General features: G+C 54.7%; 44 protein-coding genes (2 of these 44 cut by a window edge). 22 read left to right on the top strand and 22 right to left on the bottom strand.

Features of this window, described 5'->3' with window-relative positions; genetic code table 11:
• The 4 genes from JFC11_RS06835 to JFC11_RS06850 all read left to right on the top strand — a co-directional run.
• Positions 1–383: the 3' portion of a DUF2235 domain-containing protein gene (locus tag JFC11_RS06835; RefSeq protein WP_198349047.1), read on the top strand. Its footprint begins 667 nt before the window's first position; only the last 383 of its 1,050 coding nucleotides appear in the window; its start codon lies off the left edge, out of view; it ends in the stop codon at positions 381–383.
• Between the two features lie 65 nt (positions 384–448).
• Positions 449–1,096: a carbon-nitrogen hydrolase family protein gene (locus JFC11_RS06840; RefSeq protein ID WP_232482801.1), complete on the top strand. Its 648-nt coding sequence runs from the start codon at positions 449–451 to the stop codon at positions 1,094–1,096.
• Between the two features lie 452 nt (positions 1,097–1,548).
• Positions 1,549–3,333 (top strand): ATP-dependent nuclease, encoded by a 1,785-nt coding sequence (locus JFC11_RS06845; RefSeq protein ID WP_198349048.1) that lies wholly within the window; start codon positions 1,549–1,551, stop codon positions 3,331–3,333.
• Positions 3,324–4,391 (top strand): DNA cytosine methyltransferase, encoded by a 1,068-nt coding sequence (locus JFC11_RS06850; protein WP_198349049.1) that lies wholly within the window; start codon positions 3,324–3,326, stop codon positions 4,389–4,391. The genes JFC11_RS06845 and JFC11_RS06850 overlap by 10 nt, the downstream gene beginning before the upstream one ends.
• A gap of 584 nt (positions 4,392–4,975) precedes the next feature.
• On the opposite strand, the gene recD is transcribed toward JFC11_RS06850, so the two are convergent.
• Entirely contained in the window at positions 4,976–7,306 is a 2,331-nt protein-coding gene (gene recD / locus JFC11_RS06855; RefSeq protein ID WP_198349050.1) for an exodeoxyribonuclease V subunit alpha, read from the bottom strand.
• Positions 7,303–11,244 carry an exodeoxyribonuclease V subunit beta gene (gene recB / locus JFC11_RS06860; RefSeq protein WP_198349051.1) on the bottom strand — a complete coding sequence of 1,314 codons (3,942 nt, stop codon included), beginning with the start codon at positions 11,242–11,244 and terminating at the stop codon, positions 7,303–7,305. The genes recD and recB overlap by 4 nt, the downstream gene beginning before the upstream one ends.
• A gap of 145 nt (positions 11,245–11,389) precedes the next feature.
• Here recB and pncB point away from each other — a divergent pair, with 145 nt between their 5' ends.
• A complete protein-coding gene (pncB, locus tag JFC11_RS06865; protein ID WP_198349052.1) occupies positions 11,390–12,571 on the top strand; it encodes a nicotinate phosphoribosyltransferase in 1,182 nt (393 codons plus the stop codon).
• A 17-nt stretch (positions 12,572–12,588) separates the two neighbouring features.
• On the opposite strand, the gene JFC11_RS06870 is transcribed toward pncB, so the two are convergent.
• Complete coding sequence (locus JFC11_RS06870; RefSeq protein WP_198349053.1) at positions 12,589–13,077, bottom strand: DUF2938 domain-containing protein; 489 nt, start codon at positions 13,075–13,077, stop codon at positions 12,589–12,591.
• A 221-nt stretch (positions 13,078–13,298) separates the two neighbouring features.
• On the opposite strand from JFC11_RS06870, the gene JFC11_RS06875 reads away from it, so the two are divergent.
• The gene (locus JFC11_RS06875; RefSeq protein ID WP_198349054.1) at positions 13,299–13,763 is read left to right on the top strand and encodes a helix-turn-helix domain-containing protein; all 465 of its coding nucleotides are present in this window, start codon (positions 13,299–13,301) and stop codon (positions 13,761–13,763) included.
• A 55-nt stretch (positions 13,764–13,818) separates the two neighbouring features.
• Here JFC11_RS06875 and recC read toward each other — a convergent pair whose 3' ends face one another.
• A complete protein-coding gene (gene recC / locus JFC11_RS06880; RefSeq protein WP_198349055.1) occupies positions 13,819–17,430 on the bottom strand; it encodes an exodeoxyribonuclease V subunit gamma in 3,612 nt (1,203 codons plus the stop codon).
• A gap of 146 nt (positions 17,431–17,576) precedes the next feature.
• Between recC and JFC11_RS06885 the strand changes: the two genes are divergently transcribed.
• The 4 genes from JFC11_RS06885 (at position 17,577) to chrA (ending at position 21,421) form a co-directional block, all read left to right on the top strand.
• The gene (locus JFC11_RS06885) at positions 17,577–17,897 is read left to right on the top strand and encodes a type II toxin-antitoxin system RelE/ParE family toxin (protein ID WP_038477087.1); all 321 of its coding nucleotides are present in this window, start codon (positions 17,577–17,579) and stop codon (positions 17,895–17,897) included.
• Entirely contained in the window at positions 17,894–18,184 is a 291-nt protein-coding gene (locus tag JFC11_RS06890) for a helix-turn-helix domain-containing protein (RefSeq protein WP_319618651.1), read from the top strand. Before JFC11_RS06885 ends, JFC11_RS06890 begins: the two co-directional genes overlap by 4 nt.
• 126 nt (positions 18,185–18,310) lie before the next feature.
• Positions 18,311–19,987 (top strand): dihydroxy-acid dehydratase, encoded by a 1,677-nt coding sequence (gene ilvD, locus JFC11_RS06895; RefSeq protein WP_198349056.1) that lies wholly within the window; start codon positions 18,311–18,313, stop codon positions 19,985–19,987.
• A 240-nt stretch (positions 19,988–20,227) separates the two neighbouring features.
• The gene (chrA, locus tag JFC11_RS06900) at positions 20,228–21,421 is read left to right on the top strand and encodes a chromate efflux transporter (protein WP_198349057.1); all 1,194 of its coding nucleotides are present in this window, start codon (positions 20,228–20,230) and stop codon (positions 21,419–21,421) included.
• A 19-nt stretch (positions 21,422–21,440) separates the two neighbouring features.
• Here the strand turns inward: chrA and JFC11_RS06905 are convergent, their stop codons facing one another.
• From JFC11_RS06905 to JFC11_RS06920, 4 genes are all read right to left on the bottom strand, one after another.
• Positions 21,441–24,536, bottom strand: coding sequence for a molybdopterin dinucleotide binding domain-containing protein (locus JFC11_RS06905; RefSeq protein WP_198349058.1), 3,096 nt, complete (start codon positions 24,534–24,536; stop codon positions 21,441–21,443).
• Positions 24,529–25,716, bottom strand: coding sequence for an NrfD/PsrC family molybdoenzyme membrane anchor subunit (gene nrfD, locus JFC11_RS06910; RefSeq protein WP_095603845.1), 1,188 nt, complete (start codon positions 25,714–25,716; stop codon positions 24,529–24,531). Before nrfD ends, JFC11_RS06905 begins: the two co-directional genes overlap by 8 nt.
• A complete protein-coding gene (dsrO, locus tag JFC11_RS06915) occupies positions 25,700–26,491 on the bottom strand; it encodes a sulfate reduction electron transfer complex DsrMKJOP subunit DsrO (RefSeq protein ID WP_198349059.1) in 792 nt (263 codons plus the stop codon). Before dsrO ends, nrfD begins: the two co-directional genes overlap by 17 nt.
• Before the next feature lie 256 nt (positions 26,492–26,747).
• Positions 26,748–27,020, bottom strand: a complete 273-nt coding sequence (locus tag JFC11_RS06920) for an XRE family transcriptional regulator (protein WP_038477068.1) — start codon at positions 27,018–27,020, stop codon at positions 26,748–26,750.
• A gap of 218 nt (positions 27,021–27,238) precedes the next feature.
• Between JFC11_RS06920 and purE the strand changes: the two genes are divergently transcribed.
• Both purE and JFC11_RS06930 read left to right on the top strand, forming a co-directional pair.
• Positions 27,239–27,751: a 5-(carboxyamino)imidazole ribonucleotide mutase gene (gene purE / locus JFC11_RS06925; protein WP_198349060.1), complete on the top strand. Its 513-nt coding sequence runs from the start codon at positions 27,239–27,241 to the stop codon at positions 27,749–27,751.
• Positions 27,752–27,763: 12 nt separating this feature from the next.
• Positions 27,764–28,903, top strand: a complete 1,140-nt coding sequence (locus tag JFC11_RS06930; protein ID WP_198349061.1) for a 5-(carboxyamino)imidazole ribonucleotide synthase — start codon at positions 27,764–27,766, stop codon at positions 28,901–28,903.
• 53 nt (positions 28,904–28,956) lie between these two features.
• Here JFC11_RS06930 and JFC11_RS06935 read toward each other — a convergent pair whose 3' ends face one another.
• The 4 genes from JFC11_RS06935 to JFC11_RS06950 form a co-directional block, all read right to left on the bottom strand.
• Positions 28,957–29,775, bottom strand: coding sequence for a TraX family protein (locus JFC11_RS06935; protein WP_095603842.1), 819 nt, complete (start codon positions 29,773–29,775; stop codon positions 28,957–28,959).
• A 116-nt stretch (positions 29,776–29,891) separates the two neighbouring features.
• Positions 29,892–31,520: a serine hydrolase gene (locus JFC11_RS06940; RefSeq protein ID WP_198349062.1), complete on the bottom strand. Its 1,629-nt coding sequence runs from the start codon at positions 31,518–31,520 to the stop codon at positions 29,892–29,894.
• Between the two features lie 57 nt (positions 31,521–31,577).
• The gene (locus tag JFC11_RS06945) at positions 31,578–33,254 is read right to left on the bottom strand and encodes a ShlB/FhaC/HecB family hemolysin secretion/activation protein (protein ID WP_198349063.1); all 1,677 of its coding nucleotides are present in this window, start codon (positions 33,252–33,254) and stop codon (positions 31,578–31,580) included.
• The gene (locus tag JFC11_RS06950) at positions 33,251–34,543 is read right to left on the bottom strand and encodes a serine hydrolase domain-containing protein (protein ID WP_198349064.1); all 1,293 of its coding nucleotides are present in this window, start codon (positions 34,541–34,543) and stop codon (positions 33,251–33,253) included. Before JFC11_RS06950 ends, JFC11_RS06945 begins: the two co-directional genes overlap by 4 nt.
• A 212-nt stretch (positions 34,544–34,755) precedes the next feature.
• On the opposite strand from JFC11_RS06950, the gene JFC11_RS06955 reads away from it, so the two are divergent.
• The gene (locus JFC11_RS06955) at positions 34,756–37,485 is read left to right on the top strand and encodes an AAA family ATPase (RefSeq protein ID WP_198349065.1); all 2,730 of its coding nucleotides are present in this window, start codon (positions 34,756–34,758) and stop codon (positions 37,483–37,485) included.
• A 325-nt stretch (positions 37,486–37,810) separates the two neighbouring features.
• Here the strand turns inward: JFC11_RS06955 and JFC11_RS06960 are convergent, their stop codons facing one another.
• The 5 genes from JFC11_RS06960 to JFC11_RS06980 form a co-directional block, all read right to left on the bottom strand.
• Positions 37,811–38,581 (bottom strand): transporter substrate-binding domain-containing protein, encoded by a 771-nt coding sequence (locus JFC11_RS06960; protein WP_038477046.1) that lies wholly within the window; start codon positions 38,579–38,581, stop codon positions 37,811–37,813.
• A 197-nt stretch (positions 38,582–38,778) separates the two neighbouring features.
• A complete protein-coding gene (locus JFC11_RS06965) occupies positions 38,779–39,510 on the bottom strand; it encodes an ABC transporter permease (protein ID WP_038477043.1) in 732 nt (243 codons plus the stop codon).
• Between the two features lies 1 nt (position 39,511).
• Positions 39,512–40,213, bottom strand: coding sequence for an ABC transporter permease (locus JFC11_RS06970; RefSeq protein ID WP_038477040.1), 702 nt, complete (start codon positions 40,211–40,213; stop codon positions 39,512–39,514).
• A gap of 15 nt (positions 40,214–40,228) precedes the next feature.
• Complete coding sequence (locus tag JFC11_RS06975) at positions 40,229–40,999, bottom strand: ABC transporter ATP-binding protein (RefSeq protein ID WP_038477037.1); 771 nt, start codon at positions 40,997–40,999, stop codon at positions 40,229–40,231.
• 239 nt (positions 41,000–41,238) lie between these two features.
• On the bottom strand, positions 41,239–42,222 hold the full coding sequence (locus JFC11_RS06980) for a succinylglutamate desuccinylase (RefSeq protein ID WP_038477034.1): 984 nt from the start codon (positions 42,220–42,222) through the stop codon (positions 41,239–41,241).
• Positions 42,223–42,551: 329 nt separating this feature from the next.
• On the opposite strand from JFC11_RS06980, the gene wrbA reads away from it, so the two are divergent.
• The gene (gene wrbA / locus JFC11_RS06985; RefSeq protein ID WP_198349066.1) at positions 42,552–43,151 is read left to right on the top strand and encodes an NAD(P)H:quinone oxidoreductase; all 600 of its coding nucleotides are present in this window, start codon (positions 42,552–42,554) and stop codon (positions 43,149–43,151) included.
• A gap of 63 nt (positions 43,152–43,214) precedes the next feature.
• On the opposite strand, the gene JFC11_RS06990 is transcribed toward wrbA, so the two are convergent.
• A complete protein-coding gene (locus JFC11_RS06990) occupies positions 43,215–44,288 on the bottom strand; it encodes a tartrate dehydrogenase (RefSeq protein WP_038477027.1) in 1,074 nt (357 codons plus the stop codon).
• A gap of 17 nt (positions 44,289–44,305) precedes the next feature.
• A complete protein-coding gene (locus tag JFC11_RS06995; RefSeq protein ID WP_038486135.1) occupies positions 44,306–44,821 on the bottom strand; it encodes a lipocalin family protein in 516 nt (171 codons plus the stop codon).
• A 225-nt stretch (positions 44,822–45,046) separates the two neighbouring features.
• Between JFC11_RS06995 and JFC11_RS07000 the strand changes: the two genes are divergently transcribed.
• Positions 45,047–45,475 carry a secondary thiamine-phosphate synthase enzyme YjbQ gene (locus JFC11_RS07000; protein ID WP_038477024.1) on the top strand — a complete coding sequence of 143 codons (429 nt, stop codon included), beginning with the start codon at positions 45,047–45,049 and terminating at the stop codon, positions 45,473–45,475.
• A gap of 51 nt (positions 45,476–45,526) precedes the next feature.
• Positions 45,527–47,764 (top strand): glycosyltransferase, encoded by a 2,238-nt coding sequence (locus JFC11_RS07005; protein WP_198349067.1) that lies wholly within the window; start codon positions 45,527–45,529, stop codon positions 47,762–47,764.
• Positions 47,765–47,772: 8 nt separating this feature from the next.
• Here JFC11_RS07005 and JFC11_RS07010 read toward each other — a convergent pair whose 3' ends face one another.
• Positions 47,773–48,468, bottom strand: a complete 696-nt coding sequence (locus JFC11_RS07010; protein ID WP_038477021.1) for a TVP38/TMEM64 family protein — start codon at positions 48,466–48,468, stop codon at positions 47,773–47,775.
• Between the two features lie 209 nt (positions 48,469–48,677).
• On the opposite strand from JFC11_RS07010, the gene JFC11_RS07015 reads away from it, so the two are divergent.
• From JFC11_RS07015 to JFC11_RS07025, 3 genes are all read left to right on the top strand, one after another.
• Positions 48,678–50,129, top strand: coding sequence for an alanine/glycine:cation symporter family protein (locus JFC11_RS07015; protein ID WP_038477018.1), 1,452 nt, complete (start codon positions 48,678–48,680; stop codon positions 50,127–50,129).
• 181 nt (positions 50,130–50,310) lie between these two features.
• Entirely contained in the window at positions 50,311–50,916 is a 606-nt protein-coding gene (locus tag JFC11_RS07020) for an FMN-dependent NADH-azoreductase (RefSeq protein WP_198349068.1), read from the top strand.
• A gap of 27 nt (positions 50,917–50,943) precedes the next feature.
• A complete protein-coding gene (locus JFC11_RS07025; protein ID WP_038477012.1) occupies positions 50,944–51,243 on the top strand; it encodes an MGMT family protein in 300 nt (99 codons plus the stop codon).
• Between the two features lie 49 nt (positions 51,244–51,292).
• Here the strand turns inward: JFC11_RS07025 and JFC11_RS07030 are convergent, their stop codons facing one another.
• The gene (locus JFC11_RS07030; protein ID WP_095603829.1) at positions 51,293–52,861 is read right to left on the bottom strand and encodes a carbon-nitrogen hydrolase family protein; all 1,569 of its coding nucleotides are present in this window, start codon (positions 52,859–52,861) and stop codon (positions 51,293–51,295) included.
• A gap of 42 nt (positions 52,862–52,903) precedes the next feature.
• A complete protein-coding gene (locus JFC11_RS07035; RefSeq protein WP_198349069.1) occupies positions 52,904–53,821 on the bottom strand; it encodes a DMT family transporter in 918 nt (305 codons plus the stop codon).
• Between the two features lie 192 nt (positions 53,822–54,013).
• On the opposite strand from JFC11_RS07035, the gene JFC11_RS07040 reads away from it, so the two are divergent.
• The 3 genes from JFC11_RS07040 to JFC11_RS07050 form a co-directional block, all read left to right on the top strand.
• The gene (locus JFC11_RS07040; RefSeq protein WP_198349070.1) at positions 54,014–56,035 is read left to right on the top strand and encodes an NADPH-dependent 2,4-dienoyl-CoA reductase; all 2,022 of its coding nucleotides are present in this window, start codon (positions 54,014–54,016) and stop codon (positions 56,033–56,035) included.
• A gap of 151 nt (positions 56,036–56,186) precedes the next feature.
• Positions 56,187–57,230 carry a threonine aldolase family protein gene (locus tag JFC11_RS07045; protein WP_120386600.1) on the top strand — a complete coding sequence of 348 codons (1,044 nt, stop codon included), beginning with the start codon at positions 56,187–56,189 and terminating at the stop codon, positions 57,228–57,230.
• A 279-nt stretch (positions 57,231–57,509) separates the two neighbouring features.
• On the top strand, positions 57,510–57,671 hold the beginning of the coding sequence (locus JFC11_RS07050) for a PrkA family serine protein kinase (RefSeq protein WP_038476995.1). 1,761 nt of this gene lie beyond the right edge of the window; only the first 162 of its 1,923 coding nucleotides appear in the window; its start codon is at positions 57,510–57,512; the stop codon falls past the right edge of the window.

Consider the following 57,671-nt stretch of genomic DNA (forward strand, 5'->3'; position numbering starts at 1 on the left):
GCTGGTTTATCGGCGCCCACGCCAATGTAGGCGGCGGCTATGGCGCTGGCGACACGCTGGCCGACATACCGCTGAGCTGGATGTTAACCAAAGCGCAACAGGCAGGCCTAAAAGTGGCTCCCTTCAATGTTGCAGAGGATGCTTGGAAAATGGCACCGAAAGATTCGTTTGCTGATTTTCTAAAAGGGCTCTACGCCAAGTATGCACGTCTTAGATATAAGGGCGACGGCCGATTTTACCGGCAGTATGCGCAGGGTATGCAGGGGCTGCCTGCTGTGAATATTTCAGTCGATGAGAGTATATGGAAGCGTTGGGCCGATACCACGTGCGAGTACCGACCACGTACCCTGACCGATGCCCACCTTTCCCCACCGGAGGAGTAGGCCGGGCGGGCACTTATTTCCATAGGCAGCCTTCACTTCAGCACTCAACCAACTAAGCGATAACTATGACCACCACACCAGATCCCATCACCATTGCACTGGCCCAACTGCCTGTCAGCAAAGCGGCGGTAGATGACAACCTACAAATGCACCTTTCCTATATAGAACGTGCCGCCGCGCTAGGGGCCAACGTGGTGGCCTTTCCCGAACTCTCGCTCACCGGCTACGAACTGGCGCTATTCAGCCAACTGGCCATGCCCCATGACGTCACAACCTTTGCCGCGCTCAGCGCCACTGCCGAGGTTAACAACATAGTGGTGATCGCAGGCTGCCCACTGCACAACCCCAACGGCAAACCCCACATCGCAGCGGTGATCTGCTTCCCCAGTGGTGAACACACCTTTTACCTAAAACAGCACCTTCACGAAGGGGAGGATGCTTACTGTGCCCACGGCTGTGAAAGTGGCCGTATCAACGTTAACGGCACCCGCATCGCCCTAGCCGTTTGCGCCGACTTCACTTACCCCAGCCACGCAGCTACTGCTGCCGCCCAACAGGCGGACGTTTACCTCGCCAGCGCGCTGATCTCCCTCCCCAGGCGGCTATGCACAAGATGCCGAACTGCTCGCCGTCATCGCAAAGCGCCACCAACTGCCGGTACTGCTCGCCAACCACGTTTCTACTACGGGCGGATGGCAAACCTGTGGCAATAGCGGCGGCTGGAACGCAGCAGGTGAGCTAGCTATTAAGGCCAGCGGCACTCAGCCCAGCTTAGTGCTGTGCCGCATTCACCACGGTGGCATATGTGGTAGCTTGGCAGTGATGACTAACTTACATAGCTAAGTATGAGTTACCTACTAAAAACTAATCCGGCACGGTGGGATTAACCTAAATTAACTGCTAGTCTCGACGGGTTAGAGCGAGAAATTCTGCATGATAGCCGCATAACCTTCTAATCAACTGTTAATGGACAAGGCTTATGCAGCTTTCATTTTGCTCTAAAGATAGTCTTGATTCTTAGGAGCGCCACCTATCAGGTAGGTAATGCTGCTTTTTTGAAACGAGAAGATATTTTAGGTTTTGGTCATGTAGTGGTGTTTTTTAAAATAAAACCTATCTAAAGTTTTCGCTCGTTTCTTATTTTATTTTAATTGAGGGTTATGTTTTGTCATTAGGGTTAAATTCTTTTTCCGATAGTAGTGTTGAAATAGAAAAATGTGTAAATATTTTATCTGGGTTTTCTCCAGGTAAACCACTTGTTAATTATATATCATATGCAAGATTTCCTAACTTTAAAAATATTGAGCGTGGTGCTGAAATAAGCTTTGATTTCCCCTTTACAGCAATAGTAGGAGCAAATGGTTCAGGGAAGAGCTCTATACTATATGCTTTGTATGGAATGCCAGATGGTTATAGTACGTCTAGATTTTGGTTTTCGACAGAGCTCGACCCTATCGTAGCTGTTAAAGATCCTCCGCGAAGTATCTGCGGCCATTGGCATTCTCAATACAAAAATATAGTGGAAACGAGAAAAGCTCGTGTATATAGGAAAAATAGAAATTATGAGTATTGGGAGCCTACTAAAGCGACCAAAGGCGATGGTATGCCTGATATTCCAAAAGAGAATTATTTAAGAAAAGATGCTGATCGATGGAACCCTGTTGAAAGAGAGGTTGTGTACCTCAATATGAGAAAGCTGATCGGTTCTTTCGATAGGAATTTTAGTTTTGGCTTCGATAGCCTTTCAATTACAGAAAGGCATAATTTAATGAAGGCTGGGGCCAAGAAAATTAAAAGTGTCTTAGATCGTGATGTTAACACCTGGAGGTTGGGAGGTGGACGAGAAAGAGTTTTTGAAAACAGAGTTCTTACTGATGAAGAGCTTTGTTGGGTGTCTTACATATTGGGTAGAGCATACAGAAAAGCTAATTATATAGTGCATAATTTGTATAGCATAGAGAGTGCTCCAGATGTAAGTGTTGTATTTGATTGGGGTATACAATATTCAGAAGCTTTCGCGGGCAGTGGTGAAATTTCTGTGGTCCATTTGGTGATCAAAATTATCGCTGCAAAGAAGTACTCTCTAGTGCTTATTGATGAGCCAGAAACGTCTTTGCACCCTGGGGCTCAAAGAAAAGTCCTTGAGTTCATGCTCAAAAAAATAAAAGAAAAGCATCTCCAGGTAGTGGTTTCAACTCACTCTCAGAGTTTTTTGGATGGGCTGCCTGATACTGCTATAAAGGTAGTGGAGCATAATTCTCAGGGGCATTCAAGGATATTGAATAAGTGTTCCCCTCACATAGCATTGCACAGGCTAGGTGTGGAGTCATTTAATAAAAAAATTATTTATGTTGAAGATGCATTGGCTAAGTTGCTTGTAGAGCAAGCGCTAAAATCTATGGATGAGGCTGAAAAAAGAGTCTTTGAAGTTAGGGTGGCTCCAGGTGGAGCTCAAGATATGAAAGTGAGGCAGATACCTGCCCACATTGTTTCTGATCATGATTGTTACTTTATATTTGATGGTGATCAAAAAAAAGTAGAAAAATTTAGTGATCCGAGAAAGCTGCCCGAACAATCAGTTGAGAGTTTAGATGGTTTGCTAATAAAAGAGTTAGGTGAAGTTCCTAAGTTTTTTCTTAGTGGCGGCAACGATGTGGAGGGCACGAAGTCGGAAAAAATAAAGTGTCAACAAGAATATTTACAATGGGCTTCGGAAAGAGTAAAATATTTAAATTATTTATGTCCAGAAGCATTTCTGCTTAAATTTCTCGGAGACTCTGAAGAAGAAATTGTTTCTTCAAAAATTGCCAAGAAAATATTTAAAGAGAAGTACTCGTATGGAATGACTTCTGAGCAAGAAAGCGGTGTCGTTTTGATGATGTTAAGAAATGTTCCAATTGATAATTCCGAGATGTTGTTTATTAGGGGGTTGGTTAAGTCATGGCTTTAGTTGGCGGTGTGCGAGATCTTCAAAAAGAAGCTGGGGAGATAGCACCCAAAAGCACCCTAACATCGGTAGACTTATTTAGTGGTTGTGGTGGTTTAACAGAAGGTCTGACTCAAGCAGGTTATGAAGTCGTTTCAGCTGTTGAGTTAGATAAAAAAGCTGTGGCCACATATAAGCTTAACCATCCAAATGTGAATTTGCATCACGTTGATATTAAAAATTTATCTCCTGAAGTCTTAATGGCTGAAGCGGGTTTGATGAAAGGTGAGCTTTTTTTGCTTGCTGGTTGCCCTCCTTGCCAAGGTTTTTCTAGGTTAAGAACTAGAAATGGAAAAAACATAGTTGAAGATGTACGAAATGACTTAATTTTTGATTTTTTAAGGTTTGTTGAAGGGATGCTTCCCAAACGAATAATGATGGAGAATGTCCCAGGTTTAGAGCAAGATCAGCGTTTTGTTTATTTTAAAGCTCGATTAGAAGAGCTTGGCTACTTTGTGACTTGTAAAGTTGTGAATGCTTCGGATTATGGGGTTCCACAAAGAAGGAAAAGAATTATTGTTCTCGCTTCTTACGATTCAAAACCATGTTTTCCTAAAGTAAACGCAGAAAAAATCACTGTTAGAGATGCTATAGGAAATATTGATGAGAGGGTTGGGAGTCAAGACGGCTTGCATACTATGCCAGAAAAAAGAAGTGAAAATGTAAAAAAAATTATATCTATGATCCCTAAAGATGGTGGAAGCCGTCATCAACTTCCCGAAAAATATCACCTTAAGTGCTTTAAGAAAAGTGGTGGTTTTCGAGATGTATATGGTCGTATGAGTTGGTCTAATGTGTCACCAACAATAACAAGTGGATGTAGCAATCCCTCAAAAGGACGTTTTTTACACCCTGAGAAAAACCGTACTATAACTTTGCGTGAGGCGGCTGTTCTTCAAGGCTTTCCTTATGATTATAAATTTCTTGTTGAGCATGGGAAACAAAGTATTGCTCTGATGATTGGAAATGCTTTGCCGCCCCCGCTAATAAAGATACATGCTCAGGCTTTGCTTCCCTGCTAAAAGCCTCGAAAGCATTTATGCCGTTTTTCTTTGTTGCTTATAGTTAAAGTGCTAGTCGCTAAGTTCTCTCTCATCATTTTGCAACATACACTACTTCGAAAATTAGAGCGAGTTAAAAGAATCTAATAGCCCAGTATGCTTTCTCATATCACCTGCTTAAGAAAAAGACCATGTTTTCTAGTTTGAAAGGCCAGGGCTCTTAATTATTGATTTTAAAAAGGACGTGTTTTGAACGAAATCATTTTTTCTAGCGAGCATGAAAGAATAGCCATCCAATATTTCTCTAGATTAACTAATACTGTTGGAGCGGTTGGCTTCGGTTTAGTGTTCACAATGCTTTCTTTGCCTCGGCTTTATTCTTGGTTCGCCTTTTTCATATTTTTTTTGTGGTGTTATTTACAAGGTTGTCAATATAGGAAAATGCTTAAGCGCTCATTGCCAAATGCTAGTCTCAATTTTCTGATTTTTGTGCAGCATGGTTGGTTATGCTTTTTATCACTAGTGTTAATGTTGTTTTCAGCTACAGGTGTTATCACTAAATCTTCAATCTTTGGGTTTATGTTATAATATTTAATTATGGTTTGTTATAGGGTTGTGTTCGCCCCACTAACCCTCACCACCTCTCTCACCACCGCCTCATTCAACACCCCGCGTTTGGCTTCCACTAGCGTGAGCCAGTCGCGGGCGCGGGTGATGCCGGTGTAGACCAGCTCGCGGGTGAGAATCGGGTTGATGGTGGGCGGTAGCAGCAGGGCGGTGTGTAAGAACTCCGAGCCTTGAGACTTGTGTACCGTCATCGCGAACACGGTTTCTACCGCGTGCAGGCGGGAGGGCAGTACCCAGCGGATGGGGTTATCGGCGTCGCTCGTGGCGCTTGATGAAGGAAAGGCCACTCTCAACAGTTTCTGTTGCGGATTGCGCGGATCCGGCACGGCCAGGGTGATGCCGATATCGCCGTTCATCAGTTTTAGGCCGTAGTCGTTTTGGGTGACCAGTACTGGGCGGCCTTCATACCAGCCTTTCTCCAACGTGTAATCACTGCCAAACAGCAGCTTTTCGCTGCGTAGGGTTTTGGCGATATGCAGGTTTAAGCCTTCTACCCCCCAGGGGCCTTTGCGCAGCGCGCATAGCAGTTGAAAGTGGCTGTAGGCACTTAGCACCTCAGAAGCCCAGGCGTTATAGGCCGCTGGGTTGTCCTCAAACGATTCCCCACGCGGGCGCTGTGCGTTCAGCACCTTTAGGTAATGGCGGTAGCCAGTGGGTGGGGCGATGGGGTCATTTTTGTGGTTAGTGCGGCCTTCACCACCATTGAGAAACTTATCCGCGCTGCCGTGAATGACCAGCTTATCCAGCGCGGTGTCCTCAGCAAGCGTTAGGTGGTGTAAGTCTGGATAGCCATGGCGCAGCACGGCGTTAACGGCCTGCTGTTTTTCCCGGTCAGTTTGGGCATAGCTGGGCTGGTTAATCGCCTGGGCCAACTGGCCAATGCCGCTGTGTTCGTTAAAGCGGTGGCTTACCCGCAGCATGGTAATGGCTTGGTCGAGCGGCTGACCGTCAGCATCCAGGTACTCGGGTGGCAGCGGCTGGCCGGTGGCGCTTTCCAGCCATTGGGCGGTTTCGTGTGTGTAGTGGGCGGCTTCGACACGGCGGCATAGGTCGCCAAGTACCGAGCCAGCCTCTACCGATGCCAACTGGTCTTTATCCCCCAGCAGCACGCACTGGGCATTGGCGGGCAGGGCGCTTAGCACAGCGGCCATCATTTCGATATCCACCATGGACGCTTCGTCGATCACCAGTACGTCCAGCGCTAGTGGGTTGGCGGCGTTGTGGCGGAAGTGGCGGGTGTCGGGGCGGGCACCCAGAAGGCGGTGCAGTGTTGTCACTTCAGTGGGAATTGCTATTGCGCTTGATGATACTGTGTTGAAGCGCTCCTCAAACTGCTCATTTACAGGATGTAAACTCCGCGTTTTCGTCGCGCTTCGCCTTGTCTCATCTTCGCTCATAACGCAATTCGTTAAGAGTTTTTCTAGCTGAGCAATCGGCAAACTGCTGACTTGCCCAGCGATGGATTCATTCAGGCGGGCGGCGGCTTTACCGGTGGGGGCGGCTAGGCGAATGCGCAGCGGTTGGCTGGGTGAGTGGGCCAACTGCAACGTTTGCAGCAGGGCGAGCAGGCGCACCACGGTGGTGGTTTTGCCGGTGCCGGGGCCGCCGGTAATAACGCCGAAGCGGCTGCGGGCGGCTAGCGCACAGGCGGTTTTTTGCCAGTCGAGGCTGTCGCTGGGCTTGAACAAAACGTTCAGCGCCTGGGGGAGAAGATCGAAGGGGCTGTCGTCACCCGTCGCCGCTAACCGTGTGGCGATTTGCTGGTGTAGGGTTTGCTCATACTGCCAGTAGCGGCGTAGGTAGAGCCGCGTGTCTGAACCTGAGTGAGTCGTCACCACCACTAGCGGCGTGTTGCCAAGGCCTTCGCTGGTGAGCAGGGGGTGATGCAGTGCAGTTTGCCATTCGCTTAGCGTGAGCGTTGCCAGCACATCGCTGGGCAGCGGTGGCGGGTCGCTTAAATCATCCCCTTCTGGGGGTAGCGAAAGGGCAAAATCCGGTGCGTTAAGCGTGGCGTTTAAATCCAGACACACATGGCCTCGGCCTAGCTGGTGGCTGGCCAGCGCGGCGGCTAACAGCAGCAGTGCGGGGGCATCCGCTGCTTCTGCCGCTAGAAAGCGCACCAGGGCGCGGTCTAAATCGCGCAGCCAACCCCTGGCTACCCAGCGCTCGCATAGGGTTAGCAATTCAGCGGTATCGCTTAACGCAGGGTGAGCGCTTACTGGCGCGGGGGCCATTGAGGTCTGGGCATCCTGTGTCTCGACGGCATCGCCAAACAGGTCGAAGGTGTGGGTGTCTTTGGGCTTACTCATACCGTCGCTTCCTGTGCGGGGCTTGAAAACGATGCGCCTGCAAACAGGCTATCCAGTGCTTCGATCAGTTCAACCGGGGCGGGCTCGGAAAATACCCCGCGCCCTGGGCTGCGGCTGCCGCGCAGAAATACCGTCATTGAACCGCCCAAGTGCTGGTGCGGGTCGTAGTCGGGCAGGCGCGCTTTTAGCAGCCGGTGCATAGCCAGCAGGTAAAGCGCTGCCTGGAGATCGTAGCGCTTAGCCAGCAGCGCATGGCGCAAGGCTTCTGGCTCGTAATCGCTGTCATTCGGCCCTAAATAGTTCGATTTCCAGTCCAGTACGTAAAAGCGCCCTTGGTGCTCGAAGGCTAAATCAATAAAGCCTTTGAGCATGCCGTTTAGGGTATCGGCATCCAGCGCTGGGCGCTCAACCCCTGGCAGTAAGTGCTTGCTTACCAGTGCATCAATCGCCTGGGTGTTGACCCGCTTGGCGGCTAGCCAGAACTCTAGCTCTACTTGGTAGCTGGAAAGATCGGTTAGCGCGACGCTTTGTTGATTCGGTGCGGCCAGCGGTAACGGTGTGGTGAGTAGTGCTGAAAACCAGCCAGCCAGCGGTTCCTGCCATGCTTGCCAGCCGCGCAGCTGTACGCGCCGCCATAGCATATCGTTGAGTGAATCTTGATCGTTGGCAGCGGCTGCAAAGCCTTGTCTGCCTGCCCATTCCAATAGCCCGTGCAGGAAAGTGCCCGGCCCTGGCCCCCTGGGAAATTTATGCAGGTGGAAAGTGTCTGCGCTCGCCCATTCGTTGTTAATCGTTCGCTCGAAATGCTCATTTAACCCCTCGTAAACTCCGCTTTCTCGCGAAAGATTGCCTAGACTGGCCTTCGCTCGAAGACTTTCCATGTCATCAGGCATGAGCGAAATATCTTGTGGTTCATCCAGTACTTCAAATGTTGTGGCTTCCTGGGCGGTGGTGGGTTCCAGGGGCGTTGCCGTGGGGGCAGTGAGCGTGCCGGAAAGGCGCAGCGCCGAGTAGCTGGCAATCCACCAGTGTTCCTTGGCCGGGCGCGCGGGCGTGCGGGCGTGGCCAAGCGTGGCGCTTTGTTCAGAGAGAGCAAGGCGCTGGGCAGTGGGGGCCGGTGGCTCGCTGACAGCAATCTCGCTGCCTTGTGCCAGCGCTTCCAGCGCGCTGGTTAGCTCTGCCGGTGCAATGGTTTTTCCGCCGCTAATCAGGTAGCCGAGGGCGCTATTTTCCAACCCTTGCAGCGAGGCTAGCCCCAGCCAAGTCGCGTGGCGGGCGCGAGTCAGCGCCACATAAAGCTTGCGCAGGTCTTCTCCCAGGCGTTCGCGGTCGGCGGTGGCCAGCGTTTCTTCATCGGCGCTTAGGCTGAGCTGAAGATTGCCGTGGGCGTCGTGCCAGCGCAGCGGTATGTCTTTATCGCTCACCGGGCGGTGGTTGGCGATAAACGGCAGGAATACCAGCGGGTACTCAAGCCCTTTGGATTTGTGGATGGTGACCACTTTGACCAAATCCGCGTCGCTTTCCAGGCGCAGCTTGTGGCTGTCGCCATGGCTTTCCGGGTCGGCAATGGCTTCATACAGAAAGCGAATCAGCGCGTGTTCGCCGTCCAGTTCTGCGCTGGCTTGCTGCAGCAATTCGCCTAAGTGCAGCAGGTCAGTGAGCAAGCGCTCACCCTCTTCGAATTCCCCCAGTAGGCGGGCGGGAATATCGAAATCTACCATCATGCGGCGTACCAGCGGCAGCACACCCTGGCGCTGCCATAGGCGATGATAGTGGCTGAATTGCTCCACCCGCGCTTCCCAGGCCAGCTCGTTTTGTTGCAGGTGATCAAGATCGGCCAAACTGAGCCCCAGCACTGGCGTCGCCAAAGCGGCGCGCAGGTGGGCTTCGGCTTGGCGGGAGCTGGCTAACGGCTCGGCGCAGGCGCGCAGCCAGCGTTCTACCTGCTTCGCCATGGGCGAGTTGAACACCTTGTCGTGGTCGGAAAGGTAAACACTCTTCACCCCTCGGCTGGCCAGCGCTAAGCGAATGGCGCGGGCTTCCTGCAGGCCGTTGACCAGCACTGCCATATCGGAAGGTTTTAGCGGGCTTAGGTCATCGCCTTTTTGGAAGCCGCTTTTGCCTTCTTTATTGCCACCTTGGCCTGCTGCGAGCAGTTCCACCATATAAGAGGCGCAACGCTCGGCCATCTCGGTTTGGTAGGCGGTTTTGGAAAGTGGTTCTTCGCTTGTTAACGGCCAGAGCGTCATGGCGGGCAGCGGCTGGCCTTGGTGGACCAACTGTTCGTCGCGGCCTTTGGCGGCTACTGATAAGAACGGCAGCGGGTTTTCGCCGCCTGCTTGGCGAAATAGAAACACCCCAGCCGGGTGCTGATCGGCGTAGTGGAAGCAGTGATTGACGGCTTCCACCATGGCGCGGCTGGAACGGAAGTTGGTGCCCAGGGTGACGTGGCGGCCTGCGGTGTCTTGGCGGGCTTGCAGATAGGTGAAGATATCCGCACCGCGAAAGGCATAGATGGCCTGCTTGGGGTCACCGATCAGTAGCATAGCAGCGTCGCGGCGGGGGTTAGCGACGTCATAGACCGCGTTAAAAATGCGGTACTGAATCGGGTCGGTATCTTGGAACTCGTCAATCAGCGCCACGGGGAACTGGCGCAGAATCTGCGCGGCCAGGGCATCTTTGTTGGGGCCTTGCAGGGCGTGGTCTAAATGGGTGAGTAGGTCGTTGGGGCCCATTTCAGCGCGGCGTTCCTGCTCGCGCTCCATACGTACTTTGCACCACTGTACGGCGTGAATCAGCAGGTCGTTGCGCGGTTCGGGCAAGGCGTTGAGGGCAGCGGGCATGTCTGCCAGCGCTTCCCAGGCGGCTGGGCAGGGTGGCGCGCCGTCTTTCCATATCTCGGCCATGCCGTCTGGGGTCAGGCGTTTCCAGGCGGCGGGGGTAAGCGTGGGGCGCTCAAGGTCGCTCTCGCACCATTCGCGCAGTGCGCCTAGCCAGCTGGCGCGGCTTTTGGCGTTGAAGCTTTGGCCTTTGAAGGCTTTACGTTTGGCGGCCTCTTCCAGTGCGGGCACCAGTTCATCTAGCCAAGCGGGCCAGGGAGCTTTTAACGTGCCTAATGTGGCGCTGCGTTCGGCTTCGGCAGCGCTTAATGTGTCGGCTGGCGTGGGGCGCTGGCTGCCCAGTGCGTCGCTTTCGTGGAGCAGTTTGCATACATCTTCGTGGAGTTTATCCGGCGATTTCCAGTAGCGGGTAATGCTGCCCAGGGCGTCGGCATCCAGCGGGTAATAGAAGGTGCGCCAGTAGTCGCGCACCACTTCTTGTTCCAGTTCGCGCTGGTCGTTTTCCAGGTTGAGCGAGAACAGGCTGCCGCTATCGAAGGCGTGTTCGCGCAGCATGCGGTAGCACCAGCTGTGGATGGTGGAAACGGCTGCTTCGTCCATCCATTCGGCGGCTAGCTCCAGACGGCGGGCGCAGGCGGGCCAAGTGGCTTCGGGGTATTGCTCGCGGAGTTGAAGCAAAAGTGGGTCTAAATCAGCTTTAGGATCCCCGCCGCTGGGATGCCTTGTCGGAGGCGCTGTGAACCCATCCGTGGGCGCTACATCCGACATCCCTGTCGGATGACCTCCTCTACGGCATCCCCTCGGCTCCTTATTTGTTTGGTGGTCCGCCCTAAACACCGCAGCGGCTTCTACCAGCCGGTGGCGGATACGTTCACGCAGTTCCTGGGTGGCGGCATTGGTGAAGGTGACTACCAGAATTTCCGGTGGGGTGAGCGGGCGCACAAAGGCGCTGTCGTCTTCGCTGTGCTGCCCGCCCAGTACCAGGCGCACGTAGAGCAGCGCGATGGTGAAGGTTTTGCCCGTGCCCGCGCTGGCTTCAATCAGGCGGCTGCCGTGAAGCGGTAGCGTAAGTGGGTTAAGCGGGGCGGGCTGACTCATCACGGGTCTCCGAAAGTAAAGCGCCCCAGCGCGGGGCCTAGACTGTATGAGTGCCCCGCCACCTGATAATCTTGTCGCCAAGCCACTCTTAGGACGCTCAGTTTACGCTACCAGCGGCTTCGGTTCACTCACACGAAGGGATCTCATGCTGACCTCGCTTCTGGACAATGACTTCTACAAGATCACGATGCAGAACGCCGTGATCAAACGCTTTCCCTATGCACATGCACGCTACGCATTTATCAATCGTGGCCAGCACGCGTTTCCTGAAGGCTTTGGTACTGCGCTTCGCCACGAGGTCGATAAAATGGCGACGCTTCGCCTGAATGACCAGGAAAAGCGCTACCTGGAAGTTACCTGCCCTTATCTTGACCCGACCTATCTCGATTTTCTGGCCGGCTTTCGTTACGAACCTTCTGAGGTAATCATCGAACAGCAGGGCAGTGAGCTTTCGGTGGTTATCGAGGGGCCTTGGTACCGCACGATTTTATGGGAAGTGCCGCTGATGGCGTTGATCAGCGAACTTTGGTATCGGCTACGCGGCGTCTCGGTGACCCATGATGACGATGCACTGATCGAGCAACGCACCCAGGAGAAGATCGAGCTTTATCGCCGCTTAGGGCTGAAAATTGCCGAGTTCGGCACGCGTCGCCGTTTCTCATTTGAGGTTCATGATCGAGTGGTGGAAGCGCTGCGTCACTATGGTGGTGAAGCCTTTAGCGGCACTAGCAATGTACTTTTGGCTATGCGTCACGACGTGAAGCCGATAGGCACCCACGCCCACGAGTGGTTTATGTTCCATGGTGCCCGCTTTGGCTTCAAAATGGCCAACAGTCTTGCCCTAGAGCACTGGGTGGATGTGTATCGTGGCGATCTGGGGATTGCCCTAACGGATACCTTCACATCGTCCGCTTTCTTCGACAGCTTCGATAAAAAATTCGCCAAGCTATTCGATGGCGTACGCCATGATAGCGGCGACCCGATTGAGTTTGCCTCCCAAACCATCGCTCACTATGAACGCCTGGGTATTAACCCGCTGAGCAAAACCATTATTTTTTCGGATGCCTTAACGCCGGAAAAAGTCGAGCGCATTCAAGCGTTTTGTCAGGAACGGATTGGGATGGCGTTTGGCATCGGCACCAACTTCACTAACGATGTCGGCGTTGAGCCGATGAATATGGTGATCAAAATGGTCGAGGCGCGCCCCGAAGGGCAGGGCTGGCTGCCGGTGATCAAACTCTCCGATGTGCCGGATAAGCATACCGGCGACCCGGAGATGATTTCGTTAGCAAAACGGATACTCTCGTTAAGCGAGACGAGTATTTAAGCCGGTTTTATGCTGGCCTAAAGAACCCGCATCACTATGACGCCTGCCAGCCAGAGGCCAGCGCCAAAACTGGCATGCGCGAAAAGACTACGCAGCCTGGCGGTGGTTGGCTGCGGCGTCTTGCGGGCGGCAATCCCTGCTCCCATACCAGGCTGCAGGATTAGAAACGGCGCAATTACCGTTATCACACCGAAGCCTAACGCCGGTATGAGTGTGGGGCGTGCCAGCCAGTTTGGCCCAACTAGCACTAAGAATATGATCGCGAAAGCGACGCCAATCAGGTAGTGCGCCAGCCACCCTAGCCCCATTTCTGCTCGAATCGGGGCGCTTTCACCAATCGGCCGGTGGATGAACCTGCCTTTCGGCAAGTGCCCTAGCCAACGCCCAACCATGGCGTAATTCAGCGAGGGAATACCCAGCAGCCGCTTCTGCAGCAGCGCGACCATATCCATAAAAGCGGTTGCTCCCAGGCCGAGCAGTAGCGCATTGGTCAGCAGCCCATTCATTGCTGCACTCCTGGCATTTTTGCCTCGCTCATCTTTGTGCTTGTTATCCTTGCTCTTGTTAACGGTTTAGCAACGGCGTATGGGCGGCTGTGCGTATTGAAAACAGGCATGTTTGTTAGACTCCAGACAGTGTGGATAGAAGTTTGGCTAGAAGCGTGGGTGGATACGTAGGGGAGAAGCGTTGTAGCCTATTACTTCAAGTCAACTTTAAGTCAAGTGCCATGCTCGATATTTCCGAACTGTCTCGAAAAAGTGGTATTCCTGCCTCGAAATTGCGTTATTACGAGGAAGTTGGCCTGATTAGGTCGGTGGGGCGCAATGGTCTGCGGCGGGTTTTTGAGACCAGCGTTTTAACACGCTTGTCGCTGATTGCACTGGGGCAGGTCGCGGGTTTTTCACTGGCCGAGATGCGCGACATGCTCGGCACGCAACGGCAGCCGGAAATCGACCGTGAAGCGGTGAGTGCTAAGGCAGATCTTCTGGACCGCCACATTAACGAACTGACAGCCCTTCGTGACGGTTTGCGTCATGTGGCGACCTGCTCCGCGCCGAGTCATCTGGAGTGCCCGACGTTTCAGCGTCTAATGCGCATCGCATTGGCTCGCCAGACTGGGCGAAAGCCTGAGCAGCAAAAGCGCCTTACGCAGCAAAACAGCCGTGCCAAGCAGAAAGGGAGCAAACCCTGATCACCACATGGACACGGTTGAGCTTGAACAGGGGCTAGAAGAGGCGCTTAACGCATTACGATGCCGCTTTCTTCGCGTTATCTTTCTTCGCATTACCTTTCACGGCCTTGAAAAGCGGAGCGTACAGCGCTTCCGTGAGTTCGGCAAAGGTGTGCTTTTCGTTGGCGGTGCGGTCAAAAAACAGCCGCTCGAAGCGGGGCCATTGATGGCCGAGATAAGGGCTCTGGTCGGCTTCGCCGGTGGTTTTAAATCCGCTCTCATAGACTTTTTCGGCTGCGGCGTAGGCGTCGCTTTCCCTGCCTTTCTCAATCGCAATGTCAGGTGTGCCCAGTTTTGTCAGCCAAGCAAAGGCGGTCTGGGGAGCTAGCGGAAGCGGCTCTTCCAGGCCGTGTAGCCAGGCGCTTAGCTGGGTTTCCAGGTGGGCGCGGGCGATGTCGGCAGCGATAGGTTCCAGGGTGATGTTGCCGGCCTTGGAAAGCAGCTGGGTGGTCATCGGACCGCTGAGATTGCCCGCGAGGTGGGCAACCCAGTGGCGTAGCAGCAGATGCCACTGGTACTTGCTGTTTTTAACCAGGCTGCTGCTAAGCAATAACAGGCGGCAGCGGTTGCCCGCGTCATCCTGGCGTAACTCGCCCAGCCAATCTTCCAACGTAATACCGTTACTGCCTGCCAGGTGAATGGCTTCTGGGTCACCTAGCGCAATCGGCCAAGCGTCCAAAGCATCTTCGTAGTCGCTGAACAGGGCTTCCATGGGTTCTGCTAAGGCATCGCGCATGCGCTCGCCAAAGGCACCCATGGCCAATACGCCTTGGCCCTGAAAACGCTCAAGGGCTGTGTGCAGTGCTTCAATGCGTGGCTCGCCGCGATCAATGGCGTGGCGCTGAGCGGCGATCAGTTGGTCTTGTAGCTGCCAGTTTTGCAGGCCATCCAGGGCGAACGGTTCTTCGTCTAGCTCGGCAATCGCTTCCTGCTCGAAATACACCCCCAACCGAGTATTGAAGAAGGCGCGTACTGGCTCGCGTAGGAATTGGCCTAACTGGCCAAGCGTCAGGCTGGTTGGGATGTTTTCCGGTGGGGGAAGTGTGGATTGGGCAGCTTGAGGCGTGCGTGGTGCGTGTACCTCGCGCCATTCATGTGCATAGGTAAACAGTCGAGTGACTTGCGTGTTGGCATCAAAATAAGCGCGGCTAAACGGCTGCAGCGGATGCTCGGTGGTTAGCGCTTCCAGCAGCGGCGTGCCGTTCTCGATCTGCCAGCCTGTTTCCAGATGGTCACGCAGTTGGCCGACCAGTACCGAAGGTGGTAGCGGGGTGTTGTCGATTTGGCTTCTGCCTACCCAGCTTATGTAGAGCTGGTCGCGGGCGGAGAGCAGTGCTTCCAAAAACAGGTAGCGGTCATCTTCCCGGCGGGAACGGTCACCGGGGCGGTAGTCACTGCCCATCAAATCAAAATCTAGCGGTGGCTGAGAGCGGGGGTACTCTCCGTCGTTCATGCCCAGCAGGCACACGCGCTTAAACGGAATGGCGCGCATGGGCATTAGCGTGGCGAAGTTAACGGCACCTGCTAGAAAACGCTGGGAAAGACTATGTTCATCAATCTGTGCCAGCCAGTGTTCGCGCACCATGGAGAGCGGCAGCGGTTCGTTTAACTGGGCTTCCTCGCTGCTTTCCAGCATTTGCTGCAAGCCGTTTTCCAGCTTGGTGAGCATCACGCTTTCTTGGGCGTCGTCGGTAAGAAAGAAGGTTTCCAGCAGCGTGCGTAGCCGCGCTACCCAGTTAGCGGCATCGGTGGGCTGGCAGAAGGTTTCCCAGGTCTCTTCGAGCTTTTCCAACAAGGTGGCTAACGGCCCGGCAAGGCCCGCTTCCAGCCCGCCGATGTCGTCAAACGGCTCGATACCTTGCCATGCGTGGCCTTCGCCCACGGTGTAGCCCAGCAGCAAGCGGCGCAGACCAAACGCCCAGGTATTTTGGCTTAGCCCGCCGGGAAGTTCGAGAGTCTGGCGCTGCTTGGCATTTAGCCCCCAGCGGATACCTGCGCCTTCCATCCAGCGCTCTAGTACCGGCAGGTCACGCTCTTCCAGCCCAAAGCGCTGGCGCAGAGCGGGCACATCGAGCAGATCCAGTAAGTCGCTGACCGAAAGGCGCAGTTCTGGCAGGCGCAGCAGCTTTTCCAGGGCAATCATTAGTGGCAGGCGGTGGCGGCTGGCTTGGTCGGAAAGCGTATAGGGTATATGCCGCGGGTCGTCATTTTGTAGCTGGCCAAACACCGCGGCGATATGCGGCGCGTAGCGGTCGATATCTGGCACCATGACGATGATATCCCGCGGGCGCAGGTTGGGGTCGGCACTGAAGGCGGCCAGCAGCTGGTCGTGGAGAATCTCAACTTCCCGCTGGGGGCCATGGGCAATATGAAACACAATGGAGTCATCTGCCGCGTTTAGCGCTGGCCAGTGAGTTTGGGTTTCCGCTACGGGGCGCAGTTCGCGAATATCATCTTGCAGTTGGCTGAGCAGGCAGTCGCGATCAACGCCGTTAAACGGCTCGAACATATCAATGCGCAGCGCCTGCTGCTCAAACAAAGTTTGATAATTGCCCGAATCGTCGTGTTCATCCAGCAGGCGCAGGTAGTCGCGGCCCTGCTTGCCCCAAGCGGCGAGTAGCGGTTGAGCGTGCAGATGCAGGGCATCGTCGGCGTCGCCAGTGCCCAGTACATCCAACGCTTCGGGCATGCCGGTTTTGCGCCGCTGGCGGTAGCGGTTGGCGCGCAGTAAATCTTTGTGCTCGATGATATCTGCCCAGTAGAACTGGCAGGGGTTGTGCACACACAGCACGATTTGGCAGCAGCGAGAGAGCGCCGCCAGCGCTTCCAAGGTTTGTTGGGGCAGCGATGAAATACCAAAAATAATCAGCCGCCGAGGCAAGCCGCGCGGGCAGGGCTGGCCTTCCAGCTGTTCTGTCGCTTTCAAAAAGCGCCGATGCACCTGGGCACGGCTACTGTTAAGGCCTGCATCGCCTTGGGTGGCGGCGACATCCTCGCGCAGAATGCGCCATAGCGCAGGCTGCCAGCGCTGGTGCTCTTCCAGCGGGCGGGGCTCGCCCCGAGCGGTAATTAGCACGTCGTCACCGTTGGCCCAGGTATCCAACCAGTCGGCGCGGTAGACCTGATACTGGTCGAACAAATCCGCCAGCCGCTCGGCCAATTGGTAGTGCTTGCGCTGGTCGCGGTCGACTTCCAAGAACTGCGCCAGCGGCGCGAACACTTCCTGCCCCGCTAGTGTGGGCAGCAGGCGCAGCAGCCGCCACACCAAGCGCGATTTATCAAACGGCGAGGTTTCAGGCACCGCGTCGCCATCTTGATCAACGTGGGTGAGCACCGTGCGGTAGGCCTGCCATAGAAACCGAGCAGGCAGCATGACATCCAGCGCGGCGGCGATGCCTGCGCCGCCATTCTCTGGGTCTTCCGCCAACGCCAGCTTTAACCACTGCCCAATGCCGTTGCTCTGCACCAGAATGGTCTCGTTTTCCAACGGCCCCAACGGGTGCAAGCGCATCCACTGCACCGCCAGCCCGCGCAAGTCTTCCAGGCGATTAGCGTGCACCACCATAAAGCCAGGGGTAAGCGACGTTGGCGAGAACGGTGTTGGTGAGCAGTGTGAATTGGCAGACATGCGTTGGTGTTCCTTCGCGGCATTAGGCATTGGGAATAGCGCGTAGCGCTATGGTGCCATAAGTTAAAGGAACTCGCGTGCATCAGAGTTAGGAACTTTTACAGAAGCTGAGTTATCATAAAGGATAACTTGATCGGAGCTTGGCAATGGAATGGCAGGTTAGTTTTTACCCCGGCGTGGAGAAAGAGATTCTCGGCATGCCGCCAAAAATACAAGCTAGAATGCTCCGGTTGCTGGAAATGGTAGAGGAGCATGGCGCGAACTTGGGGCCACCGCATACAGAGTCGATGGGCGATGGTCTTTTCGAAATTAGAGCAAAAGCAAAAGAGGGCATTGGGCGTTCTTTGTTTTGCTATGTGCACGGACGACAGGTTGTGATTCTTTATGCATTTGTCAAAAAGAGCCAAAAAACGCCTCGTCAGGCGCTGATGTTGGCTCGATCAAGACAGCGTGAGGTGCAGTCGTGATTAACTTAAAAGCATTGAAAGAGCAGGCGCTTCAAAACCCTGAGGTGAAAGCAGAGTATGACCGTTTGGCGCCAGAGTTTGAGCTGGCGACAACGCTTATTTCTATGCGTCAGCGTGCTGGCTTAACTCAGGAGGAGTTAGCCAAGCGCTTGCATACCCAGAAAAGTAACATCAGTAGGCTAGAGCGTGGAGATAGCAATCCCGGTTGGAAAACGCTGCAACGCTATGCGGATGCCTGCGGATTTGAGCTGTCTGTTCAGGCTCAGCGGCATAAAACAGCTATTTAACGTAAATAGTACGCCATAAGTGAGTACTTGGGTTTTTCATCTTTGCTTGCGTGAACGCCATGGCATCGCCAAGCTATGTGGATACCGTGCGTAAAGCGATGTGAGTCAAGCAAAGAGGAATTCCCCATGACCGAGCCTACTACGAATACCCGCCGCCATTCAGCCCAGGTGGTGGATGGCCCTGGCAAGGCTGCCAGCCGCGCAATGCTGCGGGCGGTGGGGTTTAACGATGATGACTTTATCAAGCCTCAGGTGGGCGTTGCGTCTACCTGGAGCATGGTGACCCCGTGCAATAGCCATATTGGTGAGTTGGCAGAGTTCGCCCGTGACGGTGCCGACGCGGCGGGTGGTAAAGGGGTGATCTTTAATACCATCACTATTTCCGATGGCATTGCTAACGGCACTGAAGGCATGAAGTACTCGCTGGTTTCCCGCGAGGTGATCGCCGATTCCATTGAAACCGTAGCGGGCTGTGAAGGCTTTGATGGGCTGGTGGCTATCGGCGGTTGCGATAAAAATATGCCGGGTTGCGTGATGGGTTTGGCGCGGCTGAATCGCCCCAGCGTGTTTGTGTATGGCGGCACCATTATGCCCGGTAAGGGCCATACCGATATCGTGTCGGTATTTGAGGCGATGGGCGCGCACTCCCGTGGTGATATTGACCTGATCGAACTGAAAAACATCGAAGAAACCGCGATTCCTGGCCCGGGGTCCTGTGGCGGTATGTACACGGCCAATACGATGGCATCTGCCATTGAAGCATTGGGTATGAGCCTGCCAGGTAGCTCGGCGCAGAACGCTATTTCCCAAGACAAGCGCGATGACTGTAAAGCGGCAGGTGAGGCCGTGCTGGCACTGCTGGCCAGTGACATCAAGCCTTCTGACATCATGACCCGCGAAGCGTTTGAGAATGCGATTACCGTGGTGATTGCGCTGGGTGGCTCTACCAATGCGGTGCTGCATTTGATTGGCATGGCGCGCACCATTGGCGTGGAACTGACGCTTGCCGATTTCACCGAGATCGGCAAGCGCGTGCCGGTGGTCGCTGACCTGCGTCCCAGTGGCCACTATATGATGAGCGAGCTGGTGGCGATTGGTGGCATTCAGCCGCTGATGAAAATTCTGCTGGATGCTGGGTTGCTGCACGGCGACTGCTTAACAGTGACCGGTAAAACGCTGGCCGAAAACCTGGAAGATGTTGAGACTTATCCTATGGATCAGCAGATTATTGCGCCGCTGGGTAACCCGCTTAAAGCCGAAAGCCATCTGCGTATTCTGTTTGGCAACCTGGCGCCGGAAGGTGCAGTGGCCAAAATTACCGGTAAGGAAGGGACGCGCTTTAGCGGTTCGGCGCGGGTGTTTGGCTCTGAAGAAGAGGCCCAGGCGCGCATTAACGACGGTACCGTGGTGGCGGGCGATGTCGTGGTGATTCGCTATGAAGGCCCGAAAGGCGGCCCCGGCATGCGCGAAATGCTTACGCCAACGTCTGCGATTATGGGGCGCGGCTTGGGTAATGATGTGGCGTTGATTACCGATGGGCGCTTCTCCGGTGGCAGCCATGGCTTTGTTGTCGGGCACGTATCGCCGGAAGCTTTCGATGGTGGCCCGCTGGCGCTGGTACAGGATGGCGATGCCATCACCATTGATGCGGAAGCCGACACCATTGAAGTGGACATCAGCGATGAAGAGATGATGCGCCGCCGCGCCGCCTGGCAGCAGCCAGAACCGCGCTACCGCAAAGGCGTGCTGGCGAAGTATGCCAAGTTGGTCAGTTCTGCCAGTACCGGTGCTGTTACCGATTAACCTGCATATCAATACGTGAAGGTGCCTGGATCAGCCCGCGGGTGCCTCATTCGCTCGTGCCTCGCGAGATTCGTTACCACGCGCTACTTAAATCATTGAATAGGAAGATTTTGTAGCGCGGTGTAAGTGTCAGCGCACCCGCGTTGATGAAGCCCCTGCGGATGATCGTGCACACTGTCATCACTGTGTCAGCTTTAATCAGTAGGTTAGGTCTTTTGTCCACATGGGGAAGCTTACGCCATGGCTGAAAAGCACCATCTGAACGGGCGGGTAAGCGAGGTGTTTTGGGCGTTTTTGGCCTTGGGCTTGACCTCGTTTGGCGGGCCAGTGGCGCACCTAGGCTATTTTCGCACGGCCTTTGTGGAGCGCCGACAGTGGTTAAGCGAAAGCGCCTACGCGGATCTTGTGGCGCTGTGCCAATTTTTGCCGGGGCCAGCCAGTAGCCAAGTGGGCTTTGCTTTGGGATTAATGCGCGCCGGGCCTTGGGGGGCGGCCATGGCGTGGCTGGCGTTTACGCTGCCTTCCGCCATAGTACTGGTGCTGTTTGCGTTTGGCGCGGCGGTACTGGATGGTCCGATTGCCAGCGGCATTATTCATGGCTTAAAAGTTGTCGCGGTGGCTATTGTGGCCCACGCGGTGTGGGGCATGGCGCGTAACCTATGCCCCGATAAAATCCGGGTGGGGATTGCGCTGGCGGCAGTATTTATTGTGGTGATGGTCAGCGGGCCGCTGGGGCAGGTCGCTGCTATTGTGCTAGGCGGTATCGCCGGGTTGGCACTGTGCCGCATGGTTGCCGCGGCTACGCCTAGTGAACCACTGCAGTTTCCAGTATCTCGCCGTGCAGGCACGATGGCGTTGGGGCTGTTCGCTGCGCTACTGGGTTTGCTGCCGTTGTTGGCCGGTAGCGCCGCGTGGCTAGCAGTGGCCGATGCGTTTTATCGTTCAGGCGCACTGGTATTTGGCGGCGGGCATGTGGTGCTGCCGCTGTTGGAAGCGGAAGTGGTGCAATCCGGCTGGATTACCGCAGATGAGTTTTTGGCAGGCTATGGGGCTGCCCAGGCGGTGCCAGGGCCGCTATTCACCTTTGCAGCGTACTTAGGCGCGCTACTGCCCGGTATGAATGGCGTGGTTGGCGCGCTGCTGGCATTGTTGGCGATCTTTATTCCTGGCTTTTTGCTGTTGGTGGGGGTGTTGCCCTTTTGGAATCATTTTCGCCGTTGGCAGAGCGCTCAGGCGTTGATGCGCGGGGCTAACGCGGCAGTGGTGGGTATTTTAGGCGCGGCGCTGTATCAGCCGGTATGGACCAGCGCGATTATTGGGCCTTATGAATTTGTTCTGGCGCTGACGGGTTTTTTACTGCTGACCGTCTGGAAACTACCGGCGTGGATTGTGGTGATCGTAATCGCCTTGGGTGGGGTAGTGATCACGCTGTAGTGTCACTACCCCAGCCGGTTTAAACGCGGCTTACTCTCACCGGTAGGCCTTGGCGCACGCTGGCGCCGCTAATCGGTTCAAGCCATGTGCCGCCTACCTCCCGTGTAGGGTCTTGAAAGCCCAGGTCGTTGATGTTGATACCTGCGCGCATCCAGGGCATATCTGGCTGGGCTTGACCGTCAATGATGTGTGGCGTGGCACCTAAATCTTTGTGCCCGTAGCCGTGTTCAATACCCAATGCACCGGGCACAACGCTTTCGCTAACCAGCGCAAGCCCCACCACGCTTCCGCCTGGGCTTTCAATGCGGATGGTGTCGCCATGCTGGATGCCGAAGCGCTCGGCATCTTGGCGGTGCATTTGCACCGGGTTATACGGCTTGATCATTCTTAGCCGCTCGTTACCAATGGCGTAAGAGTTCATCAGGTTAGACTTGAATGAAAACGCTAGCAGCGGCCACTCCTGCTCGGAAAAAACCTCACGCATGGGTTGCTTGTTGGCGAGCTGTGGCAACTTGTGACAGGGCACGCCGCTATTGGGTAACCCGTTAGTGGTATCAATGCTGGTGCCCACCGCTTCGTTGTAAATACACAGCGTTTTTTTCCACTGATGTTTCAGGTGTTCGCCGACAAAGTGTTCGCTTGCCTCTTCGAAACGCCCACCCCGGGCGTAAAGGTAGGCAACGCGGCCGCGCTCATCAGCTTTAAGTGTACGTTCGAGTTTGGGCAGCAGTGGGGTAATTCCGCCATGGGCAATGTCCTCGGCGTTCGCTTCTGGCAGTGGTTCATCTTGAAAGGCAATATTGGCGGCCGCCCGTAGGTAATAATCTTCAGCGCGGTTGAGCGGATGAAGATTGCCGTCGGCATCGGGAATAGCGTTGTCGCCGAAGCCTGGCAGCCCTAGCCGTTTAGCAACGGCGATAAAGAAGCTGTCCATAGATACCGGCTCACCTTCAGCGGTTTTTTGCTGGCGGGGTTCTACCACTGGCCAGCAAGCGGTGGAGAGTTTACCCAGCGTGCCTTTCCAGGAGCCTGCAAAGCCCCATACTTCGTACATCACCGAATCAGGCACAATGTAGTCGGCATAGCGGTTGGTTTCGTTGATAAACCCATCGATTGCAACAAAGAGCCCTAACCGTTTGGGGTCTTTCAGCTTATCGACAATTACCCCTTTCAGGCCCGCTTGGCCATAAATTGGGTTAGCCATACAGCCAATCACCGCTTTGATCGGATAGGGGTAGCCATCCAATGCGGAAGGTAAGTGCTCGGTGAGCGTTGGCGGTGCCAATGAACGCCAGGGCGCTTTCGCGGGATAGGGGTTTTCGCCTGTCGCGACCTTGCGCTGGTACTCCGATGATTTCTCGTAGGGAAAGCGTGAACGGGAGAGAAATACGCCTTTGGGCCCACGTTTGCCAGGGAAGTTGGCGAGGTCGTAGCGGGGGCCTTCGCCGGTGCCGCTGTAGGTGCCGCCGCCCACGGCGCTGCCACCTTTCATATTGTAGTTGCCAGCCAGCAAGTTAAGCATTTGCACGCTAAACGCGGCGTAAAAGCCATTGCCTGACATCATGCCGCCGTGGCAGTTAACGGCAGCTTTTCTGCCATGGCTAGCATAACGTTGAGCCAGCTCGATAATCGTTGCCTTGGGAATGCCACAATGTTCAGCGTAGGTGTCCAGGTCGTACTCATTGGCGGATTCACGCAGCAGCGCTAGGCTGGTTTTGACGGTGACGGTGCTGCCGTCGGCAAGCTCCACTGGGCGTTCGGCAAACAGGTCCGCGGTCATTACCTCTTCGCATAGTGCAAGGTCGCCCCCTGACACCACGACGGGTAGGTCGGCATCGCTACCTGGCTCGGCAAAACCAAGGTCGCTGGCGCGCAAAAAGTAGCCTCGGCGCGGGTGCTCGAAGGTATCAATCACTAAATGGGTGGCATTGGAGTGAGTGGTTTCCCCTGCTGCACCGGCGGCGGCTTGACCAGGTAATTCCAGAAATTCCTTTGCATAGCCGTGGTTATCCAATAGCCACTGAATAAGCGCCATGGCAAAGGCGCTGTCGGTGCCAGGGCGGATCGGCACCCAGCGGTTGTTGTCCGCGGCATGGGAAGTCGCAGCATTAAGCGCAGGATCCACCACCACATATTCCAGCGTGCCGGCGGCGCGTGCCTGTGCAAGCAAGCGGCCCTGGCGTTTAAACGGGTTGCCTGCCTGGCTGGGTGCGCAGCCGATATACATGATAAAGCGTGCGTTCTGTATATCTGGCTTTACGTGAGCATTAGTGACGATGTTGTTCATCACTGCCCCAGAGCCCATGCGGAACGCTAGGCCACAGTAAGCGCCATGATGACCATAGTTGCGGGTCGCAAAGGCGTTTAAGGTGAAGCGTTTAAGTAAATCCGAGCGCCCGTAGTCGGTGGCTTCCATGACCATCAGTTGATTAGCCTTGGGGCCGTACTCAGGGTTGTCGGGGTCAATCAGCGTGTCGTGGTCGCGAATGTCACGTAGGCCGTCTACCTGACCTTCACCGAACAGATCGCCTCCTTCGCAAATTTCCTCGATAAGTTGCTCAAACGATATTTTTTGCCACTCGCGACTGCCTCGTTCACCGACCCGTTTAAGGCAGTGATCAATACGGAACGGGTTGGTGATCTGGCTCATCATTGCGTTGCCACGGGCACACGCGGTAGAGCGGTTAACTTGCCCTTGTTCTTGGTAAGCACTCACGCTGCGTAATGCATCTGCCACCGGTGTGCGCATTGGCAAATGGTCATCGGCAGAAAGTGGATGGTAGGGGTTGCCAGCTACTCGCAGCACTTCGCCACGCGTGTCATCGACCCGCACGCGCACACCGCACTGGGTGGTGCAGCCGTAGCAAATAGTAAAAGCGACCCGTTGATCGGGGGTGAGCGTTAGTTCGCCGGTCGCTAAATCGACACGATATTCAGGCGTTAGCGAATTGCCATGAATATTATGCTGCGGTTTTTCACCTGCGCTGCCGGTAATGCCTTTGGCCATTTTAGCCAACGGGTCGGCGTAGCCCACGGCAAAGGTAGCAGCACCACCAGCGGCAGCTGCACCTTTTAGAAAGCGACGGCGTGAGGGATCTTGAGCAGACTTAGCCATGACTAGGCGCTCCTTTGTTAGCAGTGAGTGGGGCGCGCGATGCAGCTTGGTCGTTGCCTGGTAGCTGACTGCCTTGTTGGGCCTGTCGCCATGGAATAAATAGCTCGATCAGTAAAATGGCCGCCAGCCACAGCCCGAAAGTGCCGACAATGCCTAAGATGCCGGAAGAGCCAGCAGGGATACCGTAGTGATGGAAACCTGCGCTGTTACGGGCTACATGTTGAACATCCATCAGCACTACCCAACGGAACATCCAGCCCATGTGGATTGCCACCAGGCCTAGCAACCATGCCCAGGCAAACAGTGCTGGCTGGCGCTGAGCCGAACGCGTTAACAGAAATACCACGCTGGCAAATAGCGCAACGCCGGTAAGGCCACCCCAAAGTGCGGTGCTGCGCCAAGAGGGGCTGAAACGGACAGATTCCAATGCCGCCGCCACTGAGCCAACGTGGGCATTCAAGCCATCTAACAACCAACTGAGCGCTATAAGCCCCGCTAGCGCACAGAAGGCTAGCAGGACATAGAGCATCTGCCGGGTGGCGTCGGGCGCGCAGATTCTACTCACGCGGTTGAGGACCAGTATTAACCCAGCGGCGGCAATAAATCCGCTCGCTACCAGCATGGGCGGTAGCCAAATTGTGTTCCATAAGGGGCGAGCTTTGACGATAGCTAACTCCGCTCCGGTGTAGAGCATAATGCCGCTTGAGAGCATCAGCGCGGCCAACCCCACCAGGGCCACCAGTGCTTTGGGTGTTGCACCACTGCCCATGCTCAGCCACTTGGCAATCAACCCGTTCAGCCCCGCTGCCTGTTGCCGAGCTTGCAGTGCGGGACGCCAAGCCAGCCAGGCGAAGCCTAAAACGCTGATCAGATACAGCGGCAGTACCACACTGCCAATCGACATCCACGAATGCGTATTGGCGTAGGCGTAGAAATGCCAAAAGCGCAGTGGCTGGTGTAGATCTGCCAATAAGGCCACCGGTGCGACTAACGTTGTGCTGACGCAGGCGATGAGCGCTAGACGTGCTGTAGGCAACCAGGATTGCTTGCCAAACACCAGTGCGGGTGCCGCCAGCCAAAGGCTCGCATAGGAGACCGCGATCATAAAAAAGTACTGAACTGCCCAGGGATACCAGGCGATGTCATAGCGTGGGGCGAGTAGTTCAATGGTGGAATTCATAGCCCATCTCCTGGCCGTGGGGGGCGAGCACTTCAAGCGCCACGGGTTCTGCCACGGGGCGTGTAGTGAATCGTTCGTCCATACCTAAATAGAACACTTGGGGAAGGGTGTTTTTTTCTGGCTGAAGCACCATGAGCGCGTCGCGGTGCTCGTTGATCAGACGGCTGATTTGGCTGTCTGGATTGCGCATATCGCCAATAATGCGGGCGCCGCCCACGCAGCTTTCAACGCAGGCAGGCAGTAGCCCTGCTTCTAAACGGTGAGCACAGAAGGTGCATTTGTCGGCAGTTTGAGTGCGCTCATTAATAAAGCGGGCATCGTAGGGGCAGGCATTGACGCAGTAAGCACAGCCGACACAGCGGTCGCTATCTACGACAACGATGCCATCTTGCTGTTGATAGGTCGCCTCAACGGGACAAACCGGCACACAGGGTGGATTTTCGCAGTGGTTGCATAGCCGCGGCAGCATAAACGTTGCCAGTTCGCCACTTTCTTGGTGGTGCACTTCGTACTGAGAGACGGTGGTTCGAAATTGGCCAAGCGGTGCAGCATTCTCGATATGACACGACACCGTGCAGGCCTGGCAGCCGATGCATTGGCGAAGGTCGATTAGCATGCCGTAGCGTTTGCTAGGATCGCCCTCGCGGCGGGCAGGCTGCTGATTAATGCCTGCTTGGGCAAGGCTGGCTGGGGCAAGGCTGGATAGCGGGACTAGCGCAGCGCCCGCGCTTAGTCGGGCCAACTGGCCTAGCAACGACCGACGAACGGCGTCCATAACGCCTCCTTAGCTGATTAAGATGTTGCTGATAGAAACAAGCAGTTGTTTCACAGCGAATGATCTGGATACGCTAAGGTTACGCCTTTGGTATTATAAAAAATTGATACGTGTCAATGGGTTAGCGAGGGTTTCTTAATGTTCCCTTAATCTTGAAACGCTAATTGGCTGTTTTAAAACGAAAACAAGCCTGCCCAGCGGGCAAGCCTGTTAGCAAACAAAAGGGATGAATGATTACGTTAGGTAGCAACTATTGCTATGGCGTCTCCAGCTCTAACGTGCGACGCAAGACATTGAGTTCATCAACATCTAGGTGCTCTAGCCTTCCGGCGAGCAGGTCGCTGATCTTTTGTACTGGAAGCCCAGCCCGGCGGGCTATTTCGCGGCTTCCCAGATCTGATACGGCGATCAGGCGGGTAATGATACGCATGAGGCGCGTACGTTTTTCTAAATCCCTGACATCGAGGTCAGGGCTGCTTCGCGGAGGATCTAGCGTTTCTGCGTGAGCAGTTGAGTATGCCGTACTCATGGGACTCCATCAGTCTGAAATGACAAACACACAATGCCGCCAAGTCGCGCGCTTTTCAATGCTACTTTGATTAAAATTTCGATCTATTTACAAACGCGCTCTAAGCGACTAGCTCTGGTAGACTATGCGCCTTCTAATTTCCTGGTGAGCCGCTTGCGGCACACGGCACATTAAACGCTTGATTGCTTTAGTAGGCCCTTTGGCCGAGGAGTTTTTGCATGTCAAACAGCGCACCCAAAGTGGGCGTGATCATGGGGTCAAAATCTGATTGGCCCGTCATGGAACACGCGGTGGCGATGTTAGAGCGGCTGGGCGTCCCTTATGAGACTCGCGTCGTCTCCGCTCATCGTACCCCTGACTTGTTGTTTGATTATGCTAAAAGCGCCGCTGAACGTGGCCTGCAAGTGATTGTGGCAGGAGCGGGCGGTGCCGCCCATTTGCCCGGCATGGTGGCTTCCCAAACGGCGTTGCCGGTTCTGGGCGTGCCAGTAGAATCCAAAGCGCTTAAAGGCTTGGATTCATTGCTTTCAATTGCGCAGATGCCTGGTGGAATCGCTGTTGGCACACTGGCGATTGGTAAAGCAGGGGCGACCAATGCAGGCCTGTTGGCAGCACAGATTGTCGGTTTGCAAGACACCACCGTGCGTGAAGCGGTCGAGGCTTTCCGCGCTGAGCAAACTCAAATGGTGCTGGATAACCCAGACCCTCGCCCCGATGCGGAAGCGAAATAAGGAATCCCGGCCATGAATTCTGGTATCTCAAAGAACATCGGTGTGCTAGGTGCAGGCCAGCTTGGTCGCATGCTGGCATTGGCTGGCTACCCGCTAGGTAATCGCTTCACCTTTTTAGACACGACCGGCAACCCGAGTGCGGGCATTGGCGATGTGGTTATCGATCCCAACAACCAGCATTTGGCAGAATTTCTCGATAAGGTCGATGTAGTAACCTATGAATTTGAGCATCTGCCCGTAGCGCTGGTTGAGCAAATTGAGCAGCACAAGCCCGTTTACCCAGGAAGCCGCGCAATTGCGGTGTGCCAAAACCGTGTTGAAGAGAAAGCCTTATTCGACCGCTTGGGTATTCCTACACCGGCTTACCGCGTCGTTGAGAGTGCCGAACAGCTTGAAGCGGCAGCGAATGAATTGGGCTGCCCCGTAGTCGCCAAATCAGTGACTGAGGGGTATGACGGTAAAGGGCAGGCGGTGCTGAAAGCGCCAGAGCAAGCTGAAGCGGCATGGAATAGCATTGGTCACCGTCAGCTGATCGTTGAAGCGTTTGTCGATTTTGTACGGGAAGTCTCGATGATTGCCGTGCGCGGTCGTGATGGGGATGTGGTGTTTTATCCTATGGCGGAAAATCAGCATGTAGACGGCATTTTGCGCTATTCCGTTGCGCCGCTACCGGATTTGGCTGCCAGCGTTCAAGAGACAGCCGACAGCTACATTCGCATGCTGTTAGATGAACTTGATTATGTTGGCGTGATGGCGTTGGAACTGTTCCAAACGCGGGATGGTAGCCTGTTGGCTAACGAGATGGCTCCACGCGTGCATAATTCTGGCCACTGGACCATGGACGGTGCGGTCACTAGCCAGTTTGAAAACCATCTGCGCGCTGTGCAAGGCCTACCGCTCGGCAGCACCCAAGCTATTGCGCCTACTTGCATGGTGAACGTCATTGGTCAGGAAGGTGACAATGCCGCGCTGTTGGCGATTGGCAATACTCACTTGCATCGCTATGACAAAGAAGAGCGGGCAGGGCGTAAGCTGGCGCATGTGAATGTCGTCGCTGAGACACATGCTGAGCTGCTTGAAAAAGTGCGTGCTTGCCAGGCATTACTACCTGATGCACCGCCGGTGGCGTGGAGTTTCGAACGCCTACTGTAAAGTTGATGGATTATCACTACGAAGCCGCCTGATTAGGGCGGCTTCGTTGTTGATTACCCCGCCAGTTGGCCGCTAAGCAATAGCCACAGCGCAATTAAAGCAAAGTGTCCTGGATACCAAGCAAGCCATAGACGGCGTGGCATGGCCAGGGCTACGGGGGGTACGCGTTGGGCAACGCCTGCTGCCAGCATCAATACCACCACGCAAGTGCCAACGGTAAACGACTTTGCCATGTCTGAAGCGTTCATTTGACCAGCTATCCAAAGTGCGGGAAACGCGGCTAAACCTGCCCACAAGCGCGATTTTAGTGCGTCGCGGGTTTCGTTAAGTGCCTGCATGGCGAACATTAATAGCGGAATCAGTAGCAAACCGTTATGGCCGTACTCCACCCAGAAGCCCAACAAATACCAAACGGTTACGCCTACCGCTGCTCCAAGCATTAGCCATGCTAACCCTAGCGTCTGCTGTTGATAGTGCTGCCAACCTTGGCGAACCAGCGCCCCCAGCGCTAGTCCACAAGCAAGCGTGAAGCAGACGTTAAGAATAAAATCGTCAGACGCGCGTGGCATCAGCATATAAGGCAACTGAGCCACTAAACCAATGATCAGTATGCGGCGCGAGTAGCGTAGTGGGTTGCGGGTGTTAAACAGCCCGTGCCAGGCTACCATTGCCGCAAACAGGGGAAAGGCGATACGGCCAATGGACGAGCCTGCCCAACTTAAATCCCAGTCACCCGGCAACACATAGCGAGTAAGGTGATCCACGGTCATGGTGAATAGCGCCAGCCATTGCCCCCAGGCGGTCCAATGAGAAGAGGGGCGCGCATTGTAAGCCGCCTCGGTGGAGACGTTTGCATTGGTTTGTTCAGCCATGAGACTTCCTTGTGAGTTTCCTTACTGGATTACAGACTCGATTTGGCTGAGCAAGTTCGGTACTAGTTTAAGTACTAGTTTAAGTACTAGTTTAAGTACTGGGGTGGCAGAGCGTTTCAGCTAAATGGCCGGTGAAACTCTCCAAGGCCCGCCTCGTTCAGATGTTCTACGGTTATCGTTTCTGCCTTCCCATCCGCGCCCATGGTGAATTCGACCTGCGAAACCGAGCCCTCTGGTTGGTTCTCTGTCACCGGGAAGGCGACAAAGCGGTCGCCATCCCAGTGGGTCAACCGCAGGCGCTGTGGTGCGGGGCCAACCTCGAGCACCAAACCGTCAGCGGTCTCACGTACCTCAGCCGCCCCGAAATAGGCATTGTCATAGTCCCCAGTATAAGCTTCGGCAGGCCGGGCTTCGGTGGGCTCAGCTGGAGGTGTCACGCCCACCAGATCCCCGACTGGGGCCGAGAGCGGTGCGATGCGCGGCCCGTAGGCCGCTAGCCAGTCGCGTTGTTCCACACCAAACTCTGCGCGATCAAGAAAGCTGGCAGTCAATGCCTCGGGGAGGCCGGTGGGGCTGGCATTGGTCAGCACGATGATCCCAAGCCCTAGGTCCGGCAGCATCGAATAGGAGGTCGCCGCACCAAAGGCGAAGGCCCCCGAATGGCTCAGCACAACGCGCCCGGTGGGGCGCACGCCGACACCAAAGCCGTAGCCATAGGTGCCAGCCCTATCAGCCGCGTCACTGGGGTGGCCGCTGATGGCATGTGGCGAAAGCGCGGGCACGAGAGCTTCGGGCGCAATCAGTTGCTGCCCTTCAAAACGCCCGCTGGAGAGAACCAGTTTCATCCATTTCGCCATGTCTCGAGCGCTGGAACTCACCCCGCCCGCCGGACTTTGCGCATCGGGCTGGCGCAGATCTGCCACTCTAAAGCCGTTGGCATCCGGCACATGGCTTGCTGCGCGATTATCGCGCGCCATGTAATCCGAGTGGCGCGAACTGGTCACCTCCATTCCGAGCGGACCATAAAGCGCCTCTTCCGAGAGCGTTGACCAGTCCTTGCCGGTTGCGGTGGCTACCGCCTCGGCCGCAGCGGTCAGGCCGAAGTTCGTATAGGCGTAATCGGCCCTGAACTGCCCCATGGGCAGCTGCGCCAGCCGCTCCAGCACCGCGCGACGGTCATAGCCTACATCCTCGAGATCATCACCAGCGTGATCCGGCAGGCCCGAGCGGTGCGCATAGAGATCTCCGATGGTGACATGATTGCTGACCCACGGATCGCCCAGGTCGAACCAGGGCAAGTGGTTGCGCACCGGATCGTCCCAACTGACGATCCCATCTGTGACCTGCGTGGCCACCACTGTGGCTCCGATAGATTTGGACAACGAAGCGAGCAGAAAGACTGTATCCGCATCAACCTGTTCCTCCGCGCCCTCCGCCCGCAGCCCCCAGCCGCGCATCAGCAGTGTCTCTTCCCCGTGCACCACGGCAACGGCGAGGCCCGGTACTCCGGTCCGCTCCAACATATCCTGCACCAGCTCATCCAGCGAGGCGACTGCTTCGTCGATCCGCGCCTGCGGCACCGGCAACAGGTTCGCCCGCGCAGGAGAGACTGCCGGGTCCGGCAAGGCAATGGTCGGCAGCGTCCCCGCATGGAGCGGGGCATTGAGCGCAAGCAGCGCTGCAGCAGCGCTTAGAACGCCCAAGGCCGACCTCAGAAGGGGGCGTGCGGCTTTCGGTGTGGTCATATCAGGGTCTCCTGTGGGATGGATAGCGCGACGGGCGAGGCGATGCCTCCTGCCGGATTAGAATGGCATTGCCAGCTGGAAAATTAGCTTGCCCCCCTTGTCCTCCACTATGTCAGAACGGGTCCAGGGAAGCGCACCGATAACCTGGAAATTCAGCCGTTCCTCTAACGTTCCACCAAGGCCTACTCCATAGGAGCCAAGATACATGTGTCCGGTGACGTCGTCGGACCAGGCTGCGCCGTAATCCACGAAGGCCGAGGTTGAAAGCGTGGGCAGGAATGCCAGCCCGATATCGACCTCGTGGCTTACCTGGGCCGAGGCCGCTGCACCTTTGTCGCCAGAGATAGTGCCGCTATCGAAGGCTCTGCCATAAGTCTCGCCGCCGATACCGAACTGAACAGCGCCCGGCAGGGGCCTGCCAGCGTATTGGCCGCGAGCCAGTAATGTCATTGTCGTCGTCTCGCTGAAAGCCTGTGTGTAGTCCAGTTCGGCGGTAACAAAGTGGAAATCATCCGGCACCGCGCCCATATCAATATCCGAGTTCGTGCCGAGATTCACCGCTCCTTCGAGGTTGATCTCGGATGTCTCAAAGCTCTGACTATATTGCAGTGAGTTCGTCACCCAGCGGATCCGGCTACGGGCAGCGGCCGAGCCAAGAACGTCGACGTCATCGTTACGCACCGTCAGTTCAGCCTGCCCCCAGAGCGAGCGGTCCAGCGTCCTCAGAAACGGGTAGGACATAAACGCCGTGCCCATAGCGGATGTTACATCGATGTCCGGCGCGCCGGCTCCCCCGTCGGGGTGTTGGCGCAGGTAAACAAAACTGTAGCCCGCGTTAAGGCCGTTCGATCCGAGCGGATAGCTTTGCATCATTTGAAGCAAGGTCATCCGGTCAGGGTGTTGCGGTGTGATGACACCGGTCAAATTGGTGGTCTCGAACTGGTTCAGGACATCGTTAAAGGTCACCACACCGGCCATTTGTAATGGGCCAACGGTGTCGGATCCCAGATTGTCGAGTCCGATCATTCCTGAGCTGCGATATTGTCCGATCTCCAGGCGCAGCACCCCGCCGCCCGTCGCGCCTTCGGGGCGCACAAAAGTCCCTTCAATCGAAAGTCCGGCAAGATCACTCATCAACAACAGTTCACGCTCGGCCGCCTTTACCCGAATAGGATGCATGTCGAGAATACGTTGCAGGTAGGGTGCCAACCGTGTCTCGATGCCAGGAATATGACTGTTGATCTCGATGCGGTCGACATAGCCTTCAAATACCTGCAGCCGGATCTGTCCGTCAGAAAAATCCTGCACCGGCACCACTGTCTTGGAAAAATAGCCCGCAGCGAGATAGGCCGCGTCAACAGCATCTGCCATGCGGTAAAGATCAGCCAGCGTAATTTCGGCACCGATTCGGCCCTGCCAGATCGGCGTCAACGTCGACAAAGGTAGGGTCCGCGCCCCATCAACGCGCACCGAAGCCAGGCGAATACGGATGCTTTTGGCGCGCTCTAAGTCGATCCTGTCGCGCTCGTCCTGCACGCCGATGGCGACACGGCCCACCTGAGGCGGCGGTTCGTAGCGTTGTAGGATGACAGTTTGCCCAGATAGGATGCGGTTGACGTCTGGCAAGCCCTGCGACAATGCTGGGCCCGCATAACAGGCACAAAGCAGAGCAGCAGCACCCAAGCGGAGAGCTGAGGAACGGCTGTGCTGGAACAGCAATGTCAGCGCGCTCACTCTGCTGAGGCCGTCGGTGTCATAGAAAACGGATGCCCGAGGGCAACGGATAGCGCTTCAAACACGCGACTCGCGGGCGAGCTGCACGCAAGGTCTTCGGGGTTGTCCGGTAGCACGTCCTCGTCCCCGCAATCCCCCGAAGGGATGTCGCTGTTGGCCTGTACGACTACCGTTGTATCCGTCGTCGTGTCGTAGAACACCGTCGTGTTGTAACCGGGCAGCTCACCCGTGTGGCCGACCCAGCCGTCAACGCACCCCATGGCGATGCCGTAGCCCGCCGGCTCGGGGAAGGATCGCAGACGCTCCTGCTGCGCCTCCGCGCCCAACAGGCCCTTGCCTGTGCCGAGGGAGCGTCCATAAACCAGCAGGTCATCGAGGGTTGAGATCATTCCGCCTGCTGTCCATCCCCAGGACGGGTCCCAATGCGTCGCGTTCGAGGGCGCAGCCGGCGTTGCAGCATCACCTTGTAGAGTAAATCCCTGCGGATAAGGTTCTGGCATGAGGGCAGCACCGTCAGGGCCGGTGGTCTCTGTCAGGCCCAGCGGGTCCAGGATCATCGAAGTAAAGACAGTGTCGATATCTTGCCCGGTCACCTGTTCGATCACGAGGCCCAGCAGCACAGTATTGGTGTTCGAATAATTGAACTTCTCACCTGGTGCAAAGATCGGCGAGCCGGGGAAGGCAAAATCAAGCAGGTCTTGCGGAGTATAGTGCAAGCTAGGATCTGAGAAAAAAAGATCAAGGAAGGGATCCGCCTGAGTATAGCTCAGCAAGCCGCTGGTCATGCTGGCCAGATGGCGCAGGGTGATGATATCGCCGTTGGGAACGCCAGGCACATACTGGTCGATCGTATCGTCGAGTGATAGCTTGCCAGCCTCGGCCAACTGCATCAGGGCGGTGCCGGTGAAGGTCTTGGTGACCGATCCGATCCGTGTGTGCATGCCGACTTCCATCGCAGCATCGGTTTCGGGGTCTGCGACGCCCCAAGCACCGCTCCATCGGCCCTCGGGTGTGACAACGCCGGCAATAACCCCCGGCGCAGCGGCTTCGTCCAACGCCCCACGTACGGCCGCATCGAGGGCGCGGATCAGCGCCTCAGGCAGTGGCGCGTCGGGTGGCGTGATGGCCGCACGGGCCGTTACTGCCGCCGGGTCTGCCACGCAGAACTGCTGCGCCTGATCCTGAGACTGCGCTGTAACGGGGGCAGCGAGGGCAAAAGCCATGGCGCAGACCGAGAGGCCAGGCCGAAACTGGCGGGCCGTTCTGTGATGGAGTCTGATCGCTGTCATGTGCCTGTCCCTCGTCTGTTATGCACTTGCTGCTTGGATTGCTTCGAAAGCGAAGATAGCCCATTTATGATTGCAAACAAAGAAATGTAAAGTTCAATTAAGGTGCAATATGGGTATAATTTGCGCTTTATTAAGCCATTTACTTAGCTGCTGCCGCTGCCTCCATTCTCGCGCCATGGCCTGCGGCAGTTAGCCTTGAGGCCCCCTACGGCATGATTTCGGAAGATATCAAGGTCAACCTATGCGAAGGCATCCTGCTGTGCGGCGAAGTGCAGATGCGCCTGCGCCCCAAGACTTTGTCCGTTCTAGTGGCACTGGTAGAGCAGCAGGGCGAAGTGGTCAGCACGGCTGATTTGCGGCGCATGATATGGGGCAACAGCCATGGCAACGAGGCGGGGCCCAAACAATGCATCCGCGAATTGCGCCGGATGCTGGACGACAACGCCCAGGCCATCGGCCTGATCGAGACAGTGGGCCGTCGAGGCTACCGGCTGACGCGTCCGATCCCGCTGATCGGCGCTGCGTCGGAGGATCTCGTGGTGGCGCCAAAAACGCTCTGCCTCGGGCGGGATAAAGAGCTGGAAGCCTTGAATGAAAGGGCCGCCGCCGCCAAGCGCGGTCGACGAGCGCTGGCTTTTATTGCGGGCGAAGCAGGGGCTGGCAAGACACGCCTTCTGGAAGCATTTGAGGCTAGTTTATCCCAGCGCACGCCGCTGTGGATCGCCCGGGGTCAGGCCATCGCTCACCCTGGCGCACGCGAACCCTACGGGCTGCTGATGGATGTGTTGACGCAACTCATGGTCGGGCCTGAGGGGGCCACGCTGGCGCGACTTCTGCCACTCGTCGCTCCCTCTTGGGTCAAGCAACAACCCGGGCGTCGCTTGGAGGCGGAAGCGTTGGATCGTACTCACCGCGACTCAATGCTGCGGGAGTTCTTGGAGCTGATGGAGCGGCTGACCCGTGGCCGTCCTGGCGTTCTCGTGCTAGAGGATCTGCACTGGGCAGACCCCAGCACGCTAGCCTGGCTAGCGGCTTGGGGGCTACAACGCACACCGGCGCGATTACTGGTTCTGGGTAGCTATCGGGATGACGAACTAGATCGAGCTGGGACACTTGCGACAACACTGAGTCAGCTAAGTCGGCAGCCAGACTGCAGGTTGATCACCCTTGGCGGTCTCGATGAGTCGGCAGTGTCTGGATACCTTGCGGAACGGTTCCAGGGCAACTCCTTTCCTCCCGATTTGGCGCAGGCCCTCGCCCACCGAACCGAGGGCCATGCCATGCTCGTTGATGCTGCGGCAGACTTTTGGCAGGCGCAAGGCCTTGTGTGGCGCAGCGAGGCCGGCTGGCAGCTTTCTTCCACACCCGAAGCGCTGGTCGCAGCCATCGCTCCAAGTGTCCGCACCCTGATCGAGACCGAACGCACCAGCCGCCTGCTGGCCGAGGAACGCAGCTTGCTTGAAACCGCCAGCGTGGCGGGACCGACCTTTTCCGCCATCGATCTAGCCGATAACCGCGACGAGGTGGAAGCGGCGGAGCGGCAGCTGGAGCACCTCGCGCGGAACCGACGGTTTATCACCCGCGCGGGACTCAGCCATCGGCCTGACGGAACGGTAGCCACGCGCTACGCCTTCCGGCACGCGCTACATCACGAAGCGCTCTACGATGGGCTGCCGGCAGCAAACAGGCAAGGCACGCACCGAAGGGTCGGTCTCCGGCTGGAGATCAGCCACGGTCACACAGCGGGCGAGATCGCCCCCGTGCTGGCCGATCACTTTGAACGTGGCGCCGACTGGCCGCGCGCCGCACACTATCGCGTGCTGTCCGGGCGGCGTGCGCAGGCGCGCGGCGCCCCCATGGATGCAGCAGAACAGTTCCGCCGTGCACGGGATCTGCTGACTCGAGGCAGCGGGACCGGTACGGCGAAGCCTGAGGCCGACCGCGCGACCGAACTCGACGCCCTGCTCGGGCTCGGGGCGGCGCTCATCGCCTCAGATGGATTTACTGCGGAAGAGCTTCGGGAGGTCTACCGCCGCGCGGGTCAACTAGCCGCCGAGGTCGGCGATCCCGCCACGACGATCCCAGTTCTCGCAGGGCTCTGGAACGATCATCTGACGAGGGCTGAACTGACCCGTGCCGAAGATCTCGCGCTAGGGCTGCAGGCACTCGCGGGGCAGGCACCGGCCCATATGGCGATGGTAGCCCATAATGCCGTCGGACAGACCCGGTTTTTCACCGGCGCCCTACCGGCCTGCACCGTGGAAATTGCCGCTGTGCTGGAGATCGCGCCGCGATATGCCGAGCAGGACGGTAATGTCCTCTTCGGTGAGGACCCAGAGGTTGTATGTCGCCAGTACGCGGCCTGTGTCGCCGAATTAACCGGCGCCTCGGCAGAGGCAGAGCGGCACCTCGCCGCTGGCAGTGCGCGTGCCGACCGATTGGGCGCCGCCTTCGGACGCGCCCAGATGCTCTGGTGCGGAGCGGTTTGCGCACGTCTACGTAGCGATATTGAGCTAACCCGTGACCGGGCAGAAGCGTTAGTCGCTCTGTGCCGGACTGAGGCAGTGCCCGTTTGGGGCGATGCAGGCGAGATGCTGGCAGGCTGGGCGCAGGCAATGTCCGGCGACACAACCGGGGCCTCGCGGATTGCGAAGGGGCTCTCGGCCTTCAGTGCGATGGGCGTCAGGATCACGCTACCCTTCTGCCACGGACTCGCCGCAGAGGTTGCGGGGAACATGGGTGATCCAGTCGCAGGGATGCACGCCTTGCGTCAGGCTTTCGCAATAGTCCGGGCGAGCGGCGAGCGCTGGTACCTCGCCGAGCTTCACCGACTGCGTGCTGGGCTGGCCCAAGAGGCAGGCCGCCTCGACATCGCCCGCCAGGCGCTCGCACGTGCCGAAGCCGTGGCACGGGCACAGGGGAGGGTCGAACTGACCATATGAGAACGGCGCTACAAAAGTTGGCCACGCTAGCAGCGGGATGAGCCGACTTTTAGCAATTAAATCTCAGCTTTTGTCTGTAAAATTGTGCATTAAAGAATCACGCGCAGGTGCGTGGGATGGCACGGGCGTGCCAATAGGGGAAGGCTATTCGTCGAACCGTTCGCTCAGCTAAAAGCAGGCGATATCACCGCTAGTGCCTGGGAGGAGAGTGCCTAGAACTGGTATTTGCAACCATAATGGCACTGAAAGAAGAGTAAGTGTGCATGATAGCTTCTCGCGGTATAAGCCTCCCCGATAGGGGGAGGCATACACATGCTGCTAGCGCTTACTCTTCGCCAAAGTAGCGAGCGAAAATTTCGTCGTAAGTGCCGTCTTCTTTCAACTCAGCAAGGGCTTCGTTGAATTTCTCAGCAAGGGCTTCGTCACGCTGACGGAAGGCGATACCAAAACCTTCACCGAAAACTTCCTTGGGCTCGGTAACCATCTCTCCGACCACTTTGTAGTCGCTATCTTCGTTTTCAAGCAGGGTAGATTTGCCCACTGAAAACTCCAGGAAGACAGCGTCCAGGCGCTCTGCATCCATATCCAGCACCATGTCATCGGCGGTGGAGTAGCGGTTGATAGTAGCGGTATCGCCAAAGGTATCGGTGGCGAAGTTGTCATAGGTGGTGCCGCGCTGTACGCCGATGGATAAACCCTCAAGGGTTTCCACTGTAGCCTCTTCAAGGTCGCTGTCTGCTGGAGCGAACCAGGCGCCGGGCATGGTGATATAGGGGTCGGAGAAGAGCAGTGTCTGGCGCCGCTCTTCGTTGATGGTCATCGACGACATGATGGCATCGTAGTTGCGCGATAGAAGGCCAGGAACAATGCCATCCCATTCTTGCTCGACCCACTCACAGGTCACGCCCATCTGATCACAAAGGGCGTTGCCAAGGTCGATATCAAAACCGGTCAGTTCACCATCGGCTGTGCGGTATTCCATTGGTTCGTAGGGGACGTCAACACCAATGCGCACATGATCGTAATCCCGCGCTTGGGCAGAAGAGGCGGCAGCAATGGCTAAACCAAGCACAGATACTGTTAGTAGTTTCTTCATTCTTATACTCCGTAGAAAGCAGGTTCACTAGAGGTGATCCCCTTTAACGTACCCTAGGTTAGGGCGAACGAAAAGAGGGAGCGTTGCTATGAACCAACGTTTGTTTGACGGTACAACAAACGAGGCTGTTTTTATTACTCGATGCTTTTGTTGTTAAGTGCTCTTGGTACGGTGCTCTTGATACGGTGTTGTTGATACTAAGTGTTTTGCGGCCTTAAGTGGGCCAACAGCTTTTTCTCCAGGAAACGGAAGAAGTACAAAATGGCAAATGTGAGGCAAAGATAGATCACTGCTACAAATAAGAAAGCATCAAACGGTGCGTAGAAGCGGGCATAAACGAAGCGTGCAGCCCCTGTCAGATCCATTAGCGTGACGACGCTGGCAATGGCGCTGGCATGCAGCATAAAGATAACTTCGTTGCCATAGGCGGGCAGGGCACGTCGGAAAGCGCTGGGCAGAATAATACGCCGCATCATGAGGTTTTGTGACATGCCGTAAGCCCTGGCAGCTTCAATTTCCCCTTTGGATGTCGCTTTGATAGCCCCTCGGAAAATCTCAGTCGTATAGGCCGCCGTATTAAGCGTGAAGGCAATCAGCGCGGGGTAGAAAGCTTCCCGCAGGATTGGCCACAAAAATGTTTCTTGGATACCGTCAACAAACACCACGCCATAGTAAATGATGTATAGCTGAATCAGCAGTGGCGTGCCACGAAAGACATAGGTGTAAAAATAGATGGGTAAACTAATCCATTTATGCTTTGAGCTGCGCATAACGGCAAGTGGCACTGCCAGTATTAAGCCCGCTACCAAAGAAAGGAATACCAGTTGGGTTGTCGTAACTAGCCCTTCCCAGTAGTAGCCTAACGTATCTGGGGTGAAAATTACGTTGCCAGCTAGCAGGTCGTTGAACCACGCAGAAATATCCAGCATCTCATTGCCCCCCAAAGCCAATGTCGTAACGTTTTTGTAGCCGCACGAAGATCCACTCGGATACGCTAGCAATCAGCAAGTAAGCCGCTGCGACGGGAAGTAAGAAAGTAAAGGGTTCATGGGTGGCTCGGGAAGCCTCCGCAGCGACGCGAACCATATCCGTCAAACCGATCACTGATACCAGTGCCGTTGTTTTAAGCAGCACCATCCAGTTGTTAGATAAGCCAGGGAGTGCGTGGCGCATCATTTGCGGAAAGCGAATACGCCGAAATACCAAAGCGCTGCTCATGCCGTACGCTTTTCCCGCTTCAATCTGGCCGTTATCCACTGCCATGAAAGCGCCGCGGAAAGTTTCACCCATGTAAGCACCAAAAATGAACCCAATAGTGAGAACACCCGCCGCGAACGCATTGAAATTAATATAGATATCAATGTCATAATGGTCATAAAGCATATCGCTAATGGCGTTAACACCGATCTGACCACCAAAGAACAGCAGCATCATCAGCACCAAGTCCGGTACGCCGCGAATAACGGTGGTGTATACCGTCGCAGTGCGGTGCAGGAACCAGTTGCGTGACATTTTGGCAGTCGCCGTTAACAAGCCAAGTAAAATGGCTAGAATAAGCGACAGAACCGCTAATTGAATGGTAACACCCGCCCCTTCGATCAGGCGGGGGCCATAACCTTGCAAATCAAGCATGGTGTGCCTCGCTGATCAATATTTGGGGGCCAGAAATTGCTTTAAGCGCGGTGATTGTGGGTTGCCCAGCACATCAGCAGGCGCGCCAGCTTCTTCTACCAAGCCTTGGTGTAGGTAAATTACTTTGCTGGATACATCGCGGGCAAAGCTCATTTCGTGAGTGACCACCACCATGGTGCGCCCTTCATCGGCTAAGCCGTGCATTACTTTCAAAACGTCGCCGACCAGTTCTGGGTCAAGCGCCGACGTTGGCTCATCAAACAGCATTACTTCGGGATCCATCGCGAGCGCTCGGGCAATTGCACCGCGCTGTTGCTGTCCACCCGACATTTGCGCCGGGTAGGCATCAGCGCGTGCGCTTAGCCCAACGCGCTCGAGCAGTGCACGTGCGTGTTCGATAGCTTCTTTTTTGGGTTTTCCCAAGACATGAATAGGTGCTTCGATAATGTTCTCAAGCAACGTCATGTGGGCCCATAGGTTGAAGCTCTGGAAAACCATCGACAGCTTGGCACGCATTTGCACGACTTGTTTCCAATCGGCAGGTTCGCGGCCATGTCTGGTCGTTTTAAAGCGAATCTGCTCGCCATGAACGAACAATTCACCCTCGTCAGGTTGTTCCAGGAGGTTCATACAGCGCAAGAAGGTACTTTTGCCAGACCCTGATGCACCAATGAGAGTGATGACATCACCCTTTTGAGCTTCGAGAGAGAGGCCTTTGAGAACTTCTGTATCGCCAAAGCGCTTTTTTATATTGCGCACTTCAAGAGGGGTAGGCGTATCAGCCATAACAGTGGCTCCAGTACAGGGTTGCCGCATCAGCAACAGGTTTAAAACACGTGCTTGATAGACGGCTGGCGCGAAAAAAGGGGCGATTCTATCAGGCCTTGTGCATATTGCGTGCTTTCCTTATGCGATTAATAAGAAAAACGTTCGTTTCAACATACATTGATAAGCCTTGAAAAGCCTCTACGTTATTGTTGTTAAAGCGTTTTTTAACAAATTTTCTTGATATGATGCGTAGGTCGTTAGCTGGCGTGAGAGGGGACAACTAGTAGTGCTGCCCGTGCACCAATCTCTACCTTTGCATTGGGAAATACCACATGCAAAGGCGTGTCCCCAACAATAAAATCACCCGCTACGCTATCTTTGGCGAGACAAGTGCCCGGCTCAAAGCGGCTGAAATTGGGGACATCTTCATCGAAACAGAGACAAAAGGTTTCTGCCTGACGCATTAGCTCATGTTGAACTTGGAAAAACCTCATCGTGTCAGCGGGCTTTTTAGGTGGCTGCTCCCCAGCGCTAAGCGCGCTAATAAGCGTTAACATCGGCGCTAATGCAGCCATATCGTTTTCTCCAAAGGGCGCAACGCGGCCTAATTCGAAAGTGAAGGCTTGGGCAGCATGGTAGTGCTTACTGTAGTGAGAAAACGTCCAACTGTGCTGGTGTTGGTGTAGCACCGCTTGCATATCCGCCGCCGCAAGCCATTCCCACTGCTCTGGATTGATCATGGTTTCTGCGAACGGCTCTACGACAAAGCGAGTATATAGGCTACCGCGAATAGCCGTGTGTAAATCGTAGTGGAGTTTAGGGAGTGCCTGATGACGATTATAAAAACCGTCTACCGCTGACATTAACTCGCGAGCCCGATCAGGTTCTTCGCCTGTTTCGGCGAGTTCGCGCTGAAATAAGCGGTTGAGGTTCGTCTTAATAAACCGCTGCTGGGCCTTTAAGGCAGGTAGGTTGCCTAAAATCACTAGTACGGGAGCACCAATGGTGACCGTGCCGGCCTCTATCGCAGATAGCCAGTTACCCAACAGTTCCACGGGGGCCGTTTCGTTACCGTGTATCGCAGCAGAAAACACGCAAGCGTGAGCCGCTGGGCGAACGGTCGCCGGGGTTATCTCTAAAATCCCCGGTGCATGTAATTGATAGGTGCCGCTGCCAAAGCGGCCGGACCGCGGAGAAGGGTGTTTGTCATCGAGAGTCCAATCAAGCCATTGGCCAAGCATGAAGTTTTCCTTGAGCAGGGAGCGTCAGCTTTTTGTAATGTTGTACCTTTAACACGCTGAAGCTTAACCACAAGGGGGGACGTCGATAGCATGAAAAACGCAGGTGCGAACATGAAAATTAAGCGCAAAAAGTATCCATGCTCATTGATGTATATTAAAGGGTGCTAATCGATAAAATCGAAGGAGAGCATCGAAAACATTCGCTTTTTTCTACGCTAGGCTGAGCTATTTTATTAACAGATTTTCATAAGCCTTTTTCATAAACCCTTTTCATAAACCTGAGAGGGGCAAGACACAGCACTACCAGAAAACACTACAAGGAGTGAGTAATGACAAAGGTATTAGTTCTTTATTATTCCATGTACGGACATATTGATACGCTAGCTGCCGCGGTGGCAGAGAGCGCTGAAAGCGTTGATGGTGTTGAAGTTACCGTTAAACGTGTACCTGAGACTATGCCAGAAGAAGCTTTCAAGAATGCTGGCGGTAAGCAGGACTTCACGACGCCAGAAGCGACGCCACAGGAGCTTGCTGACTACGACGCAATCATTTTTGGCACGCCAACGCGGTTCGGCAATATGGCTGGCCAGATGCGTACCTTCTTAGATCAAACCGGTGGGTTGTGGGCCAAGGGCTCGCTGCGCGGCAAGGTGGCTAGTGTGTTTACCTCTACCGGGACCGGCGGTGGTGATGAAATGACCATTACCTCCACCTGGACAACGTTGGCCCATCACGGCATGGTGATTGTGCCGATTGGCTATGGTATTGAAGAGCAGTTCGATATTTCCAAAGTGAGCGGTGGAACACCCTATGGCGCATCCACGCTTGCCGGCGGCGACGGCTCACGTCAGCCGGATGATCGTGAGCTAAAAATTGCCCATTTCCAAGGTAAGCATGTCGCGGAAATTGCTGCGAAGCTGGCGAGCTAACGCCCGTTTGCCAACACGCTTGAAACGCAATGCCTCACTGTTTTTACAGTGAGGCATTTTTGGTTAGCCGCTAATGCGTTCAGCAATCGCTTGACCCAGACTTAGCGTATTGCCTAGCCCGCCAATATCTCGTGTGAGTACTTGGCTGTTGCCTTCGCTCAACACGTCTTCAATGGCTTTCACCATCGTATCAGCGGCTTCTTGATAGCCCAGGTGCTCTAGCATCATGGCACCGGACCAGATTTGGCCAATCGGGTTAGCAATACCTTTGCCAGCGATGTCTGGAGCGCTGCCGTGAACTGGTTCGAACAGGCTGGGGAACATGCCTTCCGGGTTGATATTAGCAGAGGGCGCAATGCCGATAGTGCCGGTGCAGGCGGGGCCAAGGTCTGAAAGAATATCGCCAAACAGGTTACTGCCAACCACCACATCAAACCAATCTGGATGCAGCACAAAGTTAGCGGTCAGAATATCAATGTGAAACTTATCCACTGCAATGTCGGGATACTGCTTGGCCATTTCGGCAACCCGCTCATCCCAGTAGGGCATAGTGATTGAAATGCCGTTGGACTTGGTGGCTGAGGTGAGCTTTTTACGCGGGCGGGTTTGCGCAAGCTCAAACGCATACTTCAGCACTCGGTCGACGCCGACTCGGCTCATCACCGTCTCTTGAAGCACAATTTCACGCTCGGTGCCTTCAAACATTTTGCCGCCGACACTTGAATACTCGCCTTCGGTGTTTTCGCGCACTACGTAAAAGTCGATATCGCCTGGCTCGCGGCCTGCTAATGGACTTTTGATGCCCGGCATCAGTTTGCAGGGGCGTAAGTTGATGTACTGGTCAAACTGGCGACGAAACTGTAGCAACGAGCCCCAGAGTGAAATATGGTCGGGCACTTTGTCGGGCCAGCCGACGGCACCATAAAATAGCGCATCAAAATCTTTGAGCTGCTCAAACCAGTCGTCGGGCAGCATTTTACCGTGCTCTAGATAATAGTCACAGCTGCCAAATTCAAACGTTGTGAATGCTAGGTCAATGTTAAAACGCTTTGCGGCAGCTTCCAGGGCGCGAATGCCTTCGGGCATGACTTCGGTGCCAATACCGTCGCCAGCGATGACTGCAATGCGGTGGGCCATAGTGGCTCCTTCTGTGATTAGCGTTCGGGGCAGGTTTGATCTTGTACGACGTCAATCAATTCATTAGTGGGGAAATTAAGCTCGGCGGCGCGCTGGCGTAGTCGCTCTTCCACCGCGCTTTCCATGACTGGTGTACGCGAGAGAATCCATAGGTAGTCGCGGTTTGGGCCTGATACCAGCGCCCACTGATAGTCTTCATCCAGTTCTAAAACGTTATAGCCGCCATAAAAAGGGCCAAAGAAGCTGACTTTTAACCGCCCGATGTTTTCTTCGTCAATAAAGTAGGCGCGGCCTTCAGCTTCATTCCATTCTTGCTCTGTGAGATTGTAGCCCCGGTTGATAACGCGCACGCCGCCATCGTCACGTAGGCTGTAGCTAGCCGTTACGCAGTCTAAGTCTCGTTCAAAGGAGTGATCCAGGCGGGCGATTTCATACCACTGACCTAAATAGCGGTTAAGTTCAAAGCCTGTGACAGGCTCGGTGCCGTCAGGAATGCCGGTGCAGCCAGTTAATACAAGGCTACTGAAGGCCATAAGCCCAGCAATTTTCCCCACTTTCTTCTTTGGTGTTTGGGCGGAAATGAGCATTACACGCTCCTAATGACTGCATGGTATATAAGTGTTAAATCTATCAGTATGGCGAAATAAGCGCTATTAACGGTTTCTTTTGGAGGTGCTATTGCCGGAAGGAAGTGAAAATAGGCTATGGTATTTCTGTACCGAGTAAGCCCTTACAATACCTACAACAAAGGAGTGTTTATGTGGCATCAACAAGAGATTCACTTACCCGAAATGCCTAGGGGCTTTCATCTAATTACGGATGAAATCGCCAGGGCACTGCCGTGCTTGGCCGAGTGCAGTCAAGGGCTACTGCACCTGCAGTTAATGCATACCTCTGCCTCACTTACGCTAAATGAAAACTCCGATCCTGATGTCCGTCACGACCTGGATGCCTTTATCCGCCGCTTAGTACCTGAAGGACTAAGCTATTTTCGCCACACTCTTGAAGGCCCCGACGATATGCCTGCTCATGTCGCCTCTAGCTTACTGGGTACTCAGCTGACGCTAGCCATACGTGATGGCCGCTTGGCGCTGGGCACCTGGCAGGGGTTGTGGTTAGGTGAGCATCGAGAGCAAGGAGGTTCGCGCCGTTTGTTGGCAACGATAAACGGTCGTGAAGCGAATTGAACATCCGATCTCTTTCTTTTCTAACGTCTTCTATTCAATAAGCGCCTCTACATGCTTCGACGCTCTTTTCGCCTGACTCGTCAGCGCTGGCTGAGACTTCTGTTTGTGCTCAACCTCGCGTTGGTGGCGGGGCTGGTTATTCACCAAATATGGCTCTATGTGGCTGAGCCTAAATTTGAGGCATTGCACACTAGAGAAGTAGCGGATATCCGTGAGCAACTCGCTGGACGAAACACCTACCGTTTTGCGGTGGTAGGTAATATCAATAATTCAGTGAATGTGTTTCAGGATGAAATTATTCCCAGGATGAACCAAAGCGATATTGATTTTATGGTGTCAGCGGGGAACGCAGTGAGTGGGGGGCAGCAGGAGAGTTACAAGGCGATTTACCAAAGCTTAGAGCAGTTAAACGTGCCGTATGTGCTGACTTACGGTGACCATGAAAGCAATGATTTTGGCAGTTATCTTTTCTATGAATACTTTGGCCCGCATTTTTATTCCTTCGTTGCGGGTAACAGCCATTTCATCTTTTTGGATGGCACGGGTAAGTCGTCTACCTCATGGCAGCTAGATTGGTTAGAGCGCGAGCTGGCTGCCTCGGAAGCGCAGCATCGGTTTTTGTTCATTGGCTTGCCACTGCATAACGTGATTAGCGATGCGCCCTTATTTGAAGCCGATAATTACCTCAATGATCCACGGTTGAGTGAAGGTATTATGCGCCTGTCGGAGCAGTATGCGGTGGACAGCGTGTTTTCGGCAAACCTGTCGCTTTATTCACACCAAACGGTAAATGGGGTGGATTACGTCACCACGGGTGGTGCTGGCGGCATTTTGATGGATGCAAATGACAGGTTTCATCACTATGTGGTGGTCGAGGTAAATGGCGAAAATGTGACAATAACGCCCGTTCGGCTGAATGTGGATAGTCCAGGCTGGTGGCGTATGCTAAGCAGCGTTGCCTCAACGGTTTATGCGTTTTTTTACGTCAGCTACCCTCGCTTCCTGCTCATTGTCGGAGTGTTGTCACTACTGGCGATGCGCTTGTACCGACTGATTTTTGAAGAGCGCCACTATTACCCAGATTTTGATATCGATCCAACACCGTATCTAGAGAAGCCCCTGCGGGTGGCGATGATATCGAATAACTATTTCCCGTTCGTATCCGGTGTGTCGGTTTCCGTGGAGCGACTTCGTCAGGGGCTTAGCGAGTTAAAACATCAGGTGCAGTTGTTGGTGCCCCGTTATCGGGAAGCGTGGCAAGACGATGATACGATCTTGCGTGTACCCACTATGATGGCCTTTGGTGAAAAGCGTGAGTTCCGTTTGACCAATCCGTTTAGTGCACGTTTTCGCCGCTGCCTGCACCGCTTTAAACCGGATATTATCCATGTCCATCATCCTTTTTGGCTGGGGTCGATGGGGCTATGGATGGGGCGCCGGCTACGTGTGCCGGTTGTCTATACCTATCACACGCGGTTAGAGCATTACGCACACTTTGTGCCGCTTCCTGGGGCTCTGTTTCGTAATTTGATTTCCCATTCGTTGATCAAACACTTCTCTAACCGTTGCCAAGGCGTCATCGTGCCCACCTACTCGGCAGAAGAGTATCTGCGCATGATTGGGGTGAAAACACCGACGCTGATACAGCCTACGGGCATTGATGCGGCGCGATTCGCCGACACAGATCGTGATGCGTTGGAAGAGCTGCGCCATCAGCTTTCCATCGACCCAGCCGATACGGTGTTGGTGAGTGTCTCGAGAATTAGCCAAGAAAAAAATATTGGTTTTATGCTGGAGGCATTGGCGGAGTTGAAAAGCCAGGGGAGCCAGTCGTTGCGCTTGTTGTTAATTGGTGATGGCCCAGATCGACAAACCATTCAGCAGCATATAGAAGCGTTGGCGTTGCAGGAGCAAGTGACCTTGGTGGGCGCTGTGCCGCCGGAGGATATGGCACGCTATTACCACTTAGGTGACATCTTTGTGTTTGCATCTACTTCTGAAACTCAAGGCATGGTGATTTTAGAAGCCATGGCCGCAGGCTTGCCAGTTGTTGCGGTACGCTCTAGTGGTATTGATGACGTAGTGCGTGATGGCTTTAATGGCTATAAAACGCCGCAAAATCGGCAAAAGTGGGGTCAGCGGGTGATGGCGTTAGCCGAGGATAACGCGTTGCGGGTTACCCTGGGCAAGCAGGCAAAAATATTTGCTAACGACTATGATATCGCTAAGTTTGCAGGGGCGGTCGCGCATTTCTATGCCGAAGTACTGGCCAAGTATTACGCGAAATAGCCCACACTTTAGGCTGTGTCGTTGTTGTTTTTGCTAGACCGAGAGGTCGCTACGCGCTTTAGCAACCATAGCAGCCCCACGCCAGCGCCAAGGCCTATTACCGCCCACGCTAATTCTTGATGAGACGCCGCGGTGAATAGTGCGCCCAATTGGCTTCCTAGCAGTATTACTGCCGCGAGCCCAGGCACAATTCCCAAGGTCGAACCGATCATGTAGTCGCGAAAATTAAGATGAAACGCGCCGGCCAGCATATTGGTGAGCGTGAAAGGGGCTAAGGGCAACAGATTGATCACCGTCATGGTGCGAATGCCGCGCCTGGATAAGTAGCCGGAAAGCCCACGCAAATGGCGTCCGCCATAGCGCATTAGCGCATCGCGCCCCATCCAATGGCCTACCCAGTAAGACGCTACCGAAGAACTAAGCGTACCCAGCGTGGCATAAGCCAGTCCCCAAAGCGGCCCAAACAGTAGGCCGGTCAATACGACTAGCAGGCTTAATGGAAACATGATCAGTAACGAGCCGGTATAAACGGCTATCACGGCGACAAACATCCAGGGAGCTTGCTTCCATTGACTGATGGTGGACGCTAGCTCGGTCAGGTGGGTTTCGGTGAGTAAGCCTTGCTGCTGAAGCCAGCGCCACATGATACCCAGCATTACTACTACAACGACTAGCCCAATGCCTTTTAGTAACGTGCGTGACATCTGTTTCCTCGTCGCTGGTACTAAACAGCGACAGCATACGTTAGAGGCGTAACAGGATGAAATCATATTCGGTGTTTAAGCGCGGCTAATGAGACCAATTTAGTTAGTGGTAATGGCTGTCTGATAGGAATTTTTCCATTTTTCTTGCCATTTTGGTGCAGCCGTGAAGAATGAGGCGCCTCCACTGTTATACAAAAGGCGCGTTACCTATGGATTTTACTCTTCCTCCTCTGTTGACGGCGATGGTTGATCGCGGCAACGGACTGCTATGGGGCAGTGTGCTGATCTACCTGCTGATCGGTGCTGGCCTCTACTTCACTATCATGACCCGCGGTATCCAAGTACGTTATTTCGGGCACATGTTCAAACTGCTGCGCAGTTCACGTCAATCTAACGGCGGTATCTCTTCTTTTCAGGCACTTTCTACCAGTCTGGCGGCACGGGTAGGTACCGGTAACCTAGCTGGTGTGGCGGTAGCGATTTATTTTGGTGGTCCCGGCGCGATCTTTTGGATGTGGATGACCGCTATGGTGGGTATGGCGACCAGTTTTGTGGAGTCCACTCTAGCCCAGGCCTATAAAGTTGATCACGGTGATAACACCTTCCGTGGTGGCCCGGCTCGCTATATTGAACGTGGCCTGGGGCTTCGCTGGCTGGCAGTGCTGTTTTCAATCTGCTTGATCATCGCGTTCGGGTTGGCGTTTAACAGCGTACAGGCCAACTCCATCGCCCAGGCCATGGAACAGGCATTTGCCATTCCCACCTGGGCCATGGGGTTAGTTCTGATGGCGGTGGTTGCGCCCATTATATTTGGTGGCCTGAAGTCGATTGCTAAAGTAGCTGAGTTAGTGGTGCCGCTGATGGCACTGTTGTATTTGCTGCTGGCTCTCACGGTGGTGGCGCTCAATATCAGCGATTTGCCCGCTGCCTTTATGACCATTATTAAAAGTGCGTTTGGTTTAGAGCAGGCGGCTGGTGGCGCAATGGGGTATGCCATTTCTCAAGCCATTATGAACGGTATTCAGCGTGGTCTGTTTTCTAACGAGGCGGGTATGGGGTCGGCGCCCAATGCTGCCGCGACCGCCAGCACTCGGCCAGACCATCCCGCTGCACAGGGTTTTATTCAAATGCTGGGCGTGTTCTTAGACACCTTGGTCATTTGTACTGCCACTGCGGCCATCATCATTATGGCTGGGCCTGAGCTGCTGGCTGGCGAAGAAAACAACGGTATTCAGCTTACCCAAATAGCGCTCTCTAGCCATGTGGGTGATTGGGGCGGTATGTTTATTGCCGTGGCGATCTTGCTGTTTGCATTCACTTCGGTGATCGCTAACTACTCATACGGTGAATCTAATATTGAGTACTTGGCAGGCCGTCGTGCGCCTATTGCGGTGCTGATTTATCGCTTGGCGGTACTCGGCATGGTGATGATAGGCTCGGTTGCAAGCTTAGGTGCTATCTGGAATTTTGCCGATCTTTCCATGGGTATGATGGCAGTGATTAACTTAGTGGCTATTTTGCTGCTGTCGCCGATTGCCTTCGCACTGTTCCGTGATTACGACGCTCAGTTGAAAGCAGGTCAAGAGCCTGTCTTTGATCCCAGTAAATTCCCTAAATTGGTAAATAAAGTAGATCCTAGCGCGTGGCCAAAGCGGAAATAAACGCTATTTTTTGACGCGATAGACGAAAGCCCCGTTACTGCGAGCACAGCAGAGCGGGGCTTTTTGTTGTTGATAAATTCGATTTTTTCGAATGAGATAGGGGAAACGTTGCGCTTTTTTTAATCGAAAAGCGCCGTAAAATAGTTACCAGAGTTCCCACTAATACGTTAGGAAATTATCCATGACCACACGTGCACTGCTTGTAACTTCTTCTATTCTAAGTGAAAACGGCCAGTCCAATGCGTTGGCCAACCATTTTAAAACCAAAACGGAAGCCCACGATGTAGTGGTTACTCATCGTGATGTAGTGGCTAACGCGTTACCGCACCTTGCGATCGAAGAGCTCGGTGCATGGCAGACACCCGCAAACGAGCGCAACGCCGATCAGCAGGCACTAGCAGCTCACTCTGACGAATTGTTGGCAGAGCTACGGGCGAGTGATGTCCTGGTACTGGCGGTTCCGCTGTATAATTTAGGTATCCCGTCCCAGCTGAAAGCGTGGTTTGACCGCGTACTGCGCGCTGGTGAAACCTTCCGCTACACTGAAAATGGCCCGCAGGGTTTGCTTGAAGGTAAGCGTGCGATTATTTTAGCTGCTCGCGGTGGCCAGTACGCAGGGACTGAATTAGACAGCCAAACGCCACATCTTAAAGCCATGCTCGGTTTAATGGGCATTAGCGATGTGGATGTGGTCTTTGCGGAAGGCTTGAATATGGGTGACGCTCAGCGTGATGCTGCGCTAAAAGAAGCGTTTCAAGCGATCGATCAACTGGTCGAAACACTCTAGTAACACGTTGATTTACAAGAGGTGGTAATGCCACGCCCTGAACTGCTCGAACAGATTTATACCATTGTTGATCAGATTCCTGCTGGGCGGGTAACCACCTACGGGCGTATCGCGGCGATGACGGAAGGCGCCACGCCGCGCATGGTTGGCTCGGCGATGCGCCACTTACCAGAAGGGCATCAGCTACCCTGGCATCGCGTCATTGCTGCGTCGCTAACGCTAGCCGACCACGGCGGTGCTGATCGCCAGCATCAGAAACTGCGCGATGAAGGCGTTATGTTTGATAGCAAAGGGCGTGTGCCTGCCCATCTTGTCTGGCCTGATTGAGCCAGAAGCGCTTTAAAAATAACGCCGCCCATTCGGCGGCGTTATTGGTTTACTCTTCCAGATTAGCCCCAGACTTCCAGGACCAGTCGCGCCAGCGCAGGTCAAATAGATCTTTGCGGCGGTCTTTCAAGTTGGTTACTGAGCCTTCGGCACGCACAACAGTAAGGCGAGTCAGGTCTAGGTCCGAGAAGAAGATCATCTCGGTGTTAGGCGTGGTTTCCGCCAGCACTGCATCGTGTGGGAAAGCGAAGTCAGACGGTGAAAACACGGCTGATTGGGCATACTGGATATCCAGGTTTTCAATCGAAGGTAGGTTGCCGACGCTGCCACACAGTACTACGTAGCACTCATTTTCAATGGCTCTTGCTTGGGCGCAGTGGCGTACCCGCAGATAGCCGTTTTTGGTATCTGTCCAGAACGGTACAAACAGTATATCCATATCCTGATCGGCTAGCAGACGGCCAAGCTCCGGGAACTCAACGTCGTAGCAAATCAAAATGCCCACGCGACCTGCGTCGGTGTCAAAGACCTGCAGGTTATCACCCCCTTCGATCACCCAGTCGCGGCGTTCTTGGGGGGTGATATGCAGCTTCGACTGCTTTTCGATTTCGCCATCCCGGTGGAACAAATAGGCAATATTGTATAGTCGGTCATCGTCACCGACTTCAATCATTGAGCCACCAACGATGTTGATGTTATACGACACCGCCATCCGCGATAGCTCAGTTTTAAAGCGCTCGGTGAAACCTGCTAAAAAGCGAATCGCGCCCATTTGATCCTGCTGGGCCGAGCGGTCTTGTAGGCCCATCAGTGGCGCATTGAACAACTCCGGAAATACCGCAAAGTCACTTTGATAATCTGATAATGCGTCAACAAAGTATTCAATTTGTTGAAGGGCTGCTTCCACTGAAGCGAATTCACGCATTTGCCACTGCACTGCTCCCACTCGTACCTGAGTCGGGCGGGTATCTAGCACGCTCTCAGCAGGCTCGAACAGGATGTTGTTCCACTCCAACAGAGTGGCATAGCCGCGAGACTGCTCATCTTCTGGCAGGTACTTACGTAGTAAGCGTTTTACTTGGAAGTCGTTAGCCAATTGAAACGACAAAATCGGATCGTAAATCTCTTTACGAGAGACTTTTTCGATGTACTCTGCTGGGGTGAGTTCTTGGGCGTGCTGGTGGTACTCGGGAATGCGTCCACCTGCCAGAATGGCACGCAGGTTATGCGAGCGGCACAACTCTTTGCGGGCTTCATATAAACGCCGACCCAGGCGGTAGCCACGGTAGTCGGGGTGGATCAACACATCCAGCCCGTACATGGCATCGCCATCTTGGTCGTTAAGGATGGTTTCACGATGGCCGATCAGGTCGTCATATTTATGCGGGTTAGAAAACTCGTCGTAATCGACCTGTACCGTTAGCGCAACGCCCACCAGCGTACCATCGTCCTCAATGGCAATTTGGCCATCAGGAAATTCCTGAATGAGCTTGTCAATAGTGTGCTTTGGCCACGCACCGCCGATGTCGTGATATACCGCATCCATCAGCGTTTTGAGCTGGTCGTAGTCATCGCTGGTGAGGTTGCGAAGATTAAGGTGCAGTTCTTCTAGGGACATATTCAGGGGTTCCCGGCCGTCGAATGAAGTTAGCCTATTGTATCATTGCTGAGCGCTGCTCGTTTTATCCGTCGCGGGAGTGCGCACCAGGGGGCGTGTCAGCGTTTGCGCCATGATGACCCCCGCAAGGATGAGTAGCCCACCCATAAAGTGGAACCCTGCGATCTGCTCGCCTAAAAACGCCATGGCAATCAGGGCACTAAATAGCGGCATCAAATTGATAAATATACTCGACTGGTTCGCGCCGATTTGGCGCACCGCGCGCATCCATAAAAAAGTGGTAATGATGGATGCGGGAATGCCTGCGTAAAGGATCAGCCATATATTGTGGCTATCTACCGGTGTCATCGGGCCTATTAAATAGGGCGGCAATAGGAATAAAACCGCAAAGCAGACCTGGGCATAGAGCATTACCCAAGGAGGTAAGTTCATCGCCCAGCGCTTCAGCATTACACCGTATAGGGCGTAGCAGGTGGCAGCAATCACCATCAATGCGTCGCCGGCGGCTACCTGCAGTTGCAGCAGAGACAAAGGGTTGCCTCGCCCAAGCAGTACCGTGACGCCAATGAATGCCAGAATGCCCCCGGCAATACCGCCTAAGGTAGGCGGCTCGCGCAAGATCAGTGCGCTTAATAGTACGGTGAGAAGCGGCACCATAGCAGCCAAAATGCCCATATTAGTAGCAGTCGTTGTTTCCGCCGCCATATAAGCCAACCCTTGCCACAGCCCCATGCCAAGTAGCCCCAGCAACGCCAGTTTCGGCCAGTGACGGCGTATTTCATCGCGATGACGTAATGCCGCAGGAAGCACAAACGGTGTCATTACCGCCAGTGCCAGCAGCCAACGTAGAAAAGCAATACTGCTGGGCGCAATGGCACCCACTGTCAATTGGTTAATCGTCATATTCCCTGACCAAATCAACACAGTGGCCAGTGGCGGTAAAAAGTAAATCAATGGCATAGCGCGTTCCCTTATCGTTAGCCTGGTAATGTGACGTGCTTTCGCAAGAGGAGCAAGTGCTTTGCCACAAAGGTTGATGGTTTCGCAAGGCGGCTAAAGGGTGACAGATTAAGGGGTGTAAAGGACTGTACGTGAGGCGGTGTATGTCATACGCTTGTTTGAATGTGCTTAATAATATAAAGGAGTACCGTGATGAACCATACGCCCGCTTACCCGCATCTGTTTCGACCACTGACCGTTGGCCATTTAACGCTACCTAATCGCGTATTGATGGGGTCAATGCACACCAATTTAGAAGAAGCTCCCAACGGTTTTGAGCGCCTAGCAGCCTTTTATGCTGAGCGAGCTCGTGCGGGTGTCAGCCTGATTGTGACGGGCGGCATTGCTCCTAATGCTGAAGGCGCTGTGTTCCAAGGGGCAAATGCCCTTACCGACGAGTCTCAGCTCGCTGAGCATAAGAGCGTTGTTGATGCCGTTCATGACGCAGGCGGGCATTTGTGTATGCAGATTCTCCATGCCGGGCGCTATGCCTACTCGCCAGAGCTGGTGGCACCTTCTGCGCTGCAGGCACCGATCAACCCGTTTATGCCTCGGGCACTTTCAAGCGACGACGTTGAGCAGCAGATAGACGACTATGTGCGCTGTGCGCAGCTTGCCCAGCAGGCGGGCTATGACGGTATTGAGGTAATGGGCTCTGAAGGTTACTTGATCAACCAGTTTATTTGTCGTCGCACCAATCAGCGTGATGATGCGTGGGGCGGTGATTTTGAGCGACGTATTCGCTTCCCGATCGAAATTGTGAAACGCATTCGCGCGGCAGTGGGCGAGCGTTTTTTGATGATCTTTCGCCTATCGATGATTGATCTGGTGGAAGAAGGCAGCACGTGGGAAGAAGTGGTGCAACTTGGCCAAGCCATTGAAGCTGCTGGCGCGAATGTAATTAACACAGGTATTGGCTGGCACGAAGCTCGGGTGCCAACCATTGTGACTAGCGTGCCTCGTGCAGCGTTTACCGAAGTCACAAAACGCATTAGATCAGCACTATCCATCCCGCTGATTACCACCAACCGCATCAATATGCCCGAGGTGGCGGAGCGTGTGTTGGCTGATGGGCATGCGGATATGGTGTCGATGGCACGCCCGTTTTTGGCTGACCCTGAATGGGTGCGTAAAGCCGAGGCGGGTCTTTCAGACGAAATTAATACCTGTATTGCCTGTAACCAAGCCTGCTTAGACCACACCTTTATGGGCAAGCTCACATCGTGTTTGGTTAACCCCAGAGCGTGCCATGAAACCGAGCTGACCCTCGAACCCACGCAAACACCCAAGCGGGTAGCGGTTGTCGGCGGCGGTCCCGCGGGGCTTGCCACCGCCGTGGCCGCTGCTAGCCGGGGGCATCATGTGGTGTTGTTTGAGCGACGTAGCGAGTTGGGTGGACAGTTTAATTACGCCCGTAAAATTCCCGGTAAAGAGGAGTTCAACGAAACGTTGCGCTACTTCCGGGTGATGTTAGAAAAACACGCGGTAGATGTTCGCCTAAATACGGCGGCTACCCTCGATACACTGGCTGAATTTGACGAGGTGGTGATTGCCACCGGCGTTACCCCCCGTGAGCTTGCGCTACCGGGGGCCGATCATGCCAGTGTGCTTAGCTACGCTGAAGCTATTGAGCACCCTGAACGTGTGGGCCAGCGTGTAGCGGTGATTGGCGCTGGTGGTATTGGCTTTGATGTATCAGAGCTGCTCGCTGACCAGGGACATCCTGAAATGGATGTGGCAGCCTGGTGTGATGAGTGGGGCGTTGACCTTGCCGTGGGCGATCGTGGCGGTCTAAAGCCGCCAATGCCGCCAGTCTCTCCCCGTGACATTGTTATGCTTCAGCGCAAAAGCTCTAAGCCAGGTAAGAACCTGGGCAAAACCTCGGGCTGGGTACATCGTGCATCACTAAAACAGCGGGGAGTTAAAACCCTGACTGGCTGCGAGTATTTGAAAATCGATGATGCCGGTCTTCACATTCGCCGCGATGGCGAGGAGCAGGTGCTGGCGGTGGACACTGTCGTGGTATGCGCTGGGCAGGAGTCGGTTCGCGAGCTTATCGCGCCCTTAAGCCAGGCGGGAGCATGCTTTCATGTGATTGGCGGTGCCGATGAAGCTGCGGAGCTAGACGCTAAACGAGCCATCGATCAAGGCACGCGTCTTGCCGCTTCCCTGTAGCGATAGGGCCAAGCGAGTCAGGCGGGTGACGTAAGCGCTGCAATGGCGATAGACTGGTCGATCAAGGTGGCTGTTAACCACAGTTAACAAATTAAGGCGCGAGTGGCACCCAGCTCGCGCCGTAAGATCGTCAGATAAAAGGACTATCGTCATGACCTCGGAGTGTACCCCACGATTTTTAGCCAGTGACAACACCTCAGGTATCTGCCCAGAGGCTATGGAATACCTGCTTGAAGCCAATCAAGCTGATGATTTGGCCTACGGCAATGACCGTTGGACTGCCCGTGCCGCAGATCGTTTTCGTGAAATGTTTGACTACGATTGCGATGTTTTTTTTGTGTTTAACGGTACTGCAGCAAACTCACTGGCACTTTCTGCAATGGGGCGCAGCTACCACAGCGTTATTTGTCATGAATTGGCTCATATTGAAACCGATGAGTGTGGTGGCCCTGAGTTCTTTTCTAACGGCGCGAAGCTGCTGACCTCGCCAGGGGCTAACGGTAAGCTAACGCCACAGGGCATTGAAGCGCTGGTCACTAAGCGTAGTGATATTCACTATCCCAAGCCTAAAGTAGTGTCGCTTACCCAAGCGACAGAAGTTGGCACGGTCTACTCTCGGGAAGAGTTACTGGCAATACGTGCCATGGCAGACAAGCACGATTTACGCTTACATATGGACGGCGCGCGGTTCGCCAATGCATGCGCTGGTCTTAATGCAAGCCCCGCTGAGCTAACGTGGCAGGTAGGCGTCGATGCGTTGTGCTTTTCAGGAACCAAGAACGGGCTAGCGTTTGGTGAGGCGATTCTTTTTTTCAACCGTGATTTGGCTGAGGACTTTTCCTACCGTTGCAAACAGGCAGGTCAACTGGCTTCGAAAATGCGCTACGTTTCTGCCCCATGGCTAGGGTTGTTGGAAAGCGGCGCGTGGTTAACCAACGCTGAGCATGCCAATGCCATGGCACGGTATTTATCCGATGGGCTGCAAGCACTCCCTGGCGTTTCACTAATGTTTCCGACTCAGGCGAATAGTGTTTTCGTTGAGTTTCCTCCTCATGCTATCGAGGCGTTGAAAGCCAAAGGCTGGACCTTCTATACCTTTATTGGAGCGGGTGGTGCGCGTTTTGTATGCGCTTGGAACACTACCGTTGAATTGCTGGATCAACTGTTGGCAGATGTAAAAGAAGTGCTGGGATAATACTGCCTAAACGGTGCCTTCTCGACGCGTTGTTACCCGCCATAGCGCCGCCTTTCAGGCGGCGCTATGCGTTCTGAACACTGTTTTTAGGGCCATCGCACATTCAACGCAACTTAATCTCTCCTACCGTGCTCAAATTATTAAACATTGTGCGTTGAAGGTTTAGTCATCACTTTTTGCTAATGCTGACTACGCTGATAGAGCAACACCTCGTATTGCGCACCGCTTGATGTTTGGGCTTGGCGGTAGCTGCTGGGGGATGGGCCACAGGAGAGTTCCATGAGCATCTTTGATCACGTTCAAGACCGATTTGCCCGCGTTCAGCAAGAAGACATGAGCCTAGAGGAGTATTTGGCGCTTTGTCGCCGTGATCCAAAGGTTTATGCCAGCGCCTCGGAGCGTATGCTGGAAGCCATTGGCGAGCCTGAAGTGATCGACACG

This window comes from Vreelandella alkaliphila (genome assembly GCF_016107625.1).
Taxonomy (GTDB): domain Bacteria; phylum Pseudomonadota; class Gammaproteobacteria; order Pseudomonadales; family Halomonadaceae; genus Vreelandella; species Vreelandella alkaliphila.

Excerpts from the sequence above, each read along its gene's own strand:
- JFC11_RS06840 (WP_232482801.1), top strand. The coding sequence starts at position 449 with ATGACCACCACACCAGATCCCATCACCATTGCACTGGCCCAACTGCCT.
- nrfD (WP_095603845.1), bottom strand. The coding sequence starts at position 25,716 with ATGAATTCCACCATTGAACTACTCGCCCCACGCTATGACATCGCCTGG.
- recD (WP_198349050.1), bottom strand. The coding sequence starts at position 7,306 with ATGAGTAAGCCCAAAGACACCCACACCTTCGACCTGTTTGGCGATGCC.
- pncB (WP_198349052.1), top strand. The coding sequence starts at position 11,390 with ATGCTGACCTCGCTTCTGGACAATGACTTCTACAAGATCACGATGCAG.
- purE (WP_198349060.1), top strand. The coding sequence starts at position 27,239 with ATGTCAAACAGCGCACCCAAAGTGGGCGTGATCATGGGGTCAAAATCT.
- JFC11_RS06995 (WP_038486135.1), bottom strand. The coding sequence starts at position 44,821 with ATGGCCTTCAGTAGCCTTGTATTAACTGGCTGCACCGGCATTCCTGAC.
- JFC11_RS06990 (WP_038477027.1), bottom strand. The coding sequence starts at position 44,288 with ATGGCCCACCGCATTGCAGTCATCGCTGGCGACGGTATTGGCACCGAA.
- JFC11_RS07030 (WP_095603829.1), bottom strand. The coding sequence starts at position 52,861 with ATGTCCCTAGAAGAACTGCACCTTAATCTTCGCAACCTCACCAGCGAT.
- JFC11_RS06905 (WP_198349058.1), bottom strand. The coding sequence starts at position 24,536 with ATGGCTAAGTCTGCTCAAGATCCCTCACGCCGTCGCTTTCTAAAAGGT.
- JFC11_RS07045 (WP_120386600.1), top strand. The coding sequence starts at position 56,187 with ATGACCTCGGAGTGTACCCCACGATTTTTAGCCAGTGACAACACCTCA.
- JFC11_RS06920 (WP_038477068.1), bottom strand. The coding sequence starts at position 27,020 with ATGAGTACGGCATACTCAACTGCTCACGCAGAAACGCTAGATCCTCCG.
- chrA (WP_198349057.1), top strand. The coding sequence starts at position 20,228 with ATGGCTGAAAAGCACCATCTGAACGGGCGGGTAAGCGAGGTGTTTTGG.
- JFC11_RS06940 (WP_198349062.1), bottom strand. The coding sequence starts at position 31,520 with ATGACCACACCGAAAGCCGCACGCCCCCTTCTGAGGTCGGCCTTGGGC.
- JFC11_RS07040 (WP_198349070.1), top strand. The coding sequence starts at position 54,014 with ATGAACCATACGCCCGCTTACCCGCATCTGTTTCGACCACTGACCGTT.
- ilvD (WP_198349056.1), top strand. The coding sequence starts at position 18,311 with ATGACCGAGCCTACTACGAATACCCGCCGCCATTCAGCCCAGGTGGTG.
- JFC11_RS06955 (WP_198349065.1), top strand. The coding sequence starts at position 34,756 with ATGATTTCGGAAGATATCAAGGTCAACCTATGCGAAGGCATCCTGCTG.
- JFC11_RS06870 (WP_198349053.1), bottom strand. The coding sequence starts at position 13,077 with ATGAATGGGCTGCTGACCAATGCGCTACTGCTCGGCCTGGGAGCAACC.
- JFC11_RS06950 (WP_198349064.1), bottom strand. The coding sequence starts at position 34,543 with ATGACAGCGATCAGACTCCATCACAGAACGGCCCGCCAGTTTCGGCCT.
- JFC11_RS07025 (WP_038477012.1), top strand. The coding sequence starts at position 50,944 with ATGCCACGCCCTGAACTGCTCGAACAGATTTATACCATTGTTGATCAG.
- JFC11_RS06975 (WP_038477037.1), bottom strand. The coding sequence starts at position 40,999 with ATGGCTGATACGCCTACCCCTCTTGAAGTGCGCAATATAAAAAAGCGC.
- JFC11_RS07020 (WP_198349068.1), top strand. The coding sequence starts at position 50,311 with ATGACCACACGTGCACTGCTTGTAACTTCTTCTATTCTAAGTGAAAAC.
- JFC11_RS06970 (WP_038477040.1), bottom strand. The coding sequence starts at position 40,213 with ATGCTTGATTTGCAAGGTTATGGCCCCCGCCTGATCGAAGGGGCGGGT.
- JFC11_RS06965 (WP_038477043.1), bottom strand. The coding sequence starts at position 39,510 with ATGCTGGATATTTCTGCGTGGTTCAACGACCTGCTAGCTGGCAACGTA.
- JFC11_RS06960 (WP_038477046.1), bottom strand. The coding sequence starts at position 38,581 with ATGAAGAAACTACTAACAGTATCTGTGCTTGGTTTAGCCATTGCTGCC.
- JFC11_RS07035 (WP_198349069.1), bottom strand. The coding sequence starts at position 53,821 with ATGCCATTGATTTACTTTTTACCGCCACTGGCCACTGTGTTGATTTGG.
- JFC11_RS06980 (WP_038477034.1), bottom strand. The coding sequence starts at position 42,222 with ATGCTTGGCCAATGGCTTGATTGGACTCTCGATGACAAACACCCTTCT.
- recB (WP_198349051.1), bottom strand. The coding sequence starts at position 11,244 with ATGAGTCAGCCCGCCCCGCTTAACCCACTTACGCTACCGCTTCACGGC.
- JFC11_RS07010 (WP_038477021.1), bottom strand. The coding sequence starts at position 48,468 with ATGTCACGCACGTTACTAAAAGGCATTGGGCTAGTCGTTGTAGTAGTA.
- wrbA (WP_198349066.1), top strand. The coding sequence starts at position 42,552 with ATGACAAAGGTATTAGTTCTTTATTATTCCATGTACGGACATATTGAT.
- recC (WP_198349055.1), bottom strand. The coding sequence starts at position 17,430 with ATGTCTGCCAATTCACACTGCTCACCAACACCGTTCTCGCCAACGTCG.
- JFC11_RS07000 (WP_038477024.1), top strand. The coding sequence starts at position 45,047 with ATGTGGCATCAACAAGAGATTCACTTACCCGAAATGCCTAGGGGCTTT.
- JFC11_RS07005 (WP_198349067.1), top strand. The coding sequence starts at position 45,527 with ATGCTTCGACGCTCTTTTCGCCTGACTCGTCAGCGCTGGCTGAGACTT.
- JFC11_RS06930 (WP_198349061.1), top strand. The coding sequence starts at position 27,764 with ATGAATTCTGGTATCTCAAAGAACATCGGTGTGCTAGGTGCAGGCCAG.
- JFC11_RS07015 (WP_038477018.1), top strand. The coding sequence starts at position 48,678 with ATGGATTTTACTCTTCCTCCTCTGTTGACGGCGATGGTTGATCGCGGC.
- dsrO (WP_198349059.1), bottom strand. The coding sequence starts at position 26,491 with ATGGACGCCGTTCGTCGGTCGTTGCTAGGCCAGTTGGCCCGACTAAGC.
- JFC11_RS06935 (WP_095603842.1), bottom strand. The coding sequence starts at position 29,775 with ATGGCTGAACAAACCAATGCAAACGTCTCCACCGAGGCGGCTTACAAT.
- JFC11_RS06885 (WP_038477087.1), top strand. The coding sequence starts at position 17,577 with ATGGAATGGCAGGTTAGTTTTTACCCCGGCGTGGAGAAAGAGATTCTC.
- JFC11_RS06875 (WP_198349054.1), top strand. The coding sequence starts at position 13,299 with ATGCTCGATATTTCCGAACTGTCTCGAAAAAGTGGTATTCCTGCCTCG.
- JFC11_RS06850 (WP_198349049.1), top strand. The coding sequence starts at position 3,324 with ATGGCTTTAGTTGGCGGTGTGCGAGATCTTCAAAAAGAAGCTGGGGAG.